General features: G+C 56.6%; 52 protein-coding genes, 1 rRNA gene and 1 riboswitch (1 of these 54 cut by a window edge). Of the genes, 28 read left to right on the top strand and 25 right to left on the bottom strand.

Annotation, left to right across the window (positions count from 1 at the left end):
* Positions 1-392, bottom strand: partial view of a divergent polysaccharide deacetylase family protein gene (locus tag ACCW71_RS15485; protein ID WP_436373016.1) — the beginning only. Its footprint begins 511 nt before the window's first position; 392 of the gene's 903 nt are visible here — the first part of the coding sequence; the start codon lies at positions 390-392; its stop codon lies off the left edge, out of view.
* Positions 393-395: 3 nt separating this feature from the next.
* Positions 396-1,697, bottom strand: coding sequence for a murein hydrolase activator EnvC (gene envC / locus ACCW71_RS15480; protein ID WP_436372869.1), 1,302 nt, complete (start codon positions 1,695-1,697; stop codon positions 396-398).
* A gap of 252 nt (positions 1,698-1,949) precedes the next feature.
* On the opposite strand from envC, the gene ACCW71_RS15475 reads away from it, so the two are divergent.
* From ACCW71_RS15475 to cysE, 5 genes are all read left to right on the top strand, one after another.
* Positions 1,950-2,381 carry a rhodanese-like domain-containing protein gene (locus ACCW71_RS15475; protein ID WP_436372866.1) on the top strand — a complete coding sequence of 144 codons (432 nt, stop codon included), beginning with the start codon at positions 1,950-1,952 and terminating at the stop codon, positions 2,379-2,381.
* Positions 2,382-2,400: 19 nt separating this feature from the next.
* A complete protein-coding gene (gene grxC / locus ACCW71_RS15470; RefSeq protein ID WP_008926942.1) occupies positions 2,401-2,655 on the top strand; it encodes a glutaredoxin 3 in 255 nt (84 codons plus the stop codon).
* 38 nt (positions 2,656-2,693) lie between these two features.
* A complete protein-coding gene (gene secB / locus ACCW71_RS15465) occupies positions 2,694-3,164 on the top strand; it encodes a protein-export chaperone SecB (RefSeq protein WP_436372864.1) in 471 nt (156 codons plus the stop codon).
* Positions 3,164-4,180: an NAD(P)H-dependent glycerol-3-phosphate dehydrogenase gene (gene gpsA, locus ACCW71_RS15460; protein ID WP_436372862.1), complete on the top strand. Its 1,017-nt coding sequence runs from the start codon at positions 3,164-3,166 to the stop codon at positions 4,178-4,180. The genes secB and gpsA overlap by 1 nt, the downstream gene beginning before the upstream one ends.
* 68 nt (positions 4,181-4,248) lie before the next feature.
* The gene (cysE, locus tag ACCW71_RS15455; RefSeq protein ID WP_436372859.1) at positions 4,249-5,070 is read left to right on the top strand and encodes a serine O-acetyltransferase; all 822 of its coding nucleotides are present in this window, start codon (positions 4,249-4,251) and stop codon (positions 5,068-5,070) included.
* On the opposite strand, the gene trmL is transcribed toward cysE, so the two are convergent.
* Genes trmL through cpxR form a run of 3 tightly spaced genes read right to left on the bottom strand, consistent with a single transcriptional unit; the run spans position 5,067 to position 7,650 of the window.
* Positions 5,067-5,540 carry a tRNA (uridine(34)/cytosine(34)/5-carboxymethylaminomethyluridine(34)-2'-O)-methyltransferase TrmL gene (gene trmL / locus ACCW71_RS15450; protein WP_436372857.1) on the bottom strand — a complete coding sequence of 158 codons (474 nt, stop codon included), beginning with the start codon at positions 5,538-5,540 and terminating at the stop codon, positions 5,067-5,069. The genes cysE and trmL overlap by 4 nt on opposite strands.
* 35 nt (positions 5,541-5,575) lie before the next feature.
* Entirely contained in the window at positions 5,576-6,955 is a 1,380-nt protein-coding gene (gene cpxA / locus ACCW71_RS15445; RefSeq protein WP_436372854.1) for an envelope stress sensor histidine kinase CpxA, read from the bottom strand.
* Entirely contained in the window at positions 6,952-7,650 is a 699-nt protein-coding gene (gene cpxR / locus ACCW71_RS15440; protein WP_436372851.1) for an envelope stress response regulator transcription factor CpxR, read from the bottom strand. The genes cpxA and cpxR overlap by 4 nt, the downstream gene beginning before the upstream one ends.
* 148 nt (positions 7,651-7,798) lie before the next feature.
* Between cpxR and cpxP the strand changes: the two genes are divergently transcribed.
* From cpxP to ACCW71_RS15410, 6 genes are all read left to right on the top strand, one after another.
* Positions 7,799-8,308 (top strand): cell-envelope stress modulator CpxP, encoded by a 510-nt coding sequence (gene cpxP, locus ACCW71_RS15435; protein WP_436372849.1) that lies wholly within the window; start codon positions 7,799-7,801, stop codon positions 8,306-8,308.
* 454 nt (positions 8,309-8,762) lie between these two features.
* A complete protein-coding gene (locus ACCW71_RS15430) occupies positions 8,763-8,918 on the top strand; it encodes a general stress protein (protein WP_010258211.1) in 156 nt (51 codons plus the stop codon).
* A gap of 236 nt (positions 8,919-9,154) precedes the next feature.
* On the top strand, positions 9,155-10,057 hold the full coding sequence (gene fieF, locus ACCW71_RS15425; RefSeq protein WP_436372847.1) for a CDF family cation-efflux transporter FieF: 903 nt from the start codon (positions 9,155-9,157) through the stop codon (positions 10,055-10,057).
* A 214-nt stretch (positions 10,058-10,271) separates the two neighbouring features.
* Positions 10,272-11,234 carry a 6-phosphofructokinase gene (gene pfkA / locus ACCW71_RS15420; protein ID WP_436372844.1) on the top strand — a complete coding sequence of 321 codons (963 nt, stop codon included), beginning with the start codon at positions 10,272-10,274 and terminating at the stop codon, positions 11,232-11,234.
* 143 nt (positions 11,235-11,377) lie between these two features.
* The gene (locus ACCW71_RS15415) at positions 11,378-12,367 is read left to right on the top strand and encodes a sulfate ABC transporter substrate-binding protein (protein WP_436372841.1); all 990 of its coding nucleotides are present in this window, start codon (positions 11,378-11,380) and stop codon (positions 12,365-12,367) included.
* 161 nt (positions 12,368-12,528) lie between these two features.
* Positions 12,529-13,302 (top strand): CDP-diacylglycerol diphosphatase, encoded by a 774-nt coding sequence (locus ACCW71_RS15410; protein WP_436372838.1) that lies wholly within the window; start codon positions 12,529-12,531, stop codon positions 13,300-13,302.
* A 28-nt stretch (positions 13,303-13,330) separates the two neighbouring features.
* Here the strand turns inward: ACCW71_RS15410 and tpiA are convergent, their stop codons facing one another.
* Together tpiA and ACCW71_RS15400 are read right to left on the bottom strand one after the other, a co-directional pair.
* Positions 13,331-14,098, bottom strand: coding sequence for a triose-phosphate isomerase (gene tpiA / locus ACCW71_RS15405; RefSeq protein WP_436372836.1), 768 nt, complete (start codon positions 14,096-14,098; stop codon positions 13,331-13,333).
* 120 nt (positions 14,099-14,218) lie between these two features.
* Positions 14,219-14,809, bottom strand: a complete 591-nt coding sequence (locus ACCW71_RS15400; RefSeq protein WP_436372833.1) for a DUF1454 family protein — start codon at positions 14,807-14,809, stop codon at positions 14,219-14,221.
* 98 nt (positions 14,810-14,907) lie between these two features.
* On the opposite strand from ACCW71_RS15400, the gene ACCW71_RS15395 reads away from it, so the two are divergent.
* Positions 14,908-15,345, top strand: coding sequence for a DUF805 domain-containing protein (locus ACCW71_RS15395; protein WP_436372830.1), 438 nt, complete (start codon positions 14,908-14,910; stop codon positions 15,343-15,345).
* Here the strand turns inward: ACCW71_RS15395 and fpr are convergent.
* Entirely contained in the window at positions 15,336-16,082 is a 747-nt protein-coding gene (gene fpr / locus ACCW71_RS15390) for a ferredoxin--NADP(+) reductase (RefSeq protein WP_436372828.1), read from the bottom strand. The genes ACCW71_RS15395 and fpr overlap by 10 nt on opposite strands.
* A gap of 274 nt (positions 16,083-16,356) precedes the next feature.
* Between fpr and emrD the strand changes: the two genes are divergently transcribed.
* On the top strand, positions 16,357-17,550 hold the full coding sequence (emrD, locus tag ACCW71_RS15385) for a multidrug efflux MFS transporter EmrD (RefSeq protein WP_436372826.1): 1,194 nt from the start codon (positions 16,357-16,359) through the stop codon (positions 17,548-17,550).
* Here emrD and glpX read toward each other — a convergent pair.
* From glpX to ACCW71_RS15370, 3 genes are all read right to left on the bottom strand, one after another.
* Positions 17,540-18,550 carry a class II fructose-bisphosphatase gene (gene glpX, locus ACCW71_RS15380; RefSeq protein WP_436372824.1) on the bottom strand — a complete coding sequence of 337 codons (1,011 nt, stop codon included), beginning with the start codon at positions 18,548-18,550 and terminating at the stop codon, positions 17,540-17,542. The two genes, emrD and glpX, sit on opposite strands and share 11 nt — an antisense overlap.
* A gap of 95 nt (positions 18,551-18,645) precedes the next feature.
* Positions 18,646-20,160, bottom strand: coding sequence for a glycerol kinase GlpK (glpK, locus tag ACCW71_RS15375; protein ID WP_436372822.1), 1,515 nt, complete (start codon positions 20,158-20,160; stop codon positions 18,646-18,648).
* Positions 20,161-20,189: 29 nt separating this feature from the next.
* A complete protein-coding gene (locus ACCW71_RS15370) occupies positions 20,190-21,044 on the bottom strand; it encodes an MIP/aquaporin family protein (protein WP_436372819.1) in 855 nt (284 codons plus the stop codon).
* 405 nt (positions 21,045-21,449) lie between these two features.
* On the opposite strand from ACCW71_RS15370, the gene zapB reads away from it, so the two are divergent.
* Positions 21,450-21,689: a cell division protein ZapB gene (gene zapB / locus ACCW71_RS15365; RefSeq protein WP_003851242.1), complete on the top strand. Its 240-nt coding sequence runs from the start codon at positions 21,450-21,452 to the stop codon at positions 21,687-21,689.
* Positions 21,690-21,743: 54 nt separating this feature from the next.
* Here zapB and rraA read toward each other — a convergent pair whose 3' ends face one another.
* The 6 genes from rraA to priA form a co-directional block, all read right to left on the bottom strand.
* Complete coding sequence (gene rraA / locus ACCW71_RS15360; protein WP_003851240.1) at positions 21,744-22,229, bottom strand: ribonuclease E activity regulator RraA; 486 nt, start codon at positions 22,227-22,229, stop codon at positions 21,744-21,746.
* A 157-nt stretch (positions 22,230-22,386) separates the two neighbouring features.
* Positions 22,387-23,724: an HslU--HslV peptidase ATPase subunit gene (hslU, locus tag ACCW71_RS15355; protein WP_436372815.1), complete on the bottom strand. Its 1,338-nt coding sequence runs from the start codon at positions 23,722-23,724 to the stop codon at positions 22,387-22,389.
* Between the two features lie 10 nt (positions 23,725-23,734).
* Positions 23,735-24,265 carry an ATP-dependent protease subunit HslV gene (gene hslV / locus ACCW71_RS15350; RefSeq protein ID WP_436372813.1) on the bottom strand — a complete coding sequence of 177 codons (531 nt, stop codon included), beginning with the start codon at positions 24,263-24,265 and terminating at the stop codon, positions 23,735-23,737.
* Between the two features lie 88 nt (positions 24,266-24,353).
* On the bottom strand, positions 24,354-25,349 hold the full coding sequence (ftsN, locus tag ACCW71_RS15345; protein ID WP_436372811.1) for a cell division protein FtsN: 996 nt from the start codon (positions 25,347-25,349) through the stop codon (positions 24,354-24,356).
* A gap of 152 nt (positions 25,350-25,501) precedes the next feature.
* On the bottom strand, positions 25,502-26,539 hold the full coding sequence (cytR, locus tag ACCW71_RS15340; protein ID WP_436372809.1) for a DNA-binding transcriptional regulator CytR: 1,038 nt from the start codon (positions 26,537-26,539) through the stop codon (positions 25,502-25,504).
* Between the two features lie 163 nt (positions 26,540-26,702).
* On the bottom strand, positions 26,703-28,898 hold the full coding sequence (gene priA / locus ACCW71_RS15335; RefSeq protein WP_436372806.1) for a primosomal protein N': 2,196 nt from the start codon (positions 28,896-28,898) through the stop codon (positions 26,703-26,705).
* 225 nt (positions 28,899-29,123) lie between these two features.
* On the opposite strand from priA, the gene rpmE reads away from it, so the two are divergent.
* Positions 29,124-29,339, top strand: a complete 216-nt coding sequence (gene rpmE, locus ACCW71_RS15330) for a 50S ribosomal protein L31 (protein WP_003851227.1) — start codon at positions 29,124-29,126, stop codon at positions 29,337-29,339.
* Positions 29,340-29,422: 83 nt separating this feature from the next.
* Here the strand turns inward: rpmE and ACCW71_RS15325 are convergent, their stop codons facing one another.
* The 3 genes from ACCW71_RS15325 to metJ all read right to left on the bottom strand — a co-directional run bounded on the left by ACCW71_RS15325 (position 29,423) and on the right by metJ (position 33,421).
* Positions 29,423-31,024 carry a filamentous hemagglutinin N-terminal domain-containing protein gene (locus tag ACCW71_RS15325; protein ID WP_436372803.1) on the bottom strand — a complete coding sequence of 534 codons (1,602 nt, stop codon included), beginning with the start codon at positions 31,022-31,024 and terminating at the stop codon, positions 29,423-29,425.
* A gap of 68 nt (positions 31,025-31,092) precedes the next feature.
* Complete coding sequence (locus ACCW71_RS15320) at positions 31,093-32,805, bottom strand: ShlB/FhaC/HecB family hemolysin secretion/activation protein (RefSeq protein WP_436372800.1); 1,713 nt, start codon at positions 32,803-32,805, stop codon at positions 31,093-31,095.
* A gap of 298 nt (positions 32,806-33,103) precedes the next feature.
* Positions 33,104-33,421, bottom strand: coding sequence for a met regulon transcriptional regulator MetJ (metJ, locus tag ACCW71_RS15315; protein WP_436372798.1), 318 nt, complete (start codon positions 33,419-33,421; stop codon positions 33,104-33,106).
* Between the two features lie 274 nt (positions 33,422-33,695).
* Between metJ and metB the strand changes: the two genes are divergently transcribed.
* From metB to metF, 3 genes are all read left to right on the top strand, one after another.
* The gene (gene metB, locus ACCW71_RS15310; RefSeq protein ID WP_436372795.1) at positions 33,696-34,856 is read left to right on the top strand and encodes a cystathionine gamma-synthase; all 1,161 of its coding nucleotides are present in this window, start codon (positions 33,696-33,698) and stop codon (positions 34,854-34,856) included.
* Positions 34,857-34,858: 2 nt separating this feature from the next.
* Positions 34,859-37,294, top strand: a complete 2,436-nt coding sequence (locus ACCW71_RS15305; protein ID WP_436372793.1) for a bifunctional aspartate kinase/homoserine dehydrogenase II — start codon at positions 34,859-34,861, stop codon at positions 37,292-37,294.
* Positions 37,295-37,496: 202 nt separating this feature from the next.
* On the top strand, positions 37,497-38,396 hold the full coding sequence (gene metF / locus ACCW71_RS15300; protein WP_436372790.1) for a methylenetetrahydrofolate reductase: 900 nt from the start codon (positions 37,497-37,499) through the stop codon (positions 38,394-38,396).
* Positions 38,397-38,493: 97 nt separating this feature from the next.
* Here the strand turns inward: metF and ppc are convergent, their stop codons facing one another.
* Positions 38,494-41,145 (bottom strand): phosphoenolpyruvate carboxylase, encoded by a 2,652-nt coding sequence (ppc, locus tag ACCW71_RS15295; protein ID WP_436372789.1) that lies wholly within the window; start codon positions 41,143-41,145, stop codon positions 38,494-38,496.
* A gap of 354 nt (positions 41,146-41,499) precedes the next feature.
* Positions 41,500-42,648 (bottom strand): acetylornithine deacetylase, encoded by a 1,149-nt coding sequence (argE, locus tag ACCW71_RS15290; protein ID WP_436372787.1) that lies wholly within the window; start codon positions 42,646-42,648, stop codon positions 41,500-41,502.
* A gap of 167 nt (positions 42,649-42,815) precedes the next feature.
* Between argE and argC the strand changes: the two genes are divergently transcribed.
* The 4 genes from argC to argH all read left to right on the top strand — a co-directional run bounded on the left by argC (position 42,816) and on the right by argH (position 47,315).
* Complete coding sequence (gene argC / locus ACCW71_RS15285; protein WP_436372784.1) at positions 42,816-43,820, top strand: N-acetyl-gamma-glutamyl-phosphate reductase; 1,005 nt, start codon at positions 42,816-42,818, stop codon at positions 43,818-43,820.
* Positions 43,821-43,834: 14 nt separating this feature from the next.
* Positions 43,835-44,611 (top strand): acetylglutamate kinase, encoded by a 777-nt coding sequence (argB, locus tag ACCW71_RS15280; protein ID WP_436372782.1) that lies wholly within the window; start codon positions 43,835-43,837, stop codon positions 44,609-44,611.
* Positions 44,612-44,634: 23 nt separating this feature from the next.
* Positions 44,635-45,852 (top strand): argininosuccinate synthase, encoded by a 1,218-nt coding sequence (locus ACCW71_RS15275; RefSeq protein WP_436372780.1) that lies wholly within the window; start codon positions 44,635-44,637, stop codon positions 45,850-45,852.
* Between the two features lie 89 nt (positions 45,853-45,941).
* A complete protein-coding gene (gene argH / locus ACCW71_RS15270) occupies positions 45,942-47,315 on the top strand; it encodes an argininosuccinate lyase (RefSeq protein WP_436372779.1) in 1,374 nt (457 codons plus the stop codon).
* 119 nt (positions 47,316-47,434) lie between these two features.
* Here argH and ACCW71_RS15265 read toward each other — a convergent pair whose 3' ends face one another.
* Positions 47,435-48,169 carry a glutathione peroxidase gene (locus tag ACCW71_RS15265; protein ID WP_436372776.1) on the bottom strand — a complete coding sequence of 245 codons (735 nt, stop codon included), beginning with the start codon at positions 48,167-48,169 and terminating at the stop codon, positions 47,435-47,437.
* Positions 48,170-48,293: 124 nt separating this feature from the next.
* Between ACCW71_RS15265 and oxyR the strand changes: the two genes are divergently transcribed.
* Complete coding sequence (oxyR, locus tag ACCW71_RS15260; RefSeq protein WP_436372774.1) at positions 48,294-49,211, top strand: DNA-binding transcriptional regulator OxyR; 918 nt, start codon at positions 48,294-48,296, stop codon at positions 49,209-49,211.
* Here the strand turns inward: oxyR and sthA are convergent.
* Positions 49,194-50,594: a Si-specific NAD(P)(+) transhydrogenase gene (sthA, locus tag ACCW71_RS15255; protein ID WP_436372772.1), complete on the bottom strand. Its 1,401-nt coding sequence runs from the start codon at positions 50,592-50,594 to the stop codon at positions 49,194-49,196. The two genes, oxyR and sthA, sit on opposite strands and share 18 nt — an antisense overlap.
* Positions 50,595-50,786: 192 nt before the next feature.
* Between sthA and fabR the strand changes: the two genes are divergently transcribed.
* Both fabR and ACCW71_RS15245 read left to right on the top strand, forming a co-directional pair.
* Positions 50,787-51,431, top strand: coding sequence for an HTH-type transcriptional repressor FabR (fabR, locus tag ACCW71_RS15250; RefSeq protein WP_436372769.1), 645 nt, complete (start codon positions 50,787-50,789; stop codon positions 51,429-51,431).
* A 10-nt stretch (positions 51,432-51,441) separates the two neighbouring features.
* Positions 51,442-51,795 carry a YijD family membrane protein gene (locus ACCW71_RS15245; RefSeq protein ID WP_436372768.1) on the top strand — a complete coding sequence of 118 codons (354 nt, stop codon included), beginning with the start codon at positions 51,442-51,444 and terminating at the stop codon, positions 51,793-51,795.
* 307 nt (positions 51,796-52,102) lie between these two features.
* Here ACCW71_RS15245 and trmA read toward each other — a convergent pair whose 3' ends face one another.
* A complete protein-coding gene (gene trmA / locus ACCW71_RS15240; protein ID WP_436372766.1) occupies positions 52,103-53,206 on the bottom strand; it encodes a tRNA (uridine(54)-C5)-methyltransferase TrmA in 1,104 nt (367 codons plus the stop codon).
* A gap of 110 nt (positions 53,207-53,316) precedes the next feature.
* Positions 53,317-53,499, top strand: a riboswitch (cobalamin riboswitch).
* A gap of 70 nt (positions 53,500-53,569) precedes the next feature.
* Between trmA and btuB the strand changes: the two genes are divergently transcribed.
* The 3 genes from btuB to ACCW71_RS15225 form a co-directional block, all read left to right on the top strand.
* Positions 53,570-55,450 carry a TonB-dependent vitamin B12 receptor BtuB gene (gene btuB, locus ACCW71_RS15235; protein WP_436372764.1) on the top strand — a complete coding sequence of 627 codons (1,881 nt, stop codon included), beginning with the start codon at positions 53,570-53,572 and terminating at the stop codon, positions 55,448-55,450.
* Positions 55,395-56,246: a glutamate racemase gene (gene murI, locus ACCW71_RS15230; protein ID WP_436372762.1), complete on the top strand. Its 852-nt coding sequence runs from the start codon at positions 55,395-55,397 to the stop codon at positions 56,244-56,246. Before btuB ends, murI begins: the two co-directional genes overlap by 56 nt.
* 395 nt (positions 56,247-56,641) lie before the next feature.
* Positions 56,642-56,704, top strand: a 16S ribosomal RNA gene (locus ACCW71_RS15225); the annotation flags it as partial.

Here is a 56,704-nt window from a genome sequence, read left to right as displayed (position 1 = left end):
AAACTCGAGGTCATCCGGCTGCCCATATGATTATTGAGACCCACCGCATAAGGCACGTTGTTCACCGCGTTACGCATAATGCGCGCCACCTCCTCGCCGCTCATCTCTGGCGTTAAGGTATCTTTTTCCAGTGGCTGTTTACTCAGCGGAGCCATAGGCAGATGGATCAGCACTTCGTGACCGCCCTGATGCGCTTTGGTCGCCATTTCGTGCGCATGGGGGGCGTTAGGCAGCACCGCCACTGAGATCGCCTGCGGCATTTGCAGGACTTTATTTTCTTCGGTGGGGCGATAGCCGACATCGTCGATGACAATCGCCAGTTTACCGGCCTGCGCCGCGTAGCTGAGCAGCAGCGCACTGAAAAGAAGGGGGAGTTTTCGCAGTTGCAACAACACTTATTTTCCTAACCACGGCAGTGGGTTGACCGCCTGGCCCTGGCGTCGGATTTCAAAATAGAGCGACGGCGTGCCACGGCCGCCACTGGTGCCGACCAGCGCAATCGGCTGTCCTGCCTTGACCTGCGCACCCACGCTTACCAGCGCACTCTGGTTGTAGCCATAGAGGCTCATATCGCCTTTACCGTGCTCCAGCACCACCACCAGACCGTAGCCCTGAAGCCAGTCGGCCATCAATACCCGGCCATCGGCAATCGCCTTCACCTCGGTGCCTTCACGGGCGTCAATCACCAGGCCTTTCCAGCGCAGCTCACCCTGCAACTGTTCGCCAAAGCGATGCTCAATGCGACCCCGTACCGGCCACAGCGCCTGGCCGCCCGCGCGACCTAAGCCGCCGGTTCGCGCAACCAGTTCACGTTCGCTTTGGGTTGGCTGATAGCTTGACCCTTTGGCTTTCGCCTGCGCCTGACGCTGACGCACTTTTTCCGCTTCACGCGCTTCGCGGGCCGCCCGCTCACGCGCCTCCCGTTCCGCCCGGGCGATTTTATTCTGCAAGCGGCTTTCGTTCTGCCGCATCTCAACCAGATCGGCCTGATCTTTTTCCAGCGCACTCTCCAGTGCAGACAGGGTTTTCTTCCGGGCGGCGCTCGCCTGTTGCAGTTTCTGCTGCTGGCCCTGCTGCTGAGTCAGTAACTCCTTCTGCTGCTGTTGCTTCTGCTCAAGCGAACTCCGTTGCTGATCTAACGTCTGGCGCGTCTGTTGCAGCGCGTCGATGCTTTTCTGGCGAGCATCATTCAGGTAGCCAAAATAGGCCAGAATACGCTCGCTGCGCTGGCTCTCCTCACCGCCCATCAGCAGTTGAATGCCGTTGTGCTGACCCTGACGAAACGCCGCGTCAAGCTGCTGCGAAAGCAGGTTTTCCTGCCGCGCCTGCTGCTTTTCAAGCCGGGCAATCGAGGTGGCGAGCTGTTTAATTTCATTATCCAGCGCGGTGAGACTATTGCGGGTGTCACGCAGCTGGCGGCTCGCCTGAGCGATCACCTTTTCCTGACTCTGTAACTGGTCCAGTAGTTTGCTGCGCTGGAGCTTCTGGGCTTTGACGCTTTTTTCTTTTTCAGCAATGTTCTGCTGTATAGATTGCAGCTGCGATTTACTGTCTTCGGCCGCCTGTGTAATGACCGGCAATAACAGTGCGCCCGCGCAGAGCAGGCTAAGGGAGAGGCTGGACAACGGTGTGAACAACGGCAGGTTATCGCCGTTGGGACGGGTCCTTGTGTGCGAAACGGTTGTTTTTCCCTTCATAGGCCAATGATTATTCCACGATGAACCGCCGCTTACCAGTGATCCCCACCGGCATTTGCTTTACCAGTTATGTCTGCTGTTCCGGTGATATTCTCTAAGCCTTACGCCAATTTTGCCATTCAGCCACTTTTTTTGGAAAATGACGCACAAATCGTTACTCTGGCCGCTTAGCGTCTGTACATGCGAAGTGGCGCAGGTATACTCAGAATCCTTGTTTTAGCTTATTAGCCCGGTCTGGAGTCGTTACCCCTCATGCAAGAAATTATGCAGTTTGCAAGCAATCACCCCATCCTGAGTCTGGCATGGGTCGTTTTACTCATTCTGGTGATTGTGACTACCGTTAAAGGAATGTTCTCTAAGATAAAAACCATCAGCCGCGGTGAAGCAACCCGCCTGATTAACAAAGAGGACGCGGTAGTAGTAGACGTGCGTTCGCGTGATGATTTCCGCCGGGGACATATTTCAGGTGCGCTGAATGTGGCAGCCGCTGAAATCAAAAAAGGCAACCTGGGCGAGCTGGAAAAACATAAAGCACAGCCGGTTATTGTGGTCTGTGCCACCGGACAAAGTGCGGCTGAGCCTGCCGCGCAGCTCAGCGCTGCCGGCTTTACCCAGGTTTCCGTACTCAAGGATGGTATCAGCGGCTGGAGCGGTGAAAATCTGCCGTTAGTCCGCGGTAAATAATCTTACAGAGGTGCTCATCATGGCAAATGTTGAAATGTACACCAAAGCGACGTGCCCTTACTGCCATCGGGCGAAGGCGCTGTTAACGCAAAAAGGCGTATCGTTCCAGGAGATCCCGATTGATGGCGATATGGCGAAACGCGAAGAGATGATTAAGCGCAGCGGTCGCACTACTGTGCCTCAGATTTTCATTGATGCGCAGCACATTGGCGGCTGCGATGACCTATTCGCACTGGATAATCGCGAAGGTTTAGATCCCTTACTACAGGCGTAAGTTTACGTCGGACAATCTCACACATAGGACCTGGTCACATGTCAGAACACAACACCAACGAAATGCAGTTCCAGATTCAGCGTGTCTTCACCAAAGACATCTCTTTTGAAGCGCCTAATGCCCCGCAGGTTTTCCAGAAAGAGTGGGAGCCAGAGGTCAAACTGGATCTGGACACTGCATCTTCTCAACTGGCTGACGAAGTTTACGAAGTGGTACTTCGTGTGACTGTAACCGCGACTGTAGGTGAAGAGACCGCTTTCCTGTGCGAAGTGCAGCAGGCCGGTATTTTCACCATCAGCGGTATCGAAGGAACGCAGATGGCGCATTGCCTGGGCGCATACTGCCCGAATATCCTGTTCCCGTACGCACGCGAATGCATTACCAGCCTGGTTTCACGTGGTACCTTCCCGCAGCTGAACCTGGCACCGGTTAACTTTGATGCGCTGTTCATGAACTACTTACAGCAGCAACAGGGTGAAGAAGGTGCTGAACAACATCAGGATGCCTGATGACCACTCACGCTTCGATTAGCGTCATCGGTGCCGGCTCTTACGGCACCGCTCTGGCGATTACGCTAGCCCGTAACGGCCATCCGGTCCTGTTGTGGGGACATAACCCGGCGCATCTGGCGCAACTTCAGACCGACCGCTGCAACACCGCTTTTCTCCCCGACGTGCCGTTTCCTGACAATCTCTCCCTTGAACCCGATCTGGCAAAAACCATCACGGCCAGCCGCGACCTGCTGATCGTGGTGCCGAGCCATGTATTTGGCGATGTGCTGCAACAGATCAAGCCTCATCTGCGGGCGGACTCCCGCCTGGTCTGGGCCACCAAAGGGCTGGAAAAAGAGACCGGCCGTCTGCTCCAGGATGTGGCGCGGGAAATTGTCGGCGATGCGATTCCGCTGGCAGTGATCTCCGGTCCGACCTTTGCCAAAGAGCTGGCGGCAGGCTTGCCCACCGCGATTGCGCTGGCGGCCACCGATCCGACGTTCGCTGAGGATCTGCAACAGAAGCTGCACTGCGGCAAAAGTTTCCGCGTCTATAACAATCCCGATTTCATTGGTGTCCAGCTGGGTGGTGCGGTGAAAAACGTCATTGCCATCGGTGCCGGCATCTCTGACGGGATTGGTTTTGGTGCCAACGCCCGAACCGCTCTCATCACCCGGGGACTGGCGGAGATGAGCCGGCTGGGTGCCGCGCTGGGGGCCGATCCCACCACCTTTATGGGGATGGCGGGTCTGGGCGATCTGGTGCTGACCTGTACCGATAATCAGTCGCGTAACCGTCGTTTTGGCATGATGCTGGGCCAGGGCGAGGATGTTGATAGCGCGCAACGCATTATCGGACAAGTTGTAGAGGGTTACAGAAACACCAAAGAAGTCAAAGCCCTGGCTGCACGAGTCGGCGTGGAAATGCCGATTACCGAGCAGATTTATCAGGTGCTGTATTGCGAAAAACCGGCGAGAGATGCAGCATTGAGCCTGCTGGGACGAACAAGGAAGGACGAAAACAGCACTGGCTAACGCAGGACGCGAAGCCTTATCACCTGTAGCGCCCATTCAGGCGCTTTTTTTATCGGGAGAAAACAGCAATGTCGTCTGATGAGTTAGAACTGGTCTGGAATAATATCAAAGCAGAAGCGCGCGCCCTGGCTGATTGTGAGCCGATGCTGGCCAGCTTCTTCCACGCGACATTGCTCAAGCATGAAAATCTTGGTAGCGCGCTGAGTTATATGCTGGCTAACAAGCTCGCTAACCCGATTATGCCCGCCATCGCCATCCGTGAAATCGTAGAAGAGGCTTACCGTGAAGATCCGTCGATGATCGTCTCGGCGGCTTACGACATTCAGGCGGTGCGTCAGCGCGATCCGGCGGTCGACAAATACTCCACGCCGCTGCTCTATCTCAAAGGCTTTCACGCTTTACAGGCATTCCGTATCGGCCACTGGCTGTGGAATGAAGGCCGGCGCGCACTGGCGGTTTATTTGCAGAACGAAATCTCCGTCTCGTTTGCGGTCGATATTCATCCGGCGGCCAATATCGGGCATGGTATCATGCTCGATCATGCGACAGGCATTGTGATTGGTGAAACCGCCGTAGTAGAGAACGATGTCTCGATTCTGCAATCAGTCACATTGGGGGGGACCGGCAAAACCAGCGGTGACCGCCATCCGAAAATCCGCGAAGGCGTGATGATTGGTGCCGGTGCGAAAATCCTCGGCAATATTGAAGTGGGCAAGGGAGCCAAGATTGGCGCCGGTTCCGTGGTGCTACAGCCCATTCCGCCACACACCACCGCCGCAGGCGTACCGGCGCGCATCGTCGGTAAGCCCGGCAGCGAGAAACCATCCATGGATATGGATCAGCACTTCAATGGCAGTCTGGCCGGTTTCCAGTTTGGCGACGGCATCTAGTCTCTAAGCAGCGCGCCGGCGTAATCCAGCTGGCGCCACGCCTCATACACCACTACCGAGACCGCGTTCGACAGGTTCATGCTGCGGCTTTCCGCCCGCATCGGGATGCGGATCTTCTGCTGTGCCGGTAAGGCGGCCAGTATCTCCGCAGGCAGTCCCCGACTCTCCGGTCCAAACAGCAGATAATCGCCCGCTTGATAGTGCACGGCGCTGTGCGCAGGCGTCCCTTTGGTGGTCAGGGCGAACAGGCGTTCAGGCGACTCTGCGGCCAGAAAGGTCGGATAGTCGGCATGGAACCTGATGGCGGTAAACTCATGGTAATCCAGACCGGCGCGGCGCAGGCGCTTATCATCCCAGGCGAAGCCGAGCGGCTGGATCAGATGGAGCTGAAAGCCGGTGTTGGCGCACAGGCGAATGATATTGCCGGTATTAGGCGGGATTTCTGGTTCAAACAAGACGATGTTAAGCATAAGGCCCCCGATAACAGGGGCCGAAGCATAACAAATTATTGACGGCTGGAGGAGTAGAGCGGCAGCCAGAGCGTCAGACGCAGGCCACCCAGTGGGCTATCGTCAGCTTTTACCCAGCCACGATGTTGCTGCACGGCGGTTTCGACAATCGCCAGGCCGAGCCCGGTGCCGCCTGACTCGCGATCGCGCGCTTCATCGGTGCGATAAAACGGACGGAAAATCTGTTCACGATCTTCCGGGCTGACGCCAGGACCATCATCGTCAACGTGCACCGTGATACCGGAAATATCGACTGAGAAGCTGACGCTGATGTGGCTGTGTGAATAGCGCAGCGCATTGCGCACGATATTTTCCAGCGCACTCTCCAGCGCGTGAGGATTGCCATAGAGCGGCCAGGGACCGGGTGGATAGGGAATATCCATCTTCTTGCCCATCTGCTCGGCTTCGAAGCGGGCATCTTCCAGCACCCCATTCCACAGCTGATTCGCCTTCATGGCTTCGCTGACCAGCGCGTTTTTATGCTGGGTGCGTGACAGCACCAGCAGGTCGTTGATCATGCCGTCCAGCCGCTGTGCTTCCGTCTCAATACGCTCTAATTCCTTGCCCTCGCCCTGCCGCCGACGCAGCAGAGCCGTCGCCAGTTGCAGACGGGTCAGCGGGGTGCGGAGTTCATGACTGATGTCCGACAGCAGACGTTGCTGACCGGTCATCATCCGCTCCAGCGCACTCACCATCTGGTTGAAGCTGGAGCCGGCGGCCAGAAACTCCTGCGGGCCCGACTCCAGTTCCGGGTGCTGGCGCAGATTACCGCTGGCCACTTCATCGGCGGCATATTTCAGCTTGCGCGCCGGACGGGCCAGGCTCCACGCCAGCCAGAGCAGCAGCGGTGAACTGATCAGCATGGTGACAATAAGCAGCAGCAAAGGGCGGTCAAACAGCAGGTTAACGAAATCGAGCTGCGAACTGTTGGCGGGACGAATCATGTAAAGCTGGTAGTTATCTTCACCATCCCGAACCGCGAATGGCCCCACCAGCTCGACACGCCCATATTTTTTCTTCTGCGGATGATCGGCATTGTCGGACTGGCCGATAAAATTGCGGATAACCTGCATTTCATTGTGTTGCGCGCCGATCACCCGGCCTTCGCTGGTCACTAACAATAGCCGCTGACCCGGCGGTGCCCACTTTTCTACCGCACGAAATAAGCGACGCCACCACATCAGATCATTGGGCGGATCCTGTGACAGCTCCGCTTCAACGTGCTGCTCAATCATGGTGCCCTGCCGCTGTTCACTCTCCAGCAGAGAGGTCATCTGTCGTGAATCGAGTTTGGGCACCATCAGCACCAGCATCAACACCAGCGCCAGGGTCAACCAGAAGATGGCGAAGATGCGGGTGGTCAGACTGCCAATCATGATGCCGAGACCATCAGATAGCCGCGGCCACGTAAGGTTTTAAACCAGGGATGACCGTCGCGACGCTCAGGCAGCTTGCGACGCAGATTGGAGATGTGCATATCAATGGCGCGGTCAAAAGGGGTCAGGCGTTTGCCCAGCACTTCCTGACTCAGATGTTCACGCGATACCACCTGGCCGAGATGCTGAGCCAGCAGATAGAGCAGGGTGAATTCGGTGCCGGTGAGATCCAGCGTCACATCATCAAAGCTGGCCTCCTGACGACCGGGATTAAGCCGCAGACAATCCACCTCCAGCGTGGGGGAGCTGGTGTCGTGCTGTTGCTGCTGTTCACTCCAGTTAGAGCGACGCAGAATGGCGCGGATACGGGCCACCAGTTCGCGATCGTTAAACGGTTTGGGGAGATAATCATCTGCACCCAGTTCAAGGCCCAGCACGCGATCCAGCTCGCTTCCGCGCGCAGTCAGCATGATGACAGGGGTCTGATGCTGCTGTCTGAGTTCTTTCAGAGTGTCGATACCGTTTTTCTTCGGCATCATCACATCCAGTAACAGCAGATCAATAGAGTTATCGAGCAGGTTCAGCGCCTGTTCACCGTCGCTGGCCACAACGACTTCAAACCCTTCCATTTCTAACAGTTCTTTTAAAAGCGAAGTTAATTCGCGGTCGTCATCTACCAACAGGATTTTATTCATTTTTGTAGCCCTCCGCAGGCAAAATACCGTGTTCCTGGCGCACCTATCCATCGCTTTACGTAGTTTTACACCCCCTGACGGATGTTTGCAGCTTTCGCCGTACACTGGCTCCTGTTGAATCGCAAAACGGAACGTACTGGAGTGAACGATGCGCAAATTAACCGCCGTCGTCCTTGCCTCAGCGATGGCTTTTGGTCTCGCCAGCGCAGGTGCTAAAGATGCGACGACGATTGAGGAGATGCATCATGTTGGATTGCCGACAGGCAGTATGACGCAAAATCCGCAAAGCCACATGTTCGACGGCATCGACCTGACTGAAGAGCAACGTCAGCAGATGCGCGACCTGATGCAACAGGCGCGACATGAACGTCCGGCGGTCCGTATTGACGATATTGCAGCGCTCCATGAGCTGGTGACCGCAAATCAGTTTAACGAAGCGGCTATCCGCGAGAAGGCGGAAACCATCGCCAGAGTGCAGGTTGAACAGCAGGTTGAGATAGCGCGTGTACAGAATCAGATGTTTCAGCTGCTCACGCCCGCTCAGCAGGCCACGTTACAAAAGAACTACCAGCGGCGACTGAATGAGCTGCGACAGTTTTCGAATTTGCAGTCAGCGTCATCACTGCAAGCAGTGAGCAGTACCGGCAGTAACCAGTAACATAGTATCCCTGTTTTCCTTGCCATAGACACCATCCCTGTCTTCCCCCGCCATGATGGCGGGGTTTTTTTTAACTTTTTTTCCCCATTTTTATTTTGACAGTAATCATCACTGCGCAACAAAAGCGCCCATCTTTTATCGTTTCTCTATTTTTTCCAGCGTTGTCTCACCGATTCCGGCCTTTTCGCCCCACAGAGCCCCATCAGCCGCACTGCTCAGCGTGCTGGACGGCAGCATTATTTTAGCGCGTTGAAAATACAGGCTTTATGGGATGCTGTCAGAATGAAAACACTGAATTATCAATAAGCTGCCTCTGCCGCGTTTCGCTTGCTGCTTCAGGCGTACCCTCTACACTTAATTCTGTCGCCACAGGGAAGTTCAGTGATTTTGCGAAGTCTCAGGGAGCGGTAACCACATTATGTCGTCCTGAATGAATCTATTAACGGAGTAACTTATGGCAGAGCATCGTGGTGGTTCAGGTAATTTCGCAGATAATCCGCAGAAAGCGTCTGAAGCCGGTAAGAAAGGTGGCCAGAGCAGCGGCGGCGGAAACTTCAAAAACGATCGTGAAAAAGCATCAGAAGCAGGGAAAAAAGGCGGCAAAAAGTAGTTGCCACCGCTTTCTCTCAACAGGCCAGAGTCTGAAACACTTCCGGCCCTGATGTGTATGACACTTTGCCCCTTCTCCTGCCGGAGCGGGGGCTTGTATTTTTCCCCGCTATGCCCGCCTGTGTTCGCTTATGCCGTTTATTGACCGGTTAAGCGCTATCCGCCTCCCGGTGTTAAACTTCAGCCATTCTTTCCTTTTAGTGCGCATCATCACTGATGCCTTATACGGAATCTGGCATGCAACCTTCTTATGGCCGACTGGTAAAGGGCGCGGCGCTGGCCGCCACCACGCTTGCGTCTCTCCTGCTGATCGTGAAAATCTTTGCCTGGTGGTACACCGGCTCAGTGAGTCTGCTCGCTTCGCTGGTCGACTCGCTGGTCGACATCGCCGCGTCACTGACTAATCTGCTGGTGGTGCGTTACGCGCTACAGCCGGCAGATGATGATCATACCTTCGGGCACGGTAAAGCGGAGTCGCTGGCCGCGCTGGCACAAAGTATGTTTATCTCCGGCTCGGCGCTGTTCCTGTTTCTCACTGGCCTCCAGCATCTGGCGAATCCCAATGTACTGCGAGGGCCTGGTGTAGGTATCCTGGTGACGGTGGTGGCGCTCAGTTCCACCCTGATTCTGGTGGCTTTCCAGCGCTGGGTGGTGCGTAAAACCCGGAGTCAGGCGATTCGGGCGGATATGCTGCATTATCAGTCAGATGTCATCATGAACGGTGCTATTCTGGTCGCGCTGGTACTCAGCAATTATGGCTTTGTCCGGGCAGATGCGCTCTTTGCGCTGGGGATTGGCGTCTTTATTCTCTATAGCGCGTTGCGCATGGGCTACGAGGCGGTGCAGTCGCTGCTGGATCGCGCTTTGCCGGAAGCGGAGCAGCAGCATATCCTGACGCTCGCCTCTCAGTGGCCGCAGGTTCAGGGGGTACACGATCTGCGCACCCGGCAGTCCGGCCCGACCAAATTTATTCAGCTTCATCTGGAACTGGAAGATGAGCTGCCGCTGGTGCAGGCGCATCGCATCGCCGATCAGGTTGAGAAAGCGTTACGCAAAGAATTTCCCGGTTCAGACGTAATTATCCATCAGGATCCCTGTTCTGTGGTACCGTTCGAGAGAGAACAATCTTTAGGTATTTAACCTAAACGAATCAAATTGATATGAAATGGGTGATGTAACGCTAACATTGCTGCAAAAAATAGTGAAAAGTTGTCTGACCTGAATCAATTCAGCAGCAGGCCTTTGATATACTATCTGCCATAACGAGTCGCGCCAGCCGCAAAGAAAGAATGATGCTCAGCGGCGAGAGACCAGGCAGGATTAACCCTTAGTTTCGAACAATCCAGAGGTTGTCATGATCAAGAAAATTGGTGTATTAACCAGCGGCGGCGACGCCCCAGGCATGAACGCAGCTATTCGTGGAGTGGTACGTTCCGCGCTGAGTGAAGGACTGGAAGTTTTTGGGATCTATGACGGTTATCTGGGCTTGTACGAAGATCGTATGATCAATCTTGATCGCTACAGCGTGTCTGACATGATCAACCGCGGTGGCACCTTCCTCGGCTCGGCGCGCTTCCCGGAATTCCGTAATGAAGATGTGCGCCAGGTGGCGATTGAAAACATGAAAAAGCGCGGCATTGATGCGCTGGTGGTGATCGGCGGCGATGGTTCTTACATGGGGGCGAAGCGCCTGACCGAAATGGGTTTCCCCTGCATCGGCTTGCCTGGCACCATCGATAATGACGTGGCGGGCACCGATTACACCATCGGTTATTTCACCGCGCTCGAAACCGTGGTTGAAGCGATTGACCGCCTGCGTGACACCTCTTCTTCCCATCAACGTATCTCGATTGTTGAAGTGATGGGTCGCCACTGTGGCGACCTGACGCTGGCGGCGGCGATTGCTGGCGGCTGTGAGTTTATCGTGCTGCCTGAGTTCCCTTATACCCGCGAAGAGCTGGTGGCGGAGATCAAGGCGGGCATCGCCAAAGGTAAAAAGCACGCTATCGTGGCGATTACCGAGCATATCTGCGATATCGACGATCTGGCGCGCTACATTGAGGCGGAAACCAAACGTGAAACCCGCTCGACCGTACTGGGCCACATTCAGCGCGGCGGCGCGCCTTGTGCCTATGACCGTATCCTGGCCTCGCGCATGGGAGCCTACTCGATTGAGCTGCTGATGCAGGGTTATGGCGGCCGTTGTGTCGGTATTCAGAACGAGAAGATGGTGCATCACGACATCGTCGACGCGATTGAAAACATGAAGCGTCCGTTTAAACGCGACTGGCTCGACACCGCGAAAAAACTCTACTGATTTCCTGGCGGGGCGCGCAGCAGCGTGCGCCCCGGCATCCCGCCTGTATATACCTCATAGTTATAACCGCTGATTTTTAATTCTTTTAGCTCTGTTTTGCTTTATGTCACGCTGGGCCCATAACGACATTGGGAGAGTGCGTAATGAACAAGTGGAGTATCGGCGTTACCCTGTTGCTGGCCTCAACCAGCGTTCTGGCGAAAGACATTCAGCTGTTAAACGTATCCTACGATCCGACGCGCGAGCTGTACGAGCAGTACAACAAAGCCTTCAGTGCCCACTATAAGCAGGAAACCGGCGACAACGTTGTTGTGCGTCAGTCGCATGGTGGATCGGGCAAGCAGGCGACCTCCGTGATTAACGGTATCCGCGCGGATGTGGTGACGCTGGCGCTGCAATCGGATGTCGATGCCATCGCAGAGCGGGGACGCATCGATAAAAACTGGCTTCAGCGTCTGCCGGACAACTCCGCCCCTTACACCTCGACCATTGTCTTCCTGGTACGCAAAGGGAACCCTAAAGGCATTCATGACTGGAACGATCTGGTTAAACCTGGCGTCTCGGTCATCACGCCGAATCCAAAAACCTCCGGCGGCGCACGCTGGAACTATCTGGCTGCCTGGGGCTGGGCGCTGGATCATAACAGCGGCGATCAGGCTAAAGCGCTGGATTACGTCAGAACCCTGTTTAAACATGTGGAAGTCCAGGATTCCGGTGCCCGTGGCGCAACCAACACCTTTGTTGAGCGCGGCATCGGCGACGTGCTGATCGCCTGGGAAAATGAAGCCTACCTGGCGGTTAACAAGCTGGGCAAAGATAAGTTTGAGATTGTCACGCCGAGCGAATCTATTCTGGCTGAGCCGACGGTGTCGGTGGTTGATAAGGTGGTCGATGAGAAGGGAACGCGCAACGTCGCAGATGCCTACCTGAAATATCTCTACTCGCCTGAAGGGCAGACCATCGCCGCACAGAACTACTATCGTCCACGCGATGCGGAAGTCGCGAAGAAATTCGCCTCTACCTTTGCGCCGATCAAGCTGTTCACCGTGCAGGATAAATTTGGCGGCTGGACCCAGGCACAGAAAGCGCACTTTGCCGATGGCGGCAGCTACGACCAGGTGATGAAACCCTGATCCATCGCGGTCAGCGCCTCGCTGCGCTGGCCGCGTATCCTCTCTTCTCTGCGCCTCTGTTGTGAATCACCCGCCCTGAGTTAACCTGCCACAATTCTCCGTGACATTCTTTTTTCGCCAGGCGAGGATGCAGACTGCGAAGCGACTCAGGAAGCGGGGCTATGCCAGGAGAACGTCGTACAGGCAGCGTGATTGCGGTGCTGCTGGCGCTGCTGATTGTCGGCATGCTGGCCGCGGCACTGCACTTCAAAAGAAACAGCGATGCGCTGTGGCAGATCGTCAGCGAAAAATGTGAGCCGCATCAGCGGGAGCGCGGTGAGCCATCGCCCTGTCAGCGCGTCGATCTGACGCAGCGTTACGTGATGCTGAAAGATATTCACGGGCCGTTGCAGTATCTGCTGATCCCGCTCGACCGAATCAGCGGCATTGAAAGCCCGCAGCTGCTGCGCCCCGCGACCCCGGACTACTTTGCCCTGGCCTGGCATGAACGCCAGCTTCTGGCGCAGCGCAGGGGCGCGCCCATTGACGATCGGGTACTGTCGCTGGCGATTAACGCGCAGTATGGCCGCACCCAGAATCAGCTCCATATTCATCTCTCCTGCCTGCGACCCGATGTGCGTCAGCAGCTCGATCGACTGACCCCACAGCTGGATACCCGATGGCAGGCGGTTACGCTGCGTAACCATCGCTACTGGCTGCGTGCCGTGACGCCAGCCGGGCTGTCACAGCCGGGCGCGTTTATCCGTCTGGCGAGTGAGCTGCCACAGGCGCGTGGAGAGATGGGCAGATATGGTCTGGCCCTGGCTGCGTTATCTGACGGGCGACTGGTGCTGATGGCGATCAGGCGGGACTGGCTGCGGCTCAATAGCGGTTCGGCGGAGGAGGTGCAGGATCACCGCTGTCAGCTGATCGCGCCCATAAAAAAGGCGGCTTAAGCGCCGCCTTTAACCGGGACGTTAATGCTTAAGCGCTTTTTGCCGCCGCCGCCGCTTTAACGATCACCGCAAAAGCGTCTGCTTTCAGGGATGCACCGCCAACCAGCGCGCCATCAATATCGGGCTGGGTAAACAGCTCAGCAGCATTTTTGTCGTTAACGGAACCGCCGTACTGAATGATGACCTGTTCAGCGATAGCCGCATCTTTCTTCGCGATATGATCACGGATGAATTTATGGACCGCCTGTGCCTGCGCCGGGGTCGCTGATTTACCGGTACCGATCGCCCAGACTGGCTCATACGCGATAACCGCATCTTTAAACGCTTCTGCGCCCTGGGTTTCCAGTACCGCATCCAGCTGGCGCGCGCAGACTTCTTCGGTTTTACCCGCTTCGTTTTCCGCTTCGGTTTCACCAATGCACAGCACCGGCACCAGACCTGCTGATTTCAGCACCGCATATTTCTTCGCGATGAACTCGTCGCTCTCTTTATGGTAGGTGCGACGTTCTGAGTGGCCGATAATGATATATTTCGCGCCGACATCCTTCAGCATGTCAGCCGACACTTCACCGGTAAACGCGCCAGAGAGGTTAACGTCGACGTTCTGCGCACCCAGCGCAATGTGGCTACCGGAGATGGCGTGTTTTGCCTGCTCAAGATAGATGGTTGGCGGTGCAATGGCGACGCCACAACCCTCAACCCCAGACAGTTCTTTGCGCAGACCCGCGATCAGCTCAGCCGTCATCTGCTTGCTGCCATTCAACTTCCAGTTACCCATAACCAGTGGATGTCGCATTCTATCCTCCGCATAACGCGATACATGAAAAATCGCTGCCAGCTGGCAGCGTTGTCTGCCAGACAGTATAGAGATCAAATAGGGTGATGGCTTTGCTTTTCGTCATTTTTGCCCGCACCCTCAGGGCGTCGCGAGCGCCAGTTTTACCGGCTCAACAGCGAAAGTCAGCCCCTTATCGCCATTGTCCGCCACCACAAAGCGTAGCGCGCCTTCCACATGCGCGAAGTAGGGCGAACCTTTGCCCTCTTTCAGCAGTTGGTCGAGCTTTTTACGCCCCTCATCGGCGTTCAGCCCCGGAACAAAAAAGCGCAACAGGGCGGTCATGTAAGCCAGCGCTTTCTGCTGAGAGGCGCTCTGATCGGGACCGGGCAACGGCAGCCAGGTGATCTGGAGCGTTTTGATTTTGCCGGTTCCGGGCTCCAGCGCCGTCGAGGCGTAGAGGGTCTCGTTGATTTTGCTGGCCGCGCGCGTCAGGTTGCTTTTGTCACCCCGGTTATCGATGGCCCGATACTCCAGCAGTATCAGCGACGGGTTGGCCAGATTATACTTTTCGCGAAACTGGCCGATAGTCATATCGAAAGTGGGTGCGCCCGCCAGCAGATAGGGTGCCGCGGGCAGCGCGTCGGGGCGATTCGGCGGTGGCGGATCGGCGGCAAAGACCGGAACCGTCAGCGCAAGCGTTAACAGCAGCGCGCCAGGCAAATTCTTCATTTTGTCGATCCTGTCCCGTAAACTCAGGCGCAAATTAAAACGGTTTTTATCCGCAAGGTCAAAAGCGCGGCGGCTCTCTTCTCTCTGGATGATAATGCATGACGTTACAACAATGGTGTTTTTCCTGGCGTGGCAGACTGGGACGACGTGATTTCTGGATCGGGCAGGCGCTCTGGCTGCTGGCAACCACGCTGTTATTCGTGTTAGCGGCTAACGACTGGCTCGATACGCAGATGGCCGCCTTTGGTGTGGTCTGCCTGCTGTGGCCCGCCAGCGCGCTGCTGGTTAAGCGCCTGCACGATCGCAATCGTCGCGGCTACTGGGGATTATTGGTGATTGTGGCCTGGCTGCTGGTGGCGGGGAACTGGAGCATGCTGGGCGGCATTCTGCCGTGGCTGCTGGGTCGCGCCATTCCCTTTATCTTACTGGCTGGTCTGCTGCTCGATCTGGGGGTGTTTCGCGGCACGTCCGGCGCGAACCGGTTTGGTACCGCGACCCAGCCGGTGCAATACCGGCGCCAGGTGTCTCACCAGTAATGTTCGCTGGTGATGTGGCCCGGCTTGCGCTTCAGATGCTTGCGCATCGCGCGCGTCTCTTTCAGCAGTTGCTGGGTATCACGCACCATCTGTGGGTTGCCGCACAGCATGACATGGCTGCTGTCGGCATCCAGGCTTAACCCGGTGGCGCGTTCCAGCTCGCCGTTTTCGATTAGCGCCGGGACGCGGCCGGTCAGCGAACCGGCAATCTCTTCGCGACTCACCACCGTCTGGATATGCAGTTTGCCCTGATAACGCTGTTGCAGCTGCTGCATCAGCGGCAGGAAACTCAGGTCGGCCGCGTAGCGGGCAGCGTGTACCAGCACGATATTTTCAAACCGATCCAGCCCTTCGCCTTGCTGTAGCATCGAAAGATAGGGACCGATGGCGGTGCCGGTCGCCAGCATCCATAAGGTTCTGCACTCAGGCACTTCATCCAGCACGAAAAAGCCGGCCGCCTCTTTGGTGACCATCACCTCGTCGCCCGGACGCAGCGCCTGCAAATGTGGACTCAGTTTGCCGTCCGGCACCGTGACCAGATAGAACTCCAGCAGGTCATCTTTCGGCGCGTTCACGTAGGAGTAAGCGCGCTGAACCCGTTCCCCCTCAATCTCCAGCGCCAGCTTGGCAAATTGCCCGGCGATAAAGGGATCGATGGGGGCCTGAACCCGAAGACTGAACAGCGCATCAGTCCAGTTTTTCACTTCCTTTACTTGAGCATTTACCCACTCAGCCATAATCACTCCCGGATTGTTGATTATTCAGGCAGGTCACTATTTTCGCGACTGTATCGCGAGATTGCTAGCCTGCGTCCGGGCAAAGGCTCTAATCGACAAACTGTTGCGTTAGCTTTACAACGTGGTGCACAGAACTTGACGGGCAGCGGCCCGGACCTTTTTGCTCATCTCTCGCTTTGTCACCTAATCCTGATATTTTGCCCGCCATAACCGAATAACCAGCGGGCGAACCGCTGTTTTAACCTCCTTTCACAGACAGACATTTTGCTTAATCATGATAACTAAACTGGAAAACCGCCCGCTGCTGGTGATGCTGATCGTGCTGGTCGCGGTCGGACAGATGGCGCAGACCATCTATGTCCCGGCGATGGCGGTAATGGCAGACGCACTGAATGTGCGGGATGGGGCGCTACAGCGGGTGATGGCGGCCTATCTGATGACCTACGGCGGATCGCAGCTGATCTACGGTCCGCTGTCAGACAGCGTCGGTCGCCGCCCGGTGATCCTGGCCGGCATGACGATCTTTATGATCGGCGCGATCACTGCGCTGATGGCCACGTCGCTGGATATGCTGGTGTTCGGCAGCGCGGTGCAGGGGCTGGGAACCGGGGTAGCGGGCGTGATGGCGCGCACGATGCCGCGCGATCTCTATGAGGGGCACGCGCTGCGCCGGGCTAACAGCCTGCTCAACATGGGTATTCTGGTCAGCCCGCTGCTGGCCCCGGTGATTGGCGCACTGCTGACCCAGCTGTTTGGCTGGCACGCCTGTTTTGCCTTTCTGCTGCTGCTCTGTCTGGCCGTAACCGGGGCGATGGCGCGCTGGCTGCCGGAGACCCGGCCGCAGAGTGCGGAAGTGACCCCGTTCTTCCGACGCTATGTTCGCCTGCTCAGCGACGCGAATTTCGTTCGCTATATTGTGCTGCTGATTGGCGCGCTGGCGGGCATTGCGGTGTTTGAGTCGAGCTGTGGCGTCCTGCTGGGCGGCGTACTGGGCCTGCCCAGCCTGACCGTCAGTATTCTGTTCATTCTGCCGATTCCGGCGGCATTCTTTGGTGCCTGGTTCGCCGGACGGGAGCAGGGCTCCTGGCACAGCCTGATGTGGTGGGGCGTCAACAGCTGCCTGCTGGCAGGTATTCTGATGTGGATCCCGGCGTGGTTTGGCGTGATGAATATCTGGACGCTGCTGGTGCCCGCCGCGCTGTTCTTCTTTGGCGCGGGCATGCTGTTCCCGCTGGCGACCTCAGGCGCGATGGAACCCTACGCCTGGCTGGCGGGTAGCGCAGGCGCGCTGATTGGCGGGATGCAGAACCTGGGATCGGGCTTAGTGGCGTGGCTGTCGGCGATGATGCCGCAGCGCGACCAGTTCAGCCTCGGCATGCTGATGTTCTTTACCGCGCTGATTATGCTGCTCTGTTGGTTGCCGCTCTCACGTCAGCCGGAGCGCGGCAACCAGCCGGTTACAGGATAAACGGATGGAGCGCCGAATCTTTACGGTCGAGATAGTGAATCGACTGGATTCGGCGCAGGGTGCGTGATTTACCGCGAATCAGTAACGTTTCGCTGGTGGCGATGTTGCCCTGGCGGGTAATGCCTTTCAGCAGCTCGCCACTGGTAATGCCGGTGGCGGCAAACACCACGTTATCGTTACGCGCCATCTCACCCAGCGTCAGCTTTTTACCCGCTTCAATGCCCATCCCGGCACAGCGTCGCAGCTCCTGCTCGCCGAGCAGACGGTTCTCGGCGCTGTCGCCTTTCACCTGATGACGCGCCAGCAGCCGACCCTGCATATCACCGTCCAGCGCCCGGATCACCGCGGCCGAGACCACGCCCTCCGGCGCACCGCCGATGCCATACATCACATCCACTTCGCTGTCCGGCATACAGGTAAGGATCGAGGCGGCAACGTCGCCATCCGGGAAGGTAAAGACCCGCACGCCAAGCTGCTGTAACTGCGCGATCACCGCGTCATGGCGTGGCTTCGCCAGAATGGAGACGGTGAGCTGCGACAGCGGTTTATTCAGCGCCTGCGCAACATTACGCAGATTGGTTTCCAGCGGCAGGTCGAGGTCGATTTTGCCCTGTGCCGCCGGGCCAACAATCAGCTTTTCCATGTACATATCGGGAGCGTGAAGAAAGCTGCCTTTATCGCCAACCGCCATCACCGCCAGCGCGTTAGCCTGGCCAAGCGCCGTCATACGGGTGCCTTCAATCGGATCGACCGCGATGTCCACCGCGTCGCCGTGACCGGTTCCGACTTTCTCACCGATGTAGAGCATCGGCGCTTCGTCGATTTCCCCTTCACCGATCACAATCTGACCGTCAATATCAATGGAGTTCAGGACTTGACGCATGGCATGGACCGCCGCGCCATCCGCCGCATTTTTGTCGCCGCGACCTAACCAGTTATAGCCTGCCAGGGCGGCAGCTTCGGTCACGCGGGAAAATTCAATGGCAAGTTCTCGTTTCATGGCATCTACCTGACAAAAAACCGGCAGGCAGTGTAACACAGCGGGGAGAAAGGGCGGGAAAAGGCCCGCGACGGCCAGCGTCGCGGGCGCAGAGATTACTCCTGTTCTTCCCACGCCTGAGCGCGGGCAACCGCTTTTTTCCAGCCAGCGTAACGGAAGTTACGCTCGGTGGTTTCCAGGCTTGGACGGAACTCACGTTCAATCACCGCTTTAGAACGCACCTCATCCAGATCCTGCCAGAAGCCGACCGCCAGACCCGCCAGATACGCGGAACCCAGCGCTGTCACTTCACGCACTTCAGGGCGCTCAACGCGGGTGCCGAGAATGTCAGACTGGAACTGCATCAGGAAGTTGTTGGCGACGGCACCGCCATCCACACGCAGCGCCTGCAAACGGGTGTTGGCATCGTTCTGCATCGCTTCCAGCACGTCACGGGTCTGATAGGCGATCGACTCCAGCGTGGCGCGGATGATGTGGTTGGAATTGGCACCGCGCGTCAGACCGAAGAGTGCGCCGCGGGCGTAGGGGTCCCAGTAAGGCGCGCCCAGACCGGTGAAGGCTGGCACCATATAAACGCCGTTGCTGTCTTTCACCTTCATCGCGAAGTATTCAGAGTCAGCAGCATCGCTGATCAGCTTCATCTCATCGCGCAGCCACTGAATGGCGGCGCCACCAATAAACACCGCCCCTTCCAGCGCGTAGTTCACTTCGCCGCGTGGGCCGCAGGCGATGGTGGTCAGCAGGCCGTGTGTCGAGGTTACCGCTTCAGTACCGGTGTTCATCAGCATAAAGCAGCCGGTGCCGTAGGTGTTTTTCGCCATGCCAGGCTGGACACAGAGCTGGCCATAGAGCGCCGCCTGCTGGTCACCGGCGATCCCGGCGATTGGAATACGTGTTCCGCCTTTACCGCCGATGTTGGTCTGGCCATACACTTCAGAGGAAGATTTCACTTCCGGCAGCATCTCACGCGGGATGTCGAGGATGTCCAGCATGCGCTGATCCCACTCCAGCTTGTGGATGTTAAACATCATGGTACGTGAGGCGTTGGTGTAGTCGGTGATATGGACCCGACCCTGGGTCATTTTCCAGACCAGCCAGGTGTCGACGGTGCCGAACAGCAGTTCGCCACGCTTCGCACGTTCACGCGCGCCTTCGACGTGATCGAGGATCCATTTTACTTTGGTGCCGGAGAAGTAGGGGTTAATCACCAGGCCGGTGGTGTGCTGGATATACTCCTCCAGTCCCTCTTGCTTCAGCTTATGACAGTAGTCAGCGGTACGCGGGTCCTGCCAGACGATGGCGTTATAAATGGGCTTGCCGGTCTCTTTGTCCCAGACGATGGCGGTTTCACGCTGGTTGGTGATACCGATGGCCGCAATCTCGTCAGAACGGATGTCGGCGTGTGCCAGCACTTCAACCAGCGTAGAGCTTTGCGAGGCCCAGATATCCATCGGGTCGTGCTCAACCCAGCCCGCTTTCGGGTAGATCTGGGTAAATTCACGCTGCGATACCGCCACGATATTGGCATCGTGATCGAGGATAACGGCGCGTGAGCTGGTGGTACCCTGATCGAGCGCGACGATGTATTTTTTATCTGTGGTAGTAGTCATAAATTCAGTCCTGATGATAAAAGTGAAACTTACGCTTTACGCTGCTGAGCGCGTGCAACCGGTTTTTCTGCTGGAACACTGGCAGGTTCCTGAGCGATACCTGGCAGGTAGCGGGCAATCAGTGTGCGGTAACCTACCGCACCCAGGCAGGCACCCACCAGCGGGCCAAAAATCGGTACCAGGAAGTAAGGGATCTCTTTACCACCCGTGAAGGCAACGTTACCCCAGCCAGCAAAGAAGGCGAACAGCTTAGGTCCGAAATCACGTGCCGGGTTAAGAGCAAAGCCGGTCAGCGGACCCATTGAGCCACCAATCACCGCAACCAGCAGGCCGATCAACAGCGGCGCCATCGGTCCACGCGGTACACCGTTGCCGTCGTCGGTCAGCGCCATAATCACCGCCATAAGCACGGCGGTAATCACCATCTCGACCAGGAACGCCTGGCCTACGCTGATGTGCGGGTTAGGATAGGTAGAGAAGATACCGGCCAGATCCAGACTCTGAACCGTCCCGCGTACCATCTGATGACTTTGTTCGTAATCGAAAAACAGGCTGTAGTAGAGGCCGTAAACCAGCGCGGCCGCGCAGAATGCCCCGGCGATTTGCGCCACAATATAGGGCACCACTTTACGGCCTTCGAAGCTGGCGAACAGGCAGAGCGCAACGGTAACGGCAGGATTCAGATGCGCGCCTGAGACTCCAGCGGTCAGATAGACCGCCATTGAGACCGCCAGACCCCAGATAATGCAGATTTCCCACTGGCCGAACGCGGCACCGGCAAGTTTCAGCGCGGCTACGCAGCCTGCGCCAAAGAAAATAATCAAGCCTGTCCCCAGAAATTCGGCAATACACTGACCTTTGAGCGTGTTAGTTGTCTGACTCATAATAGTGGTTCCTGAAGCGAGGTTAAATTTTATCAGTTTTTGTTCTCAGTCCATGAGGCACCCAGCTTTAATGTAGGGCTGATGTGAATTTATCGTTAACGAACATAAACGAGAAATAGCGAAATCATTTTTTGTGTACTGCGTCATAAAAATGCGCGTTTTCGCGTATTTTGGCCTTTTTCCGTCACTATTCGCGCCCCTTTAGCCGGGTAACGGGCAGGGATGAAAAGCAGGCCGGGATAAGCGCAGCGCAGATTCAGGCATTGACTGAAAAGTGTTACAGACTTCGCCCGCAGCGCCCGCGTTGCTGGACTTGCGGGGTTAGGCTACATACAATCGGGACAACGTTGCTGGCTTGCGCTGGCATCATCAACGCCTTGCAGGAATTTAGGAGAGGTCAGAAAGATGTCATTTGAAGTGTTTGAGAAACTGGAAGCGAAAGTACAGCAGGCGATTGATACCATCACCCTGTTGCAGATGGAAATCGAAGAGCTGAAAGAGCAGAACAACTCACTGCGTAACGATGCGCAACAAGTCGCGGGCAACCACGATGCGCTGATGCGTGAAAATCAGCACCTGAAAGAAGAGCAACACGTGTGGCAGGAACGTCTGCGTGCATTGCTGGGAAAAATGGAAGAGGTTTGAAGCCTCAGCTGATGTGAAAAACGGGTGCTCTGGCACCCGTTTTCATTGCTGAACCTATTCGAGATCCAGCGCATCCTCTGACAGGATGATGCCGGTGTTATCGGCGTAGAGATGATCGCCTGAGAAGAAGGTGACGCCGCCAAAGTTGACGCGCACATCGCTTTCGCCAATGCCTTCACCCGCTGCGCCCGCCGGAATCGCCGCGATAGCCTGAATGCCGATCTCCAGCTCTTCCAGCTCATCAACCTGTCGCACCGAGCCGTACACCACCAGACCTTCCCACTCATTGGTCGCCGCCAGGCGCGCCAGCTGCGCATCAACCAGCGCGCGACGCACCGAGCCGCCGCCGTCGATCACCAGCACCCGACCCCGGCCATTCTCTTCCAGCAGATCGTAGAGTAAGCCGTTGTCTTCGAAGCATTTCACTGTGGTAATCTGCCCACCGAATGACGTGCGCCCACCAAAGTTTGAAAAAAGCGGTTCAACAACGTTCACTTCTTCATGGTAGATGTCGCAGAGTTCAGATGTATCGTATTTCATAAGGGTTTCGTCTGTTTGCCACAGGAAAGGTAAGTATATCGCTATATGCGGATTGTTGGCAAAATCATCAGTATGGGGAAAGCATTGTTCGATCAAGAGCATGCATAAAAAAGCCCAGCCGGGTGGGCTGGGCTCTGTAAAGCGCGGACGCGAGGGATCAGAGGATAAAGCGACTCAGGTCTTCGTCAGCCACCAGTTCATCCAGATGTTTGCCCACATAGTCGGCGTCAATGGTGACAGATTCACCATGACGATCGCTGGCGTCATAAGAGATGTCTTCCATCAGACGCTCCAGCACCGTATGCAGACGACGCGCACCGATGTTTTCGGTGGTCTCGTTCACCTGCCAGGCCGCCTCAGCGATACGACGGATACCCTCTTCGGTGAACTCAATGTTCACACCTTCGGTATTCATCAGCGCTTTGTACTGCACGGTCACTGACGCATTTGGCTCGGTCAGGATGCGCTCGAAATCGTTCACGGTCAGCGCCTGCAACTCAACCCGAATTGGCAGACGACCCTGCAATTCCGGGATTAGATCGGAGGGGCTGGCCACCTGGAAAGCACCTGAGGCGATAAACAGAATGTGGTCGGTTTTCACCATGCCGTGCTTGGTTGAGACGGTACAGCCTTCAACCAGCGGCAGCAGGTCACGCTGAACCCCTTCGCGCGACACATCTGGTCCGCCCGCGTTCTGACCGCCGCGCTTACAGATTTTGTCGATCTCATCAATAAACACGATACCGTGCTGTTCGACCGCTTCAATCGCTTCCTGCTTCAGCTCTTCCGGGTTGACCAGCTTCGCCGCTTCTTCTTCAATCAGCAGCTTCATCGCTTCTTTGATTTTCAGCTTGCGGGCTTTCTGTTTCTGGCCGCCGAGGTTCTGGAACATCGACTGCAACTGGCTGGTCATCTCTTCCATGCCGGGAGGAGCCATGATCTCAACGCCAGGGCCGCTGGCGGCCAGGTCGATCTCAATCTCCTTGTCATCCAGCTGGCCTTCGCGCAGTTTTTTGCGGAACGACTGGCGTGCGGCAGAAGGTTCGGCGCTCTGCTCAGCCTGGCCCCAGTTGTTTTTCGCTGGCGGGATCAGCACGTCGAGAATGCGCTCTTCCGCCATCTCTTCGGCACGGTATTTATTCTTCTCAATCGCCTGGCTGCGCACCATTTTGATGGCGGAGTCAGTCAGATCGCGAATGATAGAGTCAACTTCTTTACCGACGTAACCCACCTCGGTAAATTTCGTCGCTTCGACTTTGATAAATGGCGCGTTCGCCAGTTTAGCCAGACGACGGGCGATTTCGGTTTTACCGACACCGGTCGGGCCAATCATCAGAATGTTTTTCGGGGTTACTTCATGGCGCAGCTCTTCATCAAGCTGCATGCGGCGCCAGCGATTGCGCAACGCGATAGCCACGGCGCGCTTGGCGCTATCCTGGCCGATGATAAAGCGGTTCAGTTCGCTGACGATTTCGCGTGGAGTCATCTCAGACATAGTTATATCCTTACGCCCTGGAAGTTAATTCTTCGAAATTAACGTTATGGTTAGTGTAGATGCAGATATCACCCGCGATATTCAGCGACTTCTCAACGATGTCGCGTGCACCCAGTTCGGTGTTCTCCAGCAGCGCACGTGCCGCTGCCTGGGCGAAAGGCCCGCCGGAACCGATAGCGATCAGATCATTTTCAGGCTGGATCACGTCACCGTTGCCGCTGATGATCAGCGAGGCTGACTCATCCGCCACCGCCAGCAGGGCTTCGAGGCGACGCAGCATCCGGTCGGTACGCCAGTCTTTAGCCAGTTCCACCGCGGCTTTCACCAGATGGCCCTGATGCATTTCCAGTTTACGTTCGAAGAGTTCAAACAGGGTGAAGGCGTCTGCGGTGCCACCAGCGAAGCCGGCGATCACTTTATCGTTGTATAAACGACGCACTTTTTTAACGTTGCCTTTCATCACGGTATTGCCGAGCGTAGCCTGGCCATCACCGCCAATCACTACCTGGCCGTTGCGTCGTACACTTACTATTGTTGTCACGGGCAGACCCCTTATTGCCGTCGGAAAAGGACTCCGCGCACCGGGCGCGGAGTATCATGCAACAGATATGGGGCGGGTTTGACGGGTTTCAACCCCCGACGGAGAGCGGAATACAGCTGGAATGACCAGAACTGCGCAGACGTTTCAGGGTGGCGTCCGCGCTGGCGCGATCTTTATAAGGACCGATAACCACACGATTCCAGCCACCGCCGGTAGTAATCCGGCTTTCAAATCCTTCAAAGGCTAAGCCAGCCCGAACCGATTCCGCCTGGTCGGTGCCTTTAAACGAACCACACTGCACCATCCAGCGCTGCGAAGAGGCCTTTTCCACCGGCTTCGCCTTCGCGGTCTGCTGCGATTTAGGCTGGGCTTCCTCTTCACGGGTAATCGGCGCGGCCTGCGTCTGGCGCTGTACGTTTTGCTGCTGCTGCTGCTGCTGCTGCTGCTGCTGACGTTGCTGGCGCTGCTGCTGTTGTAACTGCTGCTGTTGCTGACGCTGTTGTTGCTGCTGCAACTGCTGCTGGCGCTGTTGCTGCTGCTGGGCCTGCAACTGCTGACGTTGCTGCTGTTGCTCTGCCTGCTGCTGCTGACGCTGAATCTGCTGCAACTGCTGCTGATGTTGCAGGGTCTGCTGACGTTGCGCCGGCGTCTGTTCGTTCCACGGCACTTCATTCAGCTGCGTCGGCTGCTGACGCATATCAGCCTGCATCTGCTCCAGCAGCTGGCGCTGTTCGTCGGTCAGCTGCGTTTGTGACTTCACTTCGCCGCCGGAAGAGGGTTCGATCGGCGTCGGTACAGTGACCTGACGATTTTCCAGCTCTTTGATATATTTCCAGCGCTCTTCTGGCTTTGGCGGTAAGCCATTGCCGTTGGCTTTATGATCCGTAATGACCGGCACATCCTCTTTTTTATGATGCGCCAGGAACCATAAACCACCGGCAAAGGTCACCAGCACTGCGACCGCCAGTACAATCATCAATTTAGATGTTCCCGAACCGCCTTTGCTCTTCTTGCCACGGCTGGGGCTTTTTTTGCGTCGCGTCCCTGTTGAACGCCCGCGGCCTACATAATCTTTTTGTGCCACTCTCGTTCTTATACCCTTAAAAAATAGTGCCAGATGGGCGAATTAACGGTTTCTGTGCGCCCGGCAAGGAGTCCGCCATGTTACTTAAGGGTCAGAACTTTGACCAGCGCTGTTCGCTTTAAGAATTTGCTGAAAAAGCGACAGCGCGCTGCCTATTTTTCGCGCTTTTTTGCCCGCGCTGTGCTGCCACGGATCGTCAGGCTCGCATCCAGCAGTCGTGACCCGTTAATCACCCGTTTGCCCTGTAGCTCATCCAGTAACAGGCGCATCGCTTCCCGGCCTATCTGATAGCGGGGCTGCGTCACCGTGGTCAGCGGCGGCTCGCAATAGCGTGAAAGTTCAATGTCATCAAAACCGACCACCGAGATATCTTCCGGTATCCGCAGCCCGCAGCGTCGCGCCTGGTTCATCGCGCCTATCGCCATGATGTCACTGTGACAAAACAGGGCGCGCGGCGGCTGCGGCAGGGTCAGCAGCTGATTCATCGCGGCGACACCGGCGTCAAAGGTGAAGTCGCCGCGCACTATATAAGTGGGATCGACCGTCAGCCCGCTGCGCCGCATCGCCTGCACATATCCCTGTAGCCGGTACTGACAGAGCGGCATCTCCTCCGGTCCGGCGATGCAGGCGATGCGGGTATGACCAAGCTGCAACAGATGGTTCACCGCTTCAAAGGCGGCGGTGAGGTTGTCAATGTGCACCGTGGGCAGTGACATTTCCGGCGCAAACTCATTCGCCATCACCATCGGCGGTAAGTTGCGCTGCTCATCGACGCTGGCATCAAACGGCAGCCGGGAACCGAGCAGCACCATGCCATCAATCTGGCGCGTCACCATCAGGTTGAGAAAGGTTCTCTCCTGCTGATTCTGGTGTGCGCAGTCGCCAATCAGTATCAGATAGCCTTCCTCCGCCGCCGTGACTTCAACACCGCGAATGATCTCACTGAAGAAGGGATCGCAGATGTCGGGAACAATCACCAGAATGGTTCGCGTCTCGTTGCGACGCGCATTGCGGGTAGTGCCTTGGGGCGCATAGCCCACCGAGGCGACGGCCTGCTCAACTTTCTGGCGGGTAGCGGCAGAAACTTTCTCTGGATTCATCAGCGCACGCGAGACGGTGGCGGTCGAGACGCCCGCTTCTTCCGCGACATCTTTCATCGTGGCGGCGGGCGGTTGTTGATTCTGCTCCAACACATGCTCCTGACGCGGTATGGCGCGTTCGACTCTGTTTTATCTGACCGGAAAGCAAACCGGGCAACATTGTTAACGATTGCCCGGCTGGTTGTTACTTAATTTGCATAAAAATTGTGACTTATGCGACTTTTTTCGATCTGGCTCCCAGCGTTGGCCAGGATCAGCTCTCGGTCGGGTCGATGTCCAGCGTCCATTTCACTTTGCGCGCGGCGGGAAGGGTTGAAATCAGCGGTAACGAACTGCTCAGCAACTGTTGCAGACGCTGGCGGGAAGGGTGCTGTAACAGCAGCTGCCAGCGCCAGCGTCCGCTGCGTTTGGGTTGCAGCGCGGGCAACGGCCCCATAAACCACATTGACGTGTCATTCAGCGGGCTCGCTTCCAGCAGATTGCGCAGCTGTTGCAGGAATTCTGCCGCCTGCTGATTATCCAGATCTTCCGCGCGGAACAGGGCGTGACGGCTCCACGGCGGCAGCGAGACCGCCTGGCGCTCCAGCAGCGTCTGCTGGGCGAAAGCGAAATAGCCCTGATGCAGCAGCGTCTGCAACAGGGGATGTTCGGGATGGTGAGTTTGCAGCAGGACTTCGCCCTGTTTACCGGCACGGCCTGCGCGCCCGGCGACCTGGGTATAGAGCTGGGCAAAGCGCTCCGCGGCGCGGAAATCGGCAGAGAACAGCGCGCCATCGACATCCAGCAGTGACACCAGGGTGACATCGGGGAAGTGGTGGCCTTTCGCCAGCATCTGGGTGCCGACCAGGATGCGGGCGCCGCCGCGATGGACATCCGCCAGATGCTGCTCCAGCGCCCCTTTACGGCTGGTGGTATCGCGATCGATACGCGACACCGGCACGCCCGGAAAGAGAGTGCCGAGCTGCTGCTCCAGCTGCTCAGTGCCTACGCCAACCGGCAGCAGGTGGGTTGAGCCGCACTGCGGACACTGATTGGGCAGCGGACGCTGGCTGTCACAGTGGTGGCAGCGTAGCTGACGATGGTGCTGATGCAGCGTGTAGTAGCGATCACAGCGGGTACACTCGGCAATCCAGCCGCAATCGTGGCAGAGCAGGGCGGGCGAGAAGCCACGGCGGTTAAGAAACAGCAGCACCTGATTATCGGCCTGCAAGTGCTGGCGCATTTTTCCAATCAGAGCGGGTGCCAGGCCGCCGACCAGCTGTACCCCTTTTAAGTCGATAAGCTGTTGCAGCGCCGGGCGGGCGTTACCGGCACGCTTTGTCAGGTCGAGCTGACGATATTTGCCGCTGCGGACATTGTGCAGCGTCTCCAGAGCGGGCGTCGCCGATCCCATCACGATCGGGATGTTCTCTTCATGCGCGCGAAACACCGCCAGATCGCGCGCCTGATAGCGCCAGCCCTCCTGCTGTTTATAGGAGCTGTCATGCTCTTCATCAATGATGATCACGCCAGGACGCGCCAGCGGGGTAAACAGCGCTGAGCGGGTGCCAATCACAATCGCCGTTTCGCCGCGCCGCGCCCGTAACCACACCGCCAGACGTTCGCTGTCATTAAGTGCCGAATGCAGCACATCAATAGGCGCATCAAAACGCTCGCGAAAGCGGGCAATAGTTTGAGGGGTTAAGCCAATCTCCGGCACCAGCACCAGCGCCTGTTTACCGCGCGCCAGCACATTCTCCAGCACGCTGAGATAGACCTCGGTTTTGCCGGAACCGGTGATACCGGCCAGCAGCCAGGCCGCGTAGTGTTCATCTTCCGCCCGGATCGCCCCTACCGCCATCGCCTGGTCGGTATTCAGCCGCAGACGTTCACCTTTTACCGCGTAGCTGCTGCGCCAGTCGTGGTGTTGTGGCTGATGCTCATGCAGCTCGCATAAACCTTTGGCGCGCAGCGCCTGCAACGTTGCGTCGGTAAGATCGTGTTCGGTTACCTGATGACGATAGAGCGGGCGCTGGCGCAGCGCGGCCAGCGCCTGCTGCTGTTTCGGCGCCCGTTTTAAACTTTCCGGCGCGGTCGCCCGGCCCTGTTCGGTGATCTCCCAGCGCCACAGCGGATTGTCCTGCGCTGCTTTCCCCTGGCGCAGCAGCACCGGAATGGCATGGCTTAGCACTTCACCGTGCGGCGAGTGATAGTAGCTGGCGGCCCAGTTGAGGATGCGCCATAGCGACGCCGGATAGAGCGATTCGCTGTCCAGCACTTCCAGCACCTGTTTGAGCTGTGCTTCCGGCAGGTCGCTGCTGTCACGCAGCGCAACCACGATCCCGATCATTTTGCGGTTGCCAAAGGGCACGCTCACGCGACCGCCCACCACCGGCTGCGCACCCTGCGGCGGCAGATAGTCAAACAGGCGGGGCAAAGGGACGGGCAGGGCAACCTGAACAACGGGCATAACTCTCTCTTTCCGGCTTAATCATCGGGGAGGCTAGTGTACACGCTGACCCGGATGGCGGGTATCTCAGCATAGATTTGCAGCAATGCACCATTACCTGTATACTATGCCGCCTCCGGTAAGAAAGAGTGGCCGGAGTACACCATTTAATGTTCAATCGCGTGTGGTGCTGTGCAGGTGAAAAGCCTGGCACGGAGAGCGACACGGCCTTCTATGAGGTTTCCCATGAAACAAGGTATTCACCCAAAATACGAAGCAGTTACTATCAAATGTACCTGCGGCAACGAGATTCACACCCGTTCAACGCTGACTCACGAATTGAACCTGGACGTTTGTGGCAAATGCCACCCGTTCTATACCGGTAAACAGCGTGAAGTTGCAACTGGTGGCCGTGTTGACCGCTTTAACAAGCGTTTCAGCGTGCCAGGCGCTAAAAAATAAGATTAAATGGCATTCGGACCTGCGGGTCCGACGGCAAGAAAAACCCAGCTCCGGCTGGGTTTTTTTATGGCCGCTGTTTCTGATCAAAGGCTGCTGTTGGTTGCTGCGTCAGCGGATGTATTCAGCTCAAGAATGTTGGTCACATAATTGCCGTCCAGGTCATTGATGCTGGCGATTTTGGGGGCGGTAATGGTGATCTTATCGGCCGTCATCGTGCCCGGCGTGCATAACAGCCACAGGAAGCAGGAGGCGTTACTGATTTTCTCATCCGTTGCCAGCGTTAAGGTGCCTGCTTTCAGCGTGCCGGTATTAGTGATGCCGTTTTTGCCATAAATATTTAACAGTCCGGTGGTCTGCATTTCCCCCTCATTTTTGAACGCATTCGTCACGATCAAAGCGCTCTGACCGGTCAGGGTGGCGGCGTTAGAGACTTTCGCCGCAGAAAGGTAAGCGGCACCTGAAGTGGAGACCTTACCGCCTGACAGGAGGCTGATCTCTTTTACCGCGTTCAGGCTGATGTTGCCCGCCTGCATCGATCCTGAGTTGAGCAGGCTGGTGTTGGCGATGGCTGTGCCGGCTCCGTTAATCGCACTATAACCGGTCTGAATCGCCAGCGTTTTTGAGGTACTGATTGCGCCTTTGTTCTCAACATTACCGATCAGCGAGACGATGTTGGTATCGCCATCAGCACTGATTGTCGCCTTATCGCTGTTAGTGAATTTCCCTATGCTGACGATGCTGGCAGCGCCGGTGGTTTTGATGGTGCCATTATTAACAAAGGCGTCGTTGGTCTGGAGCGCTGCCTGGGTGGCAGAAAGCGTGCCGGTATTGGTCATAACGCCGCTGGCACTGGCGTTAATCAGACCCGCTTCAAGAGTCCCTTTGTTTGTTAACGCGCCATTCGAGGAAATATACAGGCTGTTAGCGTTGATGACGCCATTGTTATTCACGCCAACCCCCGCGTCGGTAGTTTGCAGCTGAATAATACCCGCGGTGGCACCACCCAGTGCGCTGACATCGATGCCGTTACTGCGAATCTGTGTCGCTCCGCTGGAAGTCGCGACACCCGAAGCGACATCGTAATCATAAATACCGGCAATCGCTTTCAGTTGAGATGTATCAACCATACCCTGAATGTTGATCTTGCGTGCCATCAGATCCGTATAATCCGCACCTTTCAGGCCATTACCGATGATGCTGACCGTACCGTTGGCAACCTTAAAACTCGTTAATTCGCCATCGGTGAATTTTGGCGTACCGGTTGTCAGGGTGGCGCGTCCGGTATTGATGAAGCTACAGCCCGAACAGGTAATGCCATTAGGGTTAGCGATAATGACATCCGCTTTCTGACCGGCAACCTCAACAGAACCGTTTAACGCAGAGGCGTTCTTTGAAATCACCTCATTCAGGATCAGCGTGGCAGAACTCGTCAGATTGCTGTTAAGGGCAATATTGCCACTGTCACGCACCAGATCCTGGGTACTGTTATTCAGTATCATGCCCTTACTGGTGACATTAAAATCCTGATACATATTATGTGACAGGCCATTCGCATCGGCCTGATTAATATTAACCACCGTTGAACCGTTTGCATGCGTATAGCTATTTAATGCCGCAGAGGCTGAGTGACTGCCCAGCGCCGCCAGTATCGCCACAAATAAACCTTTAATCGTATGCTTTTTCATATCTGCTCCTGTATGTTTTTTGATTTTTTACTTAATGAATTCCATTTTTATTGCCTTTTCCTCCTCTGTTAATATTTCCATTGCAATGAGAAGGCGAGCGTCAGGGGATCGCTGTGAAACCCCTGTGGCTTTTTAACCGGCGTACCGGCAAAAAAATCAAAGGACGTTTTCAGGTAGTTACCCCGCAGGCCGATTACGCTGCCGATAACCGTTTTTCCGCTGTAATAGTGCTGGCTGTTATTGCCATAAACCTGGCCTGCATCCATGCCGATATAGGGCTGAATGGGTTTGTCCGGGAACAGCCAGCTAATATCGTTACGCCAGTACCACCCTTTATTCTCCTGCAGGGAGTATTCGCCGTCGAAACCCCGTACCGTCCAGCGGTTTGCTAAAGCAAAACGATTCAGGGAAGAGAGTTTATCTGGCGTATATTGCAGGCTGAGGCGGGGAGAGTAGTTCAGCCAGTGCTGAGATAAACGGAAGTTGAGTGATCCCTCCAGATCGAGGGTGACAATCCGGCCTTGTCGATCAATCAGCCCATATTGCTGCTCGACGGTCTGACGGCTGTGAAACCAGGGCATTTTCCGCTGATAAGCCAGGGTCGCCGCCACGCTGGCGTTATCTCTATTAATCTGATGTTGCAGCACCGCTTTCCAGCCAGCGCTTCTTTTATGCATACTGATGAGATCGACACCATTAAGCGAATAGCGTGACCCGCTATTAAATATTTGCAGCCCGGCTGTGGTGGTCTGGTTGACGGTCCGTGAAAGCATACGATTGAGCTGAGCACTGAAATAGCTGTTTTTATTGTCGAGGTTCCAGTTTGCCTGGTTGCCCGCCATCACCTGCCGGTAATCACTGCGGCTGGCGTAGAGGTCGAGCCACCAGTAACCCCAGGGAACGGAATAGCCGACCGATTTATTGTCATTACCCTTTGTCGTATGGGCCGGGGCAATGTCGTGGCCATAGGAGATATAGAGGGTTTCACTTAATGAGGTAATATTATTTAAATAGAGCGCCCCGCCGCCCTGATAGCGACCGGTGGCGACTGACCCCGCATCATTCAGCCATGCGCCAATCTGCCAGTACTTATCCTGCTCGCGATGGATAGAGAGATCGCTCTCATTTTTTTCGCTGCCGGGCATGAGTTTAATATTTACCCGCGAGCCCGGTACACGCTGAAGATTAAGGCTTCCCTGCTCCAGGTCGCGCAGTCTGAGTATATCCCCCTCTTTCAGCGGCAGCGTGCTCTGGAGATTAATGTAATCGCCCCGGCTCTTTTCCAGCGTGATTTTTCCCACTTTACCGGCGTTAATGACAAACATTAACGTGCGGCCGGAAAGATTCTGATCGGGCAAGTTAACGCGCGTGGTGATATAGCCCAGCCTGATAATTTCATTCTGCAATGTTTTAGCCAGCACTCTTATTCCGGCAATGCCCAGACATTTTCCTTCTGCCTGTGAGGTAAAATAGCGTAATTTCCCCAGACGTAACGCAGGGTTGTCCTGGCGTAAAGAGACGCTGTCGATGGGATAGCAGGGCTGTTCAGCCGGGAAAGCGATCTTTTCACGTTCAAAGCGCTGGCTTTCAGAGACGCTTTTTTGCGGTTGAGGTATCAGTTGTTTTTTGCGTATCCGGTCCTGCTCCAGCGCATGGGCATCACCGTTTTGTTCAATAAATAGTGGCGCAGAAAAGGCCTGATGAGGAAAGAGGCAGAGAGCAGTAAAGATAATAATGAAATAGCGCGCTGGTTTATATTTTATATGACGTTTTCCGCCCATTATTCTTTCCGTGAAGAGTCATCCTTTTAAAATATTACGGCGCCCTCTCATCAGCCTCAATAGTAATTGTTCTATTATGGATTTTAATAATGAGCGCATATTGCAATAGAAATATCTGGAAGATATGCAATGTAATGGGCGTTTTTTATCTGAATAACAGAAGGGATAACCACAGCGATTTCACCCCAGGCTGGGGCGTCAGGATAAAGCAGGGCAGGATAATATCAGTTCAGCAGCCTCCTGAGTGGGGGCTGCTGAACTGAAACAGGACGAGATTAAGCGAAACGGGCCTGAGGGATTAATACTCCCATGTTTCAGGGTCGACGCCCATCTGGCGCATAATCGCTTTCGCTTCTTCCGGGATCTCATCACTGCGCTCTTTGCGCAGATCGACATCATCTGGCAGCGGTTGACCGGTAAAGGCATGCAAAAAGGCTTCGCAAAGCAGCTCGCTGTTGGTGGCGTGACGCAGATTGTTTACCTGACGACGGGTACGCTCATCCGTTAAAATCTTCAGCACGCTCAATGGGATAGACACCGTAATCTTCTTGACCTGCTCGCTCTTCTTACCGTGCTCAGCGTACGGGCTGATATATTCGCCGTTCCATTCAGCCATGGGTTACCTTAATTAATAAACGTTAAATGTGAGGAAATCAGCGGATTATGCCTGATTTTTCCCTGCCTGACCCCCTGATATGGCGGCTTTTCTTCGCTTACTGCCGCTGCTTTACCTCGGGGAGCGTCAGGCGATGACGCATAATTTTAGCGGTTATTGCCTTTCTGCTCAATCTATACGCAAAGACATTTAGATGTCCAGATGTATTGACGTCTAATTAGAGGGTGATATTCTGTGGGCTACATTTTCTTCACTCTTCAGGAACATTTCGCTCATGACCCGTAAACCGGCAACTATCGCAGTGCGCAGCGGTTTAAATGATGACGAGCAATATGGCTGCGTTGTCCCGCCGATCCACCTCTCCACCACCTATAACTTCCTCGATTTTAATGAACCACGGGCGCATGACTACTCCCGTCGCGGCAATCCTACCCGCGATGTGGTGCAGCGCACGCTGGCGGAGCTGGAAGGGGGCGCGGGCGCGGTATTGACCAATACCGGGATGTCGGCCATTCACCTGGTGACAACGGTGTTCCTGAAGCCGGGCGATCTGCTGGTTGCGCCACACGACTGCTATGGCGGCAGCTATCGACTGTTTGACAGCCTGAGCAAACGCGGCGCTTATCAGGTGAAGTTTGTCGATCAGGGTGACCCGGTGGCGCTTCAGGCGGCGCTGGATCTGAAACCTAAACTGGTGCTGATCGAGAGTCCCAGTAATCCACTGCTGCGTGTCGTAGATATCAGTGCGATTTGCGCTGCTGCGCGCGCGGCGGGAGCGGTCAGCGTGGTGGACAACACCTTTATGAGCCCGGCATTACAGAATCCACTGGCGCTGGGCGCTGACCTGGTGATCCACTCCTGCACCAAATATCTGAATGGTCACTCAGACGTGGTGGCGGGCGCGGTGATTGCCAAAGATCCGCAACAGGCGACCGAGCTGGCCTGGTGGGCCAACAATATTGGGGTGACGGGCGCGGCGTTCGACAGCTATCTGCTGCTGCGCGGTATCCGTACCCTGGCCCCACGTATCGCGGCGGCACAACGCAACGCGCTGGCGATTGTGGAATATCTTAAGCAGCAGAAGCGGGTGAAAAAGTTGTATCATCCTTCGCTGCCGGAGAACGCCGGACACGAACACGCAGTGCGTCAGCAGCGCGGCTTTGGGGCCATGCTGAGTTTTGAAGTTGACGGTGATGAGGCACTGCTGCGTCGCTTCCTGAAAGCGTTACGGCTATTTACGCTGGCGGAATCGCTGGGCGGCGTAGAGAGTCTGATCTCACATACCGCCACCATGACGCACGCCGGGATGTCTGCGGAGGCACGCGCTGCCGCGGGCATTTCCGATACGCTGCTGCGGGTTTCTGTCGGCATTGAAGATCACGAAGATTTAATCGCCGATCTGGATAATGCATTCCGGGTCGCAGCCGAGGGGTAACCATGACGATTTCAGCGGGCGCGGGAACGCCGGACAGCAGGCAGTTGCATAAATTTGGTGGCAGTAGCCTGGCCGATGCGCGCTGCTACCAGCGTGTGGCTGGCATTATGGCGGACTACAGCCAGCCAGGCGATATGATGGTGGTCTCGGCGGCAGGCTCCACCACAAACCAGCTGATTAGCTGGCTGAAGCTGAGCCAGAGCGACCGGCTCTCGGCGCACCAGGTGCAACAGGCTTTACGGCGTTACCAGAGCGAACTGATCAGTGCGCTGCTGCCTGCTGATGTGGCAGAACCTTTAGTGACAGCCTTTATCCGTGACCTGGAAAAACTGGCCGCGCTGCTGGATGCGCCGATCACCGATGCGGTTTATGCCGAAGTGGTCGGGCACGGGGAAGTGTGGTCGGCACGGCTGATGGCGGCGGTGCTGAGCCAGCGTGATATTGAAGCCTGCTGGCTCGACGCCCGTGATTTCCTGCGTGCCGAGCGTGCCGCCCAGCCGCAGGTGGATGAAGGCAAGTCATGGCCACTGCTGCAATCGCTGCTGGCGCAGCATCCGCATAAGCGCATTGTGGTCACCGGTTTTATCAGCCGTAACGACGCCGGTGAAACGGTGCTGCTGGGGCGTAATGGCTCCGACTATTCCGCGACGCAGATTGGCGCGCTGGCTGGCGTTGGTCGCGTCACCATCTGGAGTGATGTGGCGGGCGTTTACAGCGCCGATCCCCGCAAAGTTTCCGACGCCTGCCTGCTGCCGCTGTTGAGACTGGATGAAGCCAGCGAACTGGCGCGCCTGGCCGCACCGGTACTGCATACCCGCACCCTGCAACCCGTTTCGGGCAGCGATATTGATCTGCAACTGCGCTGTAGTTACCAGCCGGAGCAGGGTTCGACCCGGATTGAGCGGGTGCTGGCCTCCGGGACCGGCGCCCGCATCGTCACCAGCCATGATGATGTCTGCCTGATTGAGATTCAGCTGCCTGAGCAGCACGACTTTGCCATCCTGCATAAAGAGATCGATCTGCTGCTGAAGCGCGCGCAGCTGCGTCCGCTGGCGTTCGGGGTCCATCCTGATCGGCAGCTGTTGCAGCTCTGCTACACCTCGGAAGTGGTCAACAGCGCCTTTACGCTGCTCCAGGACGCTGGTCTGCCGGGCCATCTGCAACTGCGTGACGGTCTGGCGCTGGTGGCGCTGGTGGGCGCAGGCGTGACCCGCAACCCGCTGCACACCCACCGCTTCTGGCAGCAGCTCAAAGATCAACCGGTTGAATTCATCTGGCAGTCTGAAGAGCACATCAGTGTGGTGGCGGTGCTGCGCGTCGGCCCGACTCAGCATCTGATTCAGGGGCTGCACCAGTCGCTGTTCCGGGCTGAAAAGCGCATCGGCCTGATGCTGTTTGGCAAGGGCAATATCGGTTCGCGCTGGCTGGAACTCTTCGCCCGCGATCAGGAAACGCTGTCGGCGCGCACCGGTTTTGAATTTGTACTGGCGGGCGTCGCGGACAGTCACCGCAGCCTGCTGAGTTATGAAGGGCTGGATGCCAGTCGCGCGCTGGCCTTCTTCGATGATGAAGCGGTAGAGCGGGATGAGGAGTCACTCTTCCTGTGGATGCGGGCGCACCCGTTTGATGATTTAGTGGTGCTGGATGTCACGGCCAGTACGCCGCTGGCGCAGCAGTATCTCGACTTCGCCAGCCACGGTTTTCATGTGATCAGCGCCAATAAAGTGGCCGGTGCGTCAGACAGCCAGACGTGGCGGCAGATCCGCGATGCCTTTACCAAAACCGGTCGTCACTGGCTCTATAACGCCACGGTCGGTGCCGGTCTGCCGATCAACTACACGGTGCGCGATCTGCGTGACAGCGGAGACACCATCCTGTCGATCAGCGGGATCTTCTCCGGCACGCTGTCATGGCTGTTTCTGCAATTTGACGGCACGGTGCCCTTTACCGAGCTGGTGGATCAGGCCTGGCAGCAGGGCTTAACCGAGCCCGATCCGCGGGTCGACCTCTCCGGCCAGGATGTGATGCGCAAGCTGGTGATTCTGGCGCGCGAAGCGGGCTATAACATCGAGCCGGATCAGGTGCGGGTGGAGTCGCTGGTGCCGGACAACTGTCAGCACGGCTCTGTCGACCACTTCTTCGAAGATGGCGAAGAGCTGAATGAACAGATGCTGCAACGGCTGGAAGCGGCGCAGGAGCTGGGTCTGGTGCTGCGCTATGTGGCCCGCTTTGATGCCAATGGTAAGGCGCGCGTCGGCGTCGAAGCGGTACGCCCGGAACATCCGCTGGCCTCGCTGCTGCCGTGCGACAACGTGTTCGCCATTGAGAGTCGCTGGTATCGCGATAATCCGCTGGTGATCCGCGGACCAGGCGCCGGGCGGGATGTGACCGCGGGCGCTATCCAGTCCGATATTAATCGCCTCGCCCAGCTGCTTTAACCCTTCTGCTTCAGGCGCTTCGGCGCCTGTTTCAGGGCGTACTTTGCGCCCATCATGAACTTTCTTCAGATTGATTGAATATTCGTCACGGCGGTGAATCATTTTTAAGTTGACGCCGCAGCCGGATTGCGTCATTTTGAGCATCTGGACGTCTAAACGTATAGATGTTTACTGGCCGATAGTTAATCGATGAGGGTGCAGGATGAGTTTCTTTCACGCCAATCAGCGCGAAGCGCTGAATCAGAGCCTGGCTGAGCTGAACGGGCAAATTAATGTCTCTTTTGAGTTCTTCCCGCCCCGTACCCCTGAAATGGAGGAGACCCTGTGGGCCTCCATCTATCGCCTGAGCAGCCTGAAGCCAAAATTTGTCTCTGTCACCTACGGCGCGAATTCGGGTGAACGCGACCGTACCCACAGCATTATCAAAGGCATTAAAGATCGCACCGGTCTGGAAGCGGCCCCGCACCTGACCTGCGTCGATGCCACACGCGATGAGCTGCGCACCATCGCTCAGGATTACTGGAACAACGGTATCCGTCACATCGTGGCGCTGCGTGGCGACCTGCCGCCGGGCAGCGGCAAGCCAGAAATGTATGGCAGCGATCTGGTGTCGCTGCTGAAAGAGGTAGGGGATTTTGATATTTCTGTCGCCGCCTATCCCGAAGTTCATCCCGAGGCGAAAAGCGCACAGGCCGACCTGATTAACCTGAAGCGGAAAATCGACGCCGGCGCGAACCGGGCTATTACCCAGTTTTTCTTCGACGTTGAAAGCTATTTACGTTTCCGCGATCGCTGTGTCGCCACCGGCATTGATGTGGAAATTGTGCCAGGCATTCTGCCGGTCTCTAACTTCAGACAGCTGCAACGCTTTGCCACCCTGACTAACGTGCGCGTGCCAGGCTGGATGAACGCGATGTTTGCCGGGCTGGATGATGATGCCGAAACGCGCAAAATGGTGGGGGCGAATATCGCCATGGACATGGTGAAAATTCTGTCGCGCGAAGGGGTAAAAGATTTCCACTTCTACACCCTGAACCGTGCGGAAATGAGTTACGCCATCTGCCACACCTTAGGGGTGCGTCCCGTCGTCGCAGCGGCGTAAGGCTGTCTCCTCTGCCCATAAAAAAGTCGGGATAATCCCGACTTTTTTTGTTGCTGCTTTTCAGCGGGCGCTGACCGCGGTTCGCGCCCGGCCAGGCTTAACCGGTGTTGCGCATCCCCGCCGCAACCCCGGCAATCGTCACCATCAGCGCCTGTTCAACTCGCGCGTCCGGCTCTTCGCCGCGCGCTTCCTGAGCGCGTGAACGGTAGAGCAGCTCCGCCTGGAGCACATTCAGCGGATCGGTATAGACGTTACGCAGCGCAATCGACTCGGCAATCCACGGCTGATCGGCCATCAGGTGTGAGTCGTTGGCGATGGTCAGCACCGCTTTGATATCGGCGTCCAGCTGATCGCGCAGCTGTTTACCCAGCGGCCAGAGTGATTTTTCCACCAGGCGCTGATCGTAATATTCCGCCAGCCAGAGGTCCGCTTTGGAGAAGACCATCTCCAGCATGCCGAGACGGGTCGAGAAGAATGGCCAGTCGCGGCACATCGCTTCCAGCTGATCCTGATGACCGGCCGCCATCGCCTGCTGCAACGCGGCACCGGCACCCAGCCAGGCGGGCAGCATCAGACGGTTCTGCGTCCAGGCGAAAATCCACGGAATCGCGCGCAGAGACTCGACGCCGCCGGTCGGACGACGCTTGGCCGGACGGGAGCCGAGCGGCAATTTACCCAGCTCCTGCTCCGGCGTCGCCGAGCGGAAGTAGGGGACGAAATCTGCATTTTCGCGCACGTAACCGCGATACATCGCACAGGAGTCGGCGGAGAGCTGATCCATGATGTCGCGCCATTCCCGTTTTGGCTCCGGCGGCGGCATCAGGTTCGCCTCCAGAATGGCGGCGGTATAGAGCGACAGGCTGGCGATAGTCACGGCCGGTAAGCCATATTTAAAGCGGATCATTTCACCCTGCTCGGTGACACGCAGGCCCCCGCGCAGGCTGCCTGGCGGCTGTGACAGTAACGCGGCATGGGCCGGTGCGCCACCGCGGCCAATACTGCCGCCGCGTCCGTGGAACAGCGTCAGTGAAATACCTGCTTTTTCGCAGGTTTTAATCAGGGCGTCCTGCGCCTGGTACTGCGCCCAGCTGGCGGCCATCACGCCGGCATCTTTCGCCGAGTCGGAATAGCCAATCATCACCATCTGTTTGCCCTGAATAAAGCCGCGATACCAGTCGATGCTCAGCAGCTGGCTCATCACGTCGTTGGCGTTGTTCAGATCGTCGAGCGTTTCAAACAGCGGCGCAACCGGCATGGCGTAGTTGATACCCGCCTCTTTCAGCAGCAGGTGGACCGCCAGCACGTCAGACGGCGTCTTCGCCATTGAGATTACATAGGCGGCGATGGAGCCCTGTGGCGCTTCCGCCGCGACGCGGCAGGTCTCAAGCACTTCACGTGTTTCATCACTCGGTTCCCAGCTACGCGGCAGTAGCGGGCGTTTGGAGTTCAGCTCGCGGATCAGGAACGCCTGTTTATCCGCTTCGGACCAGCTCTCATAATCGCCGAGGCCCAGATAACGGGTCACTTCCGCGATCGCTTCCGTGTGACGGGTGCTCTCCTGACGCAGATCGATACGCACCAGCGGCATACCAAAGCACTTCACGCGGCGCAGGGTATCCAGCAGCTGACCGTTGGCGATGATGCCCATGCCACACTGTTGCAGCGACTGGTAGATGGCAAACAGCGGGTCCCAGAGCTGGTCGTTGGAAATCAGCAGGTCGGCCGGACGCGGCAGACGCTCACCTTTGAGACGACGCTCCAGGAACGACTGGGTGGTCATTAACTGGCTGCGCAGACGTTTCAGGATCACCCGGTAAGGTTCAAGCGCTTCCGGGTCGCCGCTGAGTTCACGGATCTCCTCGCTGCACTCCGACATCGACAGCTCGGAGATCAGCACACCAATATCCCGCAGGAACAGGTCGGTGGCTTTCCAGCGGCTCAGCTGCATCACATGACGGGTAATGCTGGCCGTCACGTTAGGGTTGCCGTCACGGTCGCCCCCCATCCAGGAGGTGAACTGCACCGGCACGAAATCGACCGGTAATTTAATCCCGAACGCCTCTTCCACCTGCTCATTCAGCTCACGCAGAAAGGCGGGAACACCTTCCCACAGGCTGTTTTCCACCACGGCGAAGCCCCATTTGGCTTCGTCGATGGGGGTCGGGCGATATTTGCGGATCTCATCGGTGTGCCACGCCTGAGCCACCAGCTGGCGCAGACGGCGCATGATCTGGTTACGTTCGTAGTCGGAGATGTCGCTGTGATCGAGCTGCTTCAGACAGCTGTTTACCTCGACCAGTTTGTGGATCAGCGTACGGCGGGTGATTTCGGTCGGATGCGCGGTCAGCACCAGCTCCAGCGACAGGGACTCAATGGCCGCGAGAATGTCACTTTCGCTGACCGCTTGTTTCTGCTTCAGGGTCTCGAAGGTCTTTTTCAGCAGTTCAGGATGATTCTCACCCTCGCCACTTTGCGAGATGGTCTGATACTGCTCAGCCACGTTGGTCAGGTTCAGAAACTGGCTAAAGGCGCGCGCCACCGGCAGCAGCTCATCATTGGTGAGGTTTTGCAGCGTGTTAAGCAGTTCTTTGCGATGAGTGTCATTGCCTGCGCGGGATGACTTGGAGAGCTTACGGATGGTTTCCACCTGGTCGAGGATGTTCTCTCCCAGCGCATCCTTAATCGTATCCCCGAGCAGTTTGCCGAGCATACTGACATTACTTCGCATTGCGGAATATTGTTCGTTCATTGGACCCTGACACCCTTATCGTCTTGAAAAACCTCTACACCCGACCTTTTCAGGCAGCAGAAAAGCCGGCAACGTTTTGTTCCCGCCGTTCTGCCGGGAAGCTACGCGGTTGCCGTCTCTCCGCACACTGAAACGTTCTGGATAATCACCCGGTGGGCATAACATCGTCTTTTATCTAGCCACGTAAAGTTGCGTTCGTCAAATGAGTTAAAGTGAGTTGAACGTGCGGCTAAATAACGGAAATTCGTACAATTTATCGGGAACGAAGCGGGATAAGTTATTCTTATCAGTAAATCCCGCAGAATGAGGGGGCATTTTACTGTCAGCACAGTGAAATGCCCCATTTGCTATTGATCAGTGGCAAAAATGGTGCACAACCTGGCTGATCAACGCCCGGGTGGGCTTAATAAATGCCGTATCGATAAATTCGTCCGGCTGATGCGCCTGCTCAATCGAGCCCGGACCCAGTACCAGCGTCGGGCAGAGCTGCTGGATAAACGGCGCTTCGGTGCAGTAGTTGACCACTTCGGTAGGCGTACCCAGCAGTTTTTCCACCACGCTGACCAGCTCATGGTTCGCCGGACACTCATAGCCAGGGATTGGCGGGTGCAGCTCAGCCACCGTGACACGACCAGGCCAGCGTGCACTGACCGGTGCCAGCGCCTCATTCAGCAGGCCATCCAGATCGTTGAGCGACAGGCCCGGCAGCGGACGAATATCCATGTGCAGCTCACAGCAGGCGCAGATACGGTTAGCCGCATCGCCACCATGAATATGACCGAAGTTCATGGTGGGATAGGGGATGGCAAAGCCGTCATGGTGATACCGCTCTTTCAGCGTATTACGCAGCTGCATCAGATGCGTAATCGACTCATGCATCAGCTCAATGGCGTTGACGCCGCGCGCCGGATCGCTGGAGTGGCCCGATTTGCCCTCGATACGGATCACATTCGACAGGTGGCCTTTATGGGCGCGTACCGGTTTAAGCGAGGTCGGTTCCCCGATGATGGCGCAGTCAGGGCGCAGCTGCGTCGATTCAGAGAAATATTTGGCCCCGGCCATGGTGGTCTCTTCATCGGCGGTGGCGAGGATATAGAGCGGCTTGCTCAGCGTCGTCACATCCACATCGCGCAGCGTATCGAGAATAAAGGCGAAGAAGCCTTTCATGTCGGCGGTGCCCAGCCCGTAGAGCTTGTTGTCGTGCTCGGTCAGGGTAAAGGGATCGCGCGTCCAGCGGCCGTCGTCAAAGGGAACGGTATCGGTATGACCGGCTAACAGCAGCCCGCCCGCGCCGCTGCCGGTCCGGGCCAGCATATTAAATTTATTGCGGGTGCCGGGCACCGGCTGCACTTCGACGCTAAAGCCGAGGTCGCGGAACCAGCCTGCCAGCAAATTGATTAAAGTTTCATTACTCTGATCCAGCGCGGCATCGGTTGCGCTGATCGACGGTGCGGCGATTAACTGGCGGTAGAGTTCGATAAAAGGCGGTAATTTTGTCTTCACTGTTGACGGTCCTTGGGTTAGGATGTATCAATATTCATGCATTAATAGTGAATAAAAATACATTAACGTCCTCTGCAAGGAAACCATAAATCGATGCAGATGACCTGGTGGGTAACGGGGCAAGGCCGCGACCCGGAACGTGTGACTGTAAAAAGGGTTACAGCCTGATGTTGAATACGCTGATCGTCGGTGCCAGTGGTTACGCTGGCGTAGAGCTCGCTACCTTTCTGAATCGCCATCCACATATCAACATAACCGCTTTGGCGGTTTCGGCGCAAAGCCCGGATGCCGGCAAGCGCTTATCCGATCTCCATCCGCAGCTGAAAGGCGTGGTGGATTTGCCGCTACAACCGCTGAGCAGCGCAGCCGAATGGGCAGAGAAAGTGGATGTGGTGTTCTTGGCGACGGCCCACGAAGTCAGCCACGATCTGGCCCCGGAGTTCCTGAAAGCGGGCTGCGTGGTATTCGACCTGTCAGGCGCTTTCCGCGTCAATGACGCTGACTTTTATACCCGTTTCTATGGCTTCACGCATCAGCACGGCGACTGGCTGGATAAAGCGGTTTACGGCCTGGCGGAATATCAGCATGAGAAGATCCAGCAGGCGCAGCTGGTGGCCGTTCCCGGTTGCTACCCGACCGCCGCGCAGCTGGCGCTGAAGCCACTGGTGGATGCTGGCCTGTTAAATGACGCGCAGTGGCCGGTGATCAACGCCACCAGCGGCGTCAGCGGCGCAGGCCGGAAAGCCAATGTGGGCACCAGCTTCTGTGAAGTCAGTCTGCAACCTTACGGCCTGTTCAACCATCGTCATCACCCGGAAATCGTCGCGCATCTCGGTACGCCGGTGATCTTCACGCCGCATCTGGGGAGTTTTCCGCGCGGTATCCTGGCGACCATCACCTGCCGGCTGAAAGCGGGTGTCAGCCGCGAAGATATTGCCGCCGTTTTCCATCGCGCCTATGACAACAAGCCGCTGGTGCGGTTCTATGACAAGGGCGTACCGGCGCTGAAAGCCGTGGTGGGCCTGCCTTACTGCGACATCGGCTTTGAGGTGCAGGGCGAACATCTGATTGTCGTCGCCGCCGAAGATAATCTGCTGAAAGGCGCGGCATCGCAGGCGGTACAGTGCCTGAACATCCGGTTTGGCTTCCCTGAAACGCAGTCACTGATTTAACGGACAAATTAACCATGACCAATCCATTAATTATCAAGCTGGGCGGCGTGCTGTTAGACAGCGAAGAGGCGCTGGCCCGCCTGTTTGAAGCGCTGCTGACTTACCGCAGCGCCCATCAGCGTCCGCTGATCGTTGTCCACGGTGGCGGTTGCCTGGTGGATGAACTGATGAAAAAGCTGGCGCTGCCGGTGAAGAAAAAAAATGGCCTGCGCGTCACGCCCGCCGATCAGATCGATATTATTACCGGTGCGCTGGCGGGCACGGCGAACAAAACGCTGCTGGCGTGGGCAAAGAAATCGGGCATCAACGCGGTGGGCCTCTGCCTGGGCGATGCGGGCATGGTCGACGTGACGCCATTCGACGAAGAGCTTGGTCATGTCGGTCACGCCATGCCAGGCAACCCGGCGCTGATGAACACCCTGCTGGCGGCGGGTTATATGCCGGTGGTCAGCTCCATTGGCATTACCGATGACGGCAAACTGATGAACGTCAATGCAGACCAGGCCGCGACGGCGCTCGCCGCGACGCTGGGCGCGGATTTAGTCCTGCTGTCAGACGTCAGTGGTATTCTCGACGGCAAAGGTCAGCGCATCGAAGAGATGACCGCCGACAAAGCCGAACAGCTGATTACCCAAGGCATCATCACCGATGGCATGATTGTGAAGGTCCACGCTGCGCTTGATGCGGCGCGTACGCTGGGCCGCCCGGTGGATATTGCCAGCTGGCGTCACGCTGAGCGGCTGCCTGACCTGTTTAACGGCGTGTCGATTGGCACCCGGATTCTCGCGTAACGACTCTGATTCAAGGATTACAAATGCAAACGCAAAACATCAAAAAAATCGTTCTGGCTTACTCCGGTGGTCTGGATACTTCAGCCATCATTCCCTGGCTGAAAGAGAACTACGGCGGCTGCGAAGTGGTCGCTTTTGTGGCGGATATTGGTCAGGAGCGCGGCGATCTGGAAGGTGTGGAGAAGAAAGCGCTACAGTCTGGTGCCTCTGAATGCCACGTAGTCGATCTGCGTGAAGAGTTTATCAGCGACTATGTCTACCCGGTGCTGCAAACCGGTGCGCTGTATGAAGGCACCTATCTGCTCGGCACCTCAATGGCACGTCCTATCATCGCGAAAGCGCAGGTTGAGCTGGCGCTGAAAGTGGGGGCGGACGCCCTGTGCCACGGCGCGACCGGTAAAGGTAACGACCAGGTGCGTTTCGAAACCACCTACACCGCGCTGGCACCTCAGCTGAAAGTGGTGGCTCCGTGGCGTGAATGGAACCTGCGTTCGCGTGAAGCGCTGCTCGACTACCTGAAAGAGCGCAACATTCCGACCACCGCGTCACTGGAAAAAATCTACAGCCGTGACGAAAACGCCTGGCACATCTCCACCGAAGGCGGCGTGCTGGAAAGCCCGGCCAACGCACCAAATAAAGATTGCTGGGTCTGGACAGTCGATCCGCTGGAAGCGCCTGACCAGCCTGAAGAGGTGACCGTGACCGTGGAGAAAGGTCGCGTGGTGGCGGTGAATGGCGAGAAACTGAGCCCGTTCCAGTGTCTGGAAAAACTCAACGTGATCGGTGCAAAACATGGCGTCGGCCGTATCGATATTGTTGAGAACCGTCTGGTCGGGATTAAATCCCGCGGCTGCTATGAAACCCCTGGCGGCACCATCATGGTCAATGCGCTGCGTGCGGTGGAGCAGCTGGTGCTGGATCGCGACAGCTTCAAGTGGCGTGAGCAGCTCGGCCACGAGATGTCCTATGTGGTTTACGACGGTCGCTGGTTCGCTCCGCTGCGTAAGTCGATTCAGGCCGCTGCTGAAGCGCTGGCTGAAGAGGTCAACGGTGAAGTGGTGCTGCAACTCTACAAAGGCCAGGCGACAGCGACGCAGAAGCGTTCCGCGAACAGCCTCTACTCAGAAGAGTTCGCGACCTTTGGTGAAGATGAAGTCTACGATCACCGTCACGCGGGTGGCTTTATCCGCCTGTTCTCGCTCTCGTCGCGTATCCGCGCCCTGAACGAGCAGAAAAAGTAATTCTCAGGCGAGGTGCGCCTCGCCTCCGGTTTCAGTAAAGGGGCGGCATTGATGCCGCCCTTTGTTTAACGATGCAGAGGAGTTCTCACATGGCACTTTGGGGTGGACGGTTTACACAGGCAGCGGATCAACGTTTCAAACAGTTTAACGACTCGCTGCGCTTCGATTACCGCCTGGCAGAGCAGGACATCACTGGCTCTGTTGCCTGGTCCAAAGCGCTGGTGACGGTAAACGTACTGACTCAGGATGAGCAGCAGCAGCTGGAAGCGGCGCTGAATACGCTGCTGGAGGAGGTGCGCGCCAACCCTGAACAGATCCTGCAAAGCGACGCTGAAGATATTCACAGCTGGGTTGAAGGTCAGTTGATCGACAAAGTGGGTGCGCTGGGTAAGAAGCTGCACACCGGCCGCAGCCGTAACGACCAGGTCGCGACCGATCTCAAACTCTGGTGCAAAATGCAGGTTGAGGCGCTGCTGACCGCAACCCGTGAGTTTCAGCAGGCGCTGGTGGCCACCGCCGAAGCGAACCAGGATGCGGTGATGCCGGGCTACACCCACCTGCAACGCGCGCAGCCGGTGACGTTCGCGCACTGGTGTCTGGCCTACGTTGAGATGCTGGCGCGGGATGAGAGCCGTTTGCAGGATACGCTGAAGCGGCTGGATGTCAGCCCGCTCGGCTGTGGCGCACTGGCGGGGACCGCTTATGAGATCGATCGTCAGCAGCTGGCGGGCTGGCTGGGTTTCGCCTCCGCCACGCGCAACAGTCTGGATACCGTGTCAGACCGCGACCATGTGCTGGAGCTGCTCTCTGACGCGGCTATCGGCATGGTGCACCTGTCGCGCTTCGCCGAAGATATGATCTTCTTTAATACCGGCGAAGCGGGTTTTATCGAGCTGTCAGATAAAGTGACCTCCGGCTCTTCGCTGATGCCGCAGAAGAAAAACCCGGACGCGCTGGAGCTGATTCGTGGCAAGTGCGGTCGGGTGCAGGGCGCACTGACCGGCATGATGATGACGCTGAAAGGTCTGCCGCTGGCTTACAACAAAGATATGCAGGAGGACAAAGAGGGGCTGTTTGACGCACTCGACACCTGGCTCGACTGCCTGCATATGTCCGTGCTGGTGCTGGATGGCTTGCAGGTGAAACGTCCACGTTGCCAGGAGGCGGCTGAGCAGGGCTACGCCAACTCGACCGAACTGGCTGACTACCTGGTCGCCAAAGGCGTGCCGTTCCGCGAAGCCCACCACATTGTCGGCGAAGTGGTGGTGGCGGCCATCGGGCAGGGCGTGGCGCTGGAAGCGCTGCCGCTGGCGGAGTTGCAGCAGTTCAGCGCGGTGATTGGTGAGGATGTCTATCCGATCCTGGCGCTGCAATCCTGTCTGGATAAGCGTAATGCGCAGGGCGGCGTCTCGCCACAGCAGGTGGCGCGTGCCATCAGTGACGCAAAACAGCGTCTGGCGTAAACCGCAGGCAAAAAAAAGCGGGCATGATAAATGCCCGCCAACCTCTAGCTTCAGAATTACTACTTTTTTATAGGCACATCATCAAAGGGCCAGCTCTCCTGGCTGACACTCAGATTCTTTTACGCTGACAGCAGGAACTGTTGCAGGTCATCGCTGCCGCCAATATGACGGCCGCCAATAAAGACCTGTGGAACCGTCGCCCGGCCGGATACCGCGCGCAGACTGACGGTGGTCGCATCCTGTCCCAGCACAATCTCTTCATACTGGATGCCATGATGGCTCAGCAGCTCTTTTGCCTGTGTGCAGAAAGGGCAGCCTGGTTTGGTGAAAATCGAGACCGACTCCTGGGCTTTGCACTCCGGTGCCAGATAGCGCAGCATGGTGTCGGCATCAGAGACCTCAAACGGGTCGCCAGGCTGATTCGGCTCAACAAACATTTTCTCCACCACGCCGTTGCGTACCAGCATCGAATAGCGCCAGGAGCGTGGGCCGAAGCCGAGATCGGCTTTCTCAACCAGCATCCCCATGCCACGGGTGAACTCGCCGTTGCCATCAGGAATAAAAGTGATATTTTCCGCGCGTTGTTCCGCTTTCCAGGCGTTCATCACAAAGGTGTCGTTTACCGAAACGCAGAGGATGCTGTCGACGCCGTGCTGCGCAAACAGGCCCGATAACTCATTGTAGCGCGGCAGATGGCTGGAGGAGCAGGTTGGGGTAAACGCGCCGGGCAGCGAAAAAACGATGACCGTTTTGTCTTTAAACAGCGCTTCAGTGGTGACGTCGACCCAGCTATCACCCTGGCGGGTGTGAAAAATCACTGACGGAACCGCTTTACCTTCCTGACCTGCAAACATTTTTTCTCCTGACCACTGCCCGTTCAATTTGATGGGCGCATTATTCCCGCCCACCCTTGATAGGGCCAATCGTTCATTGCTATTCTATCTATCGCCACGGGCTATCGTGGTTTGGAGGGTAATAATGAATATTCGTGATCTTGAATATCTGGTTTCGCTTGCTGAACACCGTCATTTCCGTCGTGCCGCGGATGCGTGTCATGTCAGTCAGCCAACGCTAAGCGGTCAGATCCGTAAGCTGGAAGATGAGCTGGGAGTCATGCTGCTGGAACGCACCAGCCGTAAGGTTCTGTTCACGCAGGCGGGTCTGCTGCTGGTGGATCAGGCACGAACGGTGCTGCGTGAAGTGAAAGTGCTGAAAGAGATGGCCAGTCAGCAAGGGGAAGCGATGTCAGGTCCGCTGCATATCGGCCTCATCCCGACCACCGGCCCCTACTTACTGCCACAAATTATCCCGATGCTGCACCAGACGTTTCCAAAACTGGAGATGTATCTGCACGAAGCGCAGACGCAGCAGCTGCTGGCCCAGCTCGACAGCGGCAAACTCGACTGCGCGATTCTGGCGCTGGTCAAAGAGAGTGAAGCCTTTATCGAGGTGCCACTGTTTGATGAGCCGATGAAACTGGCGGTCTATGCCGACCATCCGTGGCGCGATCGCGATCGGGTGCCGATGTCCGATCTGGCTGGCGAGAAATTGCTGATGCTGGAAGATGGTCACTGTCTGCGTGACCAGGCGATGGGCTTCTGCTTTGAGGCCGGCGCGGATGAGGATACCCATTTCCGGGCGACCAGCCTGGAAACGCTGCGCAATATGGTGGCGGCGGGCAGCGGCATTACGCTGCTTCCGGCGCTGGCGGTCCCGCCAGAGCGGATCCGCGATGGCGTCTGCTATCTGCCCTGCTATAAACCGGTGCCGCAGCGCACTATCGCGCTGGTCTATCGTCCGGGTTCACCTCTGCGCAGCCGTTATGAACAGCTGGCAGAGGCGATTAAAACCCACATGCAGCACTATTTTGACACCACGTTAAAACAGGCGGTTTAAGCCGTTCAGGGCCGCAACGCGATAGGCTTCGGCCATCGTCGGATAGTTAAAGGTGGTATTCACGAAGTACTCAATCGTGTTGCCACCATTTTTCTGCTCCATTATCGCCTGACCGATGTGAATAATTTCGGCGGCCCGCTCGCCAAAGCAGTGGATCCCCAGAATCTCTTTGGTTTCACGATGGAACAGGATCTTCAGGCTGCCGACGTTCATCCCGACAATCTGCGCCCGCGCCAGATGCTTGAACTGCGCACGACCCACTTCGTAAGGCACCTTCATGGCGGTGAGCTGCTGCTCGGTTTTCCCCACCGAGCTGATTTCCGGGATGGTGTAAATACCGGTCGGAATATCTTCAATCAGGTGTGCGGAGGCTTCACCTTTAATGATCGCCTGCGCGGCAATACGGCCCTGATCGTAGGCGGCTGACGCCAGGCTCGGATAGCCGATGACATCCCCGACCGCATAGATATGCGGCTGCGCCGTCTGGTACATGCTGTTGACTTTCAGCAGACCGCGACCATCCGCTTCCAGACCGACATTTTCCAGCGACAGCGAATCGGTGTTACCGGTTCGGCCATTGGCGTAGAGCAGGCAATCGGCTTTCACTTTTTTGCCTGACTTCAGATGGATAATCACGCCATCTTCCACCCCTTCGATCTTCTCAAACTCTTCGTTGTGACGGATGACCACGCCACTGTTCCAGAAGTGGTAGGAGAGAGAGTCGGACATCTCCTGATCGAGAAATGCCAGCAGGCGATCGCGGGTGTTGATCAGGTCAACCTTGACGTTCAGGCCGCGGAAAATCGAGGCATATTCACAACCGATGACCCCGGCGCCATAGATAATCACATGGCCAGGCTCATGATGCAGGTTGAGAATGGAGTCGGAGTCGTAAACGCGCGGATGGGTAAAGTCCACGTTGTCAGGATGATAAGGTCGGGAGCCGCAGGCGATGACAAACTTCTCCGCCGTCAGTCGCTCACGGGTGCCGTCGGGCTGCTCAATCTCAATGGTGTTAGCATCCACGAAGTGGGCATCACCCTGATAGAGCTCACAGCGGTTACGCTCATAAAAGCCCTGACGCATCGCTGTCTGCTGGCTGATCACACTCTCGGTATGATTGAGAATGTCGGCAAAGGAGGAGCGGAGCAGTCGGGTGTGGTCGCTGTAGAGCGGATTCTGGTTGAATTCAATGATGCGACTGACGGCGTGACGCAGCGCTTTAGAAGGAATGGTGCCCCAGTGCGTACAACCGCCGCCGATGTTGTGGTAGCGTTCGATCACTGCGATGCGCGCTCCCTGCTTCACCAGCCCCATCGCCGCACCTTCACCGCCGGGTCCTGAGCCAATCACAATGGCATCGTAATCGTAAGACTTTTGCATACCGATACGTCCTATTATTTATACATTTTTACAACGAGATTCTAACATCTCGCCGCGCACATCTGAATTCTATCCGCGATTTTCGTCACAATTTGCCAAAAAACAGGGTTCACAGACGGTGACAAACTTTGCCAATCTGTACGCTGAATATTTTGTTATAGTGCCCACTCAATACCGCGAAAGGCAGAGAGAATGGGCGTCAGAGCGCAACAAAAAGAACGTACACGACGTACACTGATTGAAGCAGCTTTCAGTCAGCTCAGCGCCGAACGCAGTTTTGCCAGTCTGAGTTTGCGGGAGGTTGCGCGTGAAGCGGGCATCGCCCCGACCTCCTTTTATCGGCATTTTAAAGATGTGGATGAACTCGGTTTAACCATGGTGGATGAGAGCGGCCTGATGCTGCGGCAGCTGATGCGTCAGGCGCGCCAGCGTATCGCCAAAGGCGGCAGCATCATCAAAACCTCGGTCGCGACCTTTATGGAGTTTATCGGCAATAACCCTAACGCATTCCGGCTGTTACTGCGCGAACGTTCCGGCACCTCTGCCGCTTTTCGTGCCGCTGTGGCGCGTGAAATTCAGCATTTTATCGCTGAACTGGCGGATTATCTTGAGGTCGAAAATCGCATGCCGCGCAGTTTTACCGAAGCGCAGGCCGAAGCGATGGTGACTATCGTTTTCAGTGCCGGGGCAGAGGCGCTGGATGTTGATGTTGAGCAGCGTCGTAAGCTGGAAGATCGGCTGGTGTTGCAGTTACGTATGATCGCCAAAGGCGCCTATTACTGGTACCGCCGGGAACAGGAACGGCTGGCGGTAACCCTGGAAAAACCCGAAGAGTAAGGATCAGGTTATGACCCACCCGAGTTCACGCGATAAAGGCACATTGTTACTGGCTTTTATTACCGGCTTAGCGATTAACGGTTCGTTTTCGGTGCTGTTCAGCACCTTTGTTCCCTTTTCGATTTTCCCGCTGATTGCGCTGGGTCTGGCGGCCTGGTGTCTGCATCAGCGCTATCTCAACACCAATATGCCAGACGGCATGCCGGGCCTGGCCGCCGCGTTTTTCCTGCTGGGCATTCTGGTTTACAGCGCGCTGGTGCGGGCGGAATACCCGGACATCGGCTCAAACTTCATTCCCACTATTCTGATGGTGGCGCTGGTGTTCTGGATTGCGACGCGGCTTAAGCGCAAACGCAATCAGTAGCGATAAAAGAAAACGGGAACCTCAGGGTTCCCGTTTGAGTTAGTTGAAGAAGTCTGCCTTATGTCGCTGTGAGACCGAGTCGGCACAGTGAACACGGTCAGATCGGAAAGACGCAAAAACCGCCATCCATGGCACGCTCGGCCCGCGCCGTCCATGGCACGCTCGGCCCGCGCCGTCCATGGCGCGGGACGCTTTCCTCTTCTGACCGTGTTCACTGAGCTTTGAGCTTATTCGTTGCGGTTAACTTCACCTGGACCAGCACGGTATCAGCAATTCAAAACGGGAACCTCGGGGTTCCCGTTTTTGTTCAGGCTTTGCGCGTCAGCAGGACGCCACACTCCATATGATGGGTGTAGGGGAACTGATCGAACAGCGCCAGCCGCGTCACGTCGTGTGTCTGTGCCAGCGTTTGCAGGTTATCACTCAGGGTCTGCGGGTTGCAGGAGATATAGAGGATGCGCGGATAGGCCTGCACCATCTTCACCGTCTCTTCATCCAGGCCGCTGCGCGGCGGATCGACAAAAATCGTCTCGCATTCGTAGCTGGTCAGGTCGATGCCTTCCAGACGGTTAAAGCTGCGCACGCCATTCATCGCCTGCGTAAACTCTTCCGCCGCCATACGAATAATCTGCACGTTATCGATCTGGTTCGCCGCAATATTGTATTGCGCCGAGGCCACTGACGGCTTAGCGATCTCAGTCGCCAGCACGCGCCGGAAATTGCGCGCCAGCGCCAGCGAGAAGTTGCCGTTGCCGCAGTAAAGCTCCAGCAGATCGCCCTGGGAATCCTGAGTCACATCCAGCGCCCACTCCAGCATCTGAATATTCATCGCCGCGTTAGGCTGGGTAAAGCTGTTCTCAACCTGGCGATAGATTAACTCGCGACCCGCCACCGGCAGACGCTCATCCACATAGTCGCGATCGAGACAGATTTTGGTTTTGGTGGCGCGGCCAATCAGCTGCACATCCAGCCCTTCTGCGCGCAGCTGATCCCGCAACGCCGCTGCGGCCTGCTGCCACTCATCATCCAGCTTGCGGTGATAGAGCAGCGAAATCACAATCTGATTGCTCAGGGTCGAGAGATAGTCGATCTGGAACAGCTTATGACGCAGGGTGCGGTTATCGCGGATCGCCGCGATCATCTTCGGCATCAGCTGATTGATCAGCTGGCTGGCCGCCGGGAACTGATCGACCCGGATCCGCTCGCGGGTCTGCTGATCAAAGATGATGTGGTAGATGTCATCACCGTCGTGCCACAGACGAAATTCGGCACGCATCCGATAGTGGCTGACCGGCGAACGGAACACCTCCACCTCGGGCGCAGCAAACGGCGTCATCATCGTCTCTAAACGACTGACTTTTTCCGCCAGCTGCGCGTCATATTCTTCAATGGGGAGATGTTCGGGGGTCATGAGCAATCCTGATTAATAGCTTACCAGCGGGCGATTGTAGGCATTCACTTGCTGATGTCCAGTCCCGCAGCGCGAAGATAGCTGGCGGTCTGGACTTCCCTGATGACGCTACGTAGACTGCGAGCGCCGGCCTCAAGCCCGAGTTAATAGGGAATCCAGTGTGAATCTGGAGCTGACGCGCAGCGGTAAGGAATGTCGTGATGAGTGCAATTGCAGACACTGTCCTGCGGGATGGGAAGTCATCATCACTTATGGTTCCCAGCCCGAAGACCTGCCGGTGTGACGTCGCGACTCGTACAATCATCGCGTTCTATCGATTGTATGCCTGCGGCATCCTGCTTTGTCTTATGGATGCAATTAAAAATGACCAAAAAAAACACAACGCTGTTCGCTCTGAGCGCAACGGCGATTTCCCTCTGGGCGCAAAACGGTGTTGCTCAGGGAAATGATGATACGCAAATTGTTACCGCCAACCGTTTTGCTCAACCGGTTTCCGGGGTGCTGGCACCGACAACCGTAGTGACACGCGATGAGATTGAGCGCTGGCAGGCCAAAAGCCTGACCGATGTGATGCGCCGTCTGCCGGGCGTCGATGTCGCGCAGAACGGCGGGTTAGGGCAACAGAGCTCGCTGTTTATCCGTGGCACCGAATCGAGACATGTGCTGATCCTGATTGATGGCATCCGGCTGAATCAGGCCGGTATCAGCGGGTCGTCTGACCTTAGCCAGATCCCGCTGTCGCTGGTGCAGCGCATCGAATATATCCGCGGTGCGCGTTCCGCCGTGTATGGTTCAGATGCGATTGGCGGCGTGGTCAATATCATTACCGGCCGGGCGCAGCCGGGCACCACGCTGACGGCGGGCGTCGGCTCCAATGGCTATCAATCCTATGATGGCTCAACCCAGCAGATGCTGAGTGATGCGACAAAACTGACCCTGGCCGGCAACTATACCTATACCAAAGGGTATGATGTGGTGGCGGGCTATCCCAACGCTTATGGTCCGGCGCAGCCCGATCGCGACGGCTTCATGAGCAAGACCTTATATGGCAACCTTGAGCATCAGTTCAGTGATGAGCTGAGTGGCTTTGTGCGTGGTTATGGCTTTGATAACCGCACCGCCTACGACGGCTCCTACAGCTATGATGAGAGCTACACCCATATCATCGGACTGGCGGATACCCGTCAGCTCTATAGTCAGACCTGGGACACCGGGCTGCGCTTTAATCGTGACATCTACTCCACCCAGCTCATCGCCAGTTATGGTCGCACCAAAGACATTAACTACGATCCGCGCAATGGTCGTTACGGCGCCGCGTCTACCTTTGATGATGTCACCCAATACAATCTGCAATGGGGCAACAGCGTGCAGGTCGGGCAGGGCGCGATCAGCACCGGCGTCGACTGGCAGAAAGAGACCACGGAACCGGGCACCAACTATCTTTCAGACGGTTATGAGCAGCGTAACACCGGTCTCTACCTGACCGGCCAGCAGCAGTTTGGTCGTGTGACCCTTGAGGGTGCGGTGCGCGGTGACGACAACAATCAGTTTGGCTGGCATAACACCTGGCAGACGGCGGCTTCATGGGAGTTTATCTCCGGCTATCGCGCGTTCGCCTCTTATGGCACCGCCTTTAAGGCGCCGAATCTCTCTCAGGTCTACAGTCCATTCTATGGCAACCGCGATCTCGACCCGGAAAAAAGTAAGCAGTGGGAAGGCGGTTTTGAAGGATTGACCGGCGCGGTTGACTGGCGGGTTTCAGGCTATCGCAACGACATTGATGATCTGATTGAAGGCGATCCGGCGACCTTCCGCTATTACAACGTTAAGCAGGCGCGTATTAAAGGGGTGGAAGCGACCGCTTCATTCGATACCGGACCGCTGGCGCACCAGCTCTCTTACGATTATGTCGATGCGCGCGATGGCACGACCAATCAGCCGCTCGTTCGCCGGGCTAAGCAGCAGGTGAAATACCAGCTCGACTGGACGCTGTATGAGTTTGACTGGTCCGTGACCTATCACTATCTGGGCGATCGCTACGATACCGACTTCAACAGTTCGCCCAGCCGTCGTGTGAAGTCAGGCGGCGTCAGTTTATGGGATCTCGCCGCCTCATATCCGGTCACTTCACAACTCACGGTTCGTGGTAGAATTGCCAACCTGTTCGATAAAGATTACGAGACAGCGTATGGCTATCAGACTCCAGGACGAGAGTATTACCTCAGCGGCAGCTACAGTTTCTGATTTGCGACCTACCGTGCTGGTGTTTGACTCCGGCGTCGGTGGGCTCTCTGTTTATGATGAGGTCCGGCAACTGCTGCCGGATCTTCACTATATCTACGCCTTCGACAATGCCGGTTTTCCCTATGGTGAGAAGAGCGAAACCTTTATTGTCGAGCGAGTGGTCGCGATAGTTGAGGCGATTACCCAGCGTTATCCTCTCTCTTTAGTCATCATTGCCTGTAATACGGCCAGCACGGTTTCGTTACCCGCCTTGCGTGAACGCTTTATTTTTCCGGTGGTGGGCGTGGTTCCGGCGATTAAACCGGCTGCGCGTCTGACGCGGAATGGGGTAGTCGGTTTGCTGGCGACCCGGGCAACGGTTCGCCGTCCTTATACGCATGAGCTGGTGGCGCAGTTTGCCGGGGCCTGCAACATCGAGATGCTGGGATCGGCGGAGCTGGTGGAGCTGGCAGAAGCCAAGCTGCATGGCGAGACGGTTGCACTGAATGAGGTTCGTCGTATTGTGCAGCCGTGGCTGCGGATGGCGGAGCCGCCGGACACCGTGGTATTAGGCTGTACGCATTTCCCTTTACTGCGCGAAGAGTTGCAGCAGGTGTTACCTGAAGGAACACGTCTGATCGACTCCGGTGCGGCGATTGCGCGTCGTACGGCCTGGCTACTGGAGCATGAAGCGCCGGATGTACGTTCATCGCAGCCGAACGTGGCGTTTTGTACCGAACTGGACGGCGAGGCCGTACAGTTATCACCCGTTTTACAGCGTTATGGCTTCCCATCGCTGGAAAAACTGGCGGTTTAACGGCTTTTAGCTGAAAAAATCAACACTCAGAATTTTATTTGAAATTAGCACTTGTCAGCCTCCGAGAACTCCCTATAATGCGCCTCCACTGACACGGCACAACGGCTTACGAAGCGCCGGGTTAAGTAGGTTCGAAATCATACGAACCAGTGAGTTAAGCGAAAATAAATGCTTGACTGACAATGCGGAAAGCGTAATATACGCAGCCCGCGCCGCACGAAATCGCGGCATGCTCTTTAACAATTTATCAGACAATCTGTGTGGGCACTCGCAGGATTGATATCAGCGTCTCCGGACGCAACAAAATATCAAGTCTCACGAGTGAACACATAATGAAATTCATTATGACGTTTTACAGATGAGCATCGCTGCACTTGTTGCAGCAAATCAAACTTAAATTGAAGAGTTTGATCATGGCTCAGATTGAACGCTGGCGGCAGGCCTAACACATGCAAGTC

Source organism: Pantoea sp. C2G6 (assembly GCF_051336815.1).
In the GTDB taxonomy this organism is placed as follows: Bacteria; Pseudomonadota; Gammaproteobacteria; order Enterobacterales; family Enterobacteriaceae; genus Pantoea.
Note: the sequence above shows the minus strand (reverse complement) of the source record. Positions and strands in the feature narration are given on the sequence as shown.

What these genes read in the sequence shown, in the direction of transcription:
- envC (WP_436372869.1), bottom strand. Translation starts at nt 1,697, where the DNA reads ATGAAGGGAAAAACAACCGTTTCGCACACAAGGACCCGTCCCAACGGC.
- ACCW71_RS15475 (WP_436372866.1), top strand. Translation starts at nt 1,950, where the DNA reads ATGCAAGAAATTATGCAGTTTGCAAGCAATCACCCCATCCTGAGTCTG.
- grxC (WP_008926942.1), top strand. Translation starts at nt 2,401, where the DNA reads ATGGCAAATGTTGAAATGTACACCAAAGCGACGTGCCCTTACTGCCAT.
- secB (WP_436372864.1), top strand. Translation starts at nt 2,694, where the DNA reads ATGTCAGAACACAACACCAACGAAATGCAGTTCCAGATTCAGCGTGTC.
- gpsA (WP_436372862.1), top strand. Translation starts at nt 3,164, where the DNA reads ATGACCACTCACGCTTCGATTAGCGTCATCGGTGCCGGCTCTTACGGC.
- cysE (WP_436372859.1), top strand. Translation starts at nt 4,249, where the DNA reads ATGTCGTCTGATGAGTTAGAACTGGTCTGGAATAATATCAAAGCAGAA.
- trmL (WP_436372857.1), bottom strand. Translation starts at nt 5,540, where the DNA reads ATGCTTAACATCGTCTTGTTTGAACCAGAAATCCCGCCTAATACCGGC.
- cpxA (WP_436372854.1), bottom strand. Translation starts at nt 6,955, where the DNA reads ATGATTGGCAGTCTGACCACCCGCATCTTCGCCATCTTCTGGTTGACC.
- cpxR (WP_436372851.1), bottom strand. Translation starts at nt 7,650, where the DNA reads ATGAATAAAATCCTGTTGGTAGATGACGACCGCGAATTAACTTCGCTT.
- cpxP (WP_436372849.1), top strand. Translation starts at nt 7,799, where the DNA reads ATGCGCAAATTAACCGCCGTCGTCCTTGCCTCAGCGATGGCTTTTGGT.
- ACCW71_RS15430 (WP_010258211.1), top strand. Translation starts at nt 8,763, where the DNA reads ATGGCAGAGCATCGTGGTGGTTCAGGTAATTTCGCAGATAATCCGCAG.
- fieF (WP_436372847.1), top strand. Translation starts at nt 9,155, where the DNA reads ATGCAACCTTCTTATGGCCGACTGGTAAAGGGCGCGGCGCTGGCCGCC.
- pfkA (WP_436372844.1), top strand. Translation starts at nt 10,272, where the DNA reads ATGATCAAGAAAATTGGTGTATTAACCAGCGGCGGCGACGCCCCAGGC.
- ACCW71_RS15415 (WP_436372841.1), top strand. Translation starts at nt 11,378, where the DNA reads ATGAACAAGTGGAGTATCGGCGTTACCCTGTTGCTGGCCTCAACCAGC.
- ACCW71_RS15410 (WP_436372838.1), top strand. Translation starts at nt 12,529, where the DNA reads ATGCCAGGAGAACGTCGTACAGGCAGCGTGATTGCGGTGCTGCTGGCG.
- tpiA (WP_436372836.1), bottom strand. Translation starts at nt 14,098, where the DNA reads ATGCGACATCCACTGGTTATGGGTAACTGGAAGTTGAATGGCAGCAAG.
- ACCW71_RS15400 (WP_436372833.1), bottom strand. Translation starts at nt 14,809, where the DNA reads ATGAAGAATTTGCCTGGCGCGCTGCTGTTAACGCTTGCGCTGACGGTT.
- ACCW71_RS15395 (WP_436372830.1), top strand. Translation starts at nt 14,908, where the DNA reads ATGACGTTACAACAATGGTGTTTTTCCTGGCGTGGCAGACTGGGACGA.
- fpr (WP_436372828.1), bottom strand. Translation starts at nt 16,082, where the DNA reads ATGGCTGAGTGGGTAAATGCTCAAGTAAAGGAAGTGAAAAACTGGACT.
- emrD (WP_436372826.1), top strand. Translation starts at nt 16,357, where the DNA reads ATGATAACTAAACTGGAAAACCGCCCGCTGCTGGTGATGCTGATCGTG.
- glpX (WP_436372824.1), bottom strand. Translation starts at nt 18,550, where the DNA reads ATGAAACGAGAACTTGCCATTGAATTTTCCCGCGTGACCGAAGCTGCC.
- glpK (WP_436372822.1), bottom strand. Translation starts at nt 20,160, where the DNA reads ATGACTACTACCACAGATAAAAAATACATCGTCGCGCTCGATCAGGGT.
- ACCW71_RS15370 (WP_436372819.1), bottom strand. Translation starts at nt 21,044, where the DNA reads ATGAGTCAGACAACTAACACGCTCAAAGGTCAGTGTATTGCCGAATTT.
- zapB (WP_003851242.1), top strand. Translation starts at nt 21,450, where the DNA reads ATGTCATTTGAAGTGTTTGAGAAACTGGAAGCGAAAGTACAGCAGGCG.
- rraA (WP_003851240.1), bottom strand. Translation starts at nt 22,229, where the DNA reads ATGAAATACGATACATCTGAACTCTGCGACATCTACCATGAAGAAGTG.
- hslU (WP_436372815.1), bottom strand. Translation starts at nt 23,724, where the DNA reads ATGTCTGAGATGACTCCACGCGAAATCGTCAGCGAACTGAACCGCTTT.
- priA (WP_436372806.1), bottom strand. Translation starts at nt 28,898, where the DNA reads ATGCCCGTTGTTCAGGTTGCCCTGCCCGTCCCTTTGCCCCGCCTGTTT.
- rpmE (WP_003851227.1), top strand. Translation starts at nt 29,124, where the DNA reads ATGAAACAAGGTATTCACCCAAAATACGAAGCAGTTACTATCAAATGT.
- ACCW71_RS15325 (WP_436372803.1), bottom strand. Translation starts at nt 31,024, where the DNA reads ATGAAAAAGCATACGATTAAAGGTTTATTTGTGGCGATACTGGCGGCG.
- ACCW71_RS15320 (WP_436372800.1), bottom strand. Translation starts at nt 32,805, where the DNA reads ATGGGCGGAAAACGTCATATAAAATATAAACCAGCGCGCTATTTCATT.
- metJ (WP_436372798.1), bottom strand. Translation starts at nt 33,421, where the DNA reads ATGGCTGAATGGAACGGCGAATATATCAGCCCGTACGCTGAGCACGGT.
- metB (WP_436372795.1), top strand. Translation starts at nt 33,696, where the DNA reads ATGACCCGTAAACCGGCAACTATCGCAGTGCGCAGCGGTTTAAATGAT.
- ACCW71_RS15305 (WP_436372793.1), top strand. Translation starts at nt 34,859, where the DNA reads ATGACGATTTCAGCGGGCGCGGGAACGCCGGACAGCAGGCAGTTGCAT.
- metF (WP_436372790.1), top strand. Translation starts at nt 37,497, where the DNA reads ATGAGTTTCTTTCACGCCAATCAGCGCGAAGCGCTGAATCAGAGCCTG.
- ppc (WP_436372789.1), bottom strand. Translation starts at nt 41,145, where the DNA reads ATGAACGAACAATATTCCGCAATGCGAAGTAATGTCAGTATGCTCGGC.
- argC (WP_436372784.1), top strand. Translation starts at nt 42,816, where the DNA reads ATGTTGAATACGCTGATCGTCGGTGCCAGTGGTTACGCTGGCGTAGAG.
- argB (WP_436372782.1), top strand. Translation starts at nt 43,835, where the DNA reads ATGACCAATCCATTAATTATCAAGCTGGGCGGCGTGCTGTTAGACAGC.
- ACCW71_RS15275 (WP_436372780.1), top strand. Translation starts at nt 44,635, where the DNA reads ATGCAAACGCAAAACATCAAAAAAATCGTTCTGGCTTACTCCGGTGGT.
- argH (WP_436372779.1), top strand. Translation starts at nt 45,942, where the DNA reads ATGGCACTTTGGGGTGGACGGTTTACACAGGCAGCGGATCAACGTTTC.
- ACCW71_RS15265 (WP_436372776.1), bottom strand. Translation starts at nt 48,169, where the DNA reads ATGTTTGCAGGTCAGGAAGGTAAAGCGGTTCCGTCAGTGATTTTTCAC.
- oxyR (WP_436372774.1), top strand. Translation starts at nt 48,294, where the DNA reads ATGAATATTCGTGATCTTGAATATCTGGTTTCGCTTGCTGAACACCGT.
- sthA (WP_436372772.1), bottom strand. Translation starts at nt 50,594, where the DNA reads ATGCAAAAGTCTTACGATTACGATGCCATTGTGATTGGCTCAGGACCC.
- fabR (WP_436372769.1), top strand. Translation starts at nt 50,787, where the DNA reads ATGGGCGTCAGAGCGCAACAAAAAGAACGTACACGACGTACACTGATT.
- ACCW71_RS15245 (WP_436372768.1), top strand. Translation starts at nt 51,442, where the DNA reads ATGACCCACCCGAGTTCACGCGATAAAGGCACATTGTTACTGGCTTTT.
- trmA (WP_436372766.1), bottom strand. Translation starts at nt 53,206, where the DNA reads ATGACCCCCGAACATCTCCCCATTGAAGAATATGACGCGCAGCTGGCG.
- btuB (WP_436372764.1), top strand. Translation starts at nt 53,570, where the DNA reads ATGACCAAAAAAAACACAACGCTGTTCGCTCTGAGCGCAACGGCGATT.
- murI (WP_436372762.1), top strand. Translation starts at nt 55,395, where the DNA reads ATGGCTATCAGACTCCAGGACGAGAGTATTACCTCAGCGGCAGCTACA.